This is a genomic window from Sphingobacterium faecale (assembly GCF_016746095.1).
In the GTDB taxonomy this organism is placed as follows: Bacteria; Bacteroidota; Bacteroidia; order Sphingobacteriales; family Sphingobacteriaceae; genus Sphingobacterium; species Sphingobacterium faecale.
On sequence record NZ_JAERTY010000014.1, the window covers coordinates 1 to 57,671 of the forward strand.

Annotated in this window: 43 protein-coding genes (1 of these 43 running past the window's edge); 9 read left to right on the plus strand and 34 right to left on the minus strand. The window is 41.3% G+C overall.

The annotated features are described in order from the left end of the window. Positions 1-874: 874 nt before the first annotated feature. Positions 875-2,038, minus strand: a complete 1,164-nt coding sequence (locus JKG61_RS21010) for an acyl-CoA dehydrogenase family protein (protein ID WP_202104981.1) — start codon at positions 2,036-2,038, stop codon at positions 875-877. Positions 2,039-2,144: 106 nt separating this feature from the next. On the opposite strand from JKG61_RS21010, the gene amaB reads away from it, so the two are divergent. From amaB to JKG61_RS21025, 3 genes are all read left to right on the plus strand, one after another. Further along, entirely contained in the window at positions 2,145-3,674 is a 1,530-nt protein-coding gene (gene amaB, locus JKG61_RS21015; protein WP_202104982.1) for an L-piperidine-6-carboxylate dehydrogenase, read from the plus strand. Positions 3,675-3,687: 13 nt separating this feature from the next. After that, positions 3,688-4,977, plus strand: a complete 1,290-nt coding sequence (gene lat / locus JKG61_RS21020; RefSeq protein WP_237249566.1) for an L-lysine 6-transaminase — start codon at positions 3,688-3,690, stop codon at positions 4,975-4,977. A 105-nt stretch (positions 4,978-5,082) separates the two neighbouring features. After that, positions 5,083-5,907, plus strand: coding sequence for a sulfurtransferase (locus tag JKG61_RS21025; RefSeq protein ID WP_202104983.1), 825 nt, complete (start codon positions 5,083-5,085; stop codon positions 5,905-5,907). A 9-nt stretch (positions 5,908-5,916) separates the two neighbouring features. Here the strand turns inward: JKG61_RS21025 and JKG61_RS21030 are convergent, their stop codons facing one another. From JKG61_RS21030 to hutH, 7 genes are all read right to left on the minus strand, one after another. Continuing rightward, positions 5,917-6,708 (minus strand): GLPGLI family protein, encoded by a 792-nt coding sequence (locus JKG61_RS21030; RefSeq protein WP_202104984.1) that lies wholly within the window; start codon positions 6,706-6,708, stop codon positions 5,917-5,919. A 1-nt stretch (position 6,709) separates the two neighbouring features. Then, entirely contained in the window at positions 6,710-9,505 is a 2,796-nt protein-coding gene (locus JKG61_RS21035) for a TonB-dependent receptor (RefSeq protein ID WP_202104985.1), read from the minus strand. A gap of 213 nt (positions 9,506-9,718) precedes the next feature. Then, positions 9,719-10,597, minus strand: coding sequence for a pirin family protein (locus JKG61_RS21040; RefSeq protein WP_202104986.1), 879 nt, complete (start codon positions 10,595-10,597; stop codon positions 9,719-9,721). 212 nt (positions 10,598-10,809) lie between these two features. Continuing rightward, entirely contained in the window at positions 10,810-11,769 is a 960-nt protein-coding gene (hutG, locus tag JKG61_RS21045; protein WP_202104987.1) for a formimidoylglutamase, read from the minus strand. Between the two features lie 122 nt (positions 11,770-11,891). Further along, positions 11,892-13,898 carry a urocanate hydratase gene (locus JKG61_RS21050; protein ID WP_202104988.1) on the minus strand — a complete coding sequence of 669 codons (2,007 nt, stop codon included), beginning with the start codon at positions 13,896-13,898 and terminating at the stop codon, positions 11,892-11,894. Between the two features lie 2 nt (positions 13,899-13,900). Continuing rightward, positions 13,901-15,148, minus strand: a complete 1,248-nt coding sequence (gene hutI, locus JKG61_RS21055) for an imidazolonepropionase (RefSeq protein ID WP_202104989.1) — start codon at positions 15,146-15,148, stop codon at positions 13,901-13,903. Positions 15,149-15,150: 2 nt separating this feature from the next. Beyond that, a complete protein-coding gene (gene hutH / locus JKG61_RS21060; RefSeq protein ID WP_202104990.1) occupies positions 15,151-16,710 on the minus strand; it encodes a histidine ammonia-lyase in 1,560 nt (519 codons plus the stop codon). A gap of 78 nt (positions 16,711-16,788) precedes the next feature. On the opposite strand from hutH, the gene JKG61_RS21065 reads away from it, so the two are divergent. Continuing rightward, a complete protein-coding gene (locus JKG61_RS21065; protein ID WP_202104991.1) occupies positions 16,789-17,688 on the plus strand; it encodes a LysR family transcriptional regulator in 900 nt (299 codons plus the stop codon). Between the two features lie 8 nt (positions 17,689-17,696). Here the strand turns inward: JKG61_RS21065 and JKG61_RS21070 are convergent, their stop codons facing one another. Continuing rightward, the gene (locus JKG61_RS21070; protein ID WP_202104992.1) at positions 17,697-18,287 is read right to left on the minus strand and encodes a pentapeptide repeat-containing protein; all 591 of its coding nucleotides are present in this window, start codon (positions 18,285-18,287) and stop codon (positions 17,697-17,699) included. 189 nt (positions 18,288-18,476) lie between these two features. Between JKG61_RS21070 and JKG61_RS21075 the strand changes: the two genes are divergently transcribed. Then, the gene (locus JKG61_RS21075; RefSeq protein WP_202104993.1) at positions 18,477-24,440 is read left to right on the plus strand and encodes an alpha-2-macroglobulin family protein; all 5,964 of its coding nucleotides are present in this window, start codon (positions 18,477-18,479) and stop codon (positions 24,438-24,440) included. Positions 24,441-24,514: 74 nt separating this feature from the next. On the opposite strand, the gene JKG61_RS21080 is transcribed toward JKG61_RS21075, so the two are convergent. The 6 genes from JKG61_RS21080 to gyrB form a co-directional block, all read right to left on the minus strand. Beyond that, positions 24,515-26,743: a sodium-translocating pyrophosphatase gene (locus JKG61_RS21080; RefSeq protein WP_202104994.1), complete on the minus strand. Its 2,229-nt coding sequence runs from the start codon at positions 26,741-26,743 to the stop codon at positions 24,515-24,517. A gap of 97 nt (positions 26,744-26,840) precedes the next feature. After that, positions 26,841-28,739 carry a RecQ family ATP-dependent DNA helicase gene (locus tag JKG61_RS21085; protein ID WP_202104995.1) on the minus strand — a complete coding sequence of 633 codons (1,899 nt, stop codon included), beginning with the start codon at positions 28,737-28,739 and terminating at the stop codon, positions 26,841-26,843. Positions 28,740-28,742: 3 nt separating this feature from the next. Then, positions 28,743-30,710 (minus strand): ComEC/Rec2 family competence protein, encoded by a 1,968-nt coding sequence (locus JKG61_RS21090; protein WP_202104996.1) that lies wholly within the window; start codon positions 30,708-30,710, stop codon positions 28,743-28,745. Between the two features lie 107 nt (positions 30,711-30,817). Continuing rightward, positions 30,818-32,866, minus strand: coding sequence for a helix-hairpin-helix domain-containing protein (locus tag JKG61_RS21095; protein WP_202104997.1), 2,049 nt, complete (start codon positions 32,864-32,866; stop codon positions 30,818-30,820). Beyond that, positions 32,856-33,659: a hypothetical protein gene (locus JKG61_RS21100; protein ID WP_202104998.1), complete on the minus strand. Its 804-nt coding sequence runs from the start codon at positions 33,657-33,659 to the stop codon at positions 32,856-32,858. Before JKG61_RS21100 ends, JKG61_RS21095 begins: the two co-directional genes overlap by 11 nt. 159 nt (positions 33,660-33,818) lie before the next feature. Continuing rightward, entirely contained in the window at positions 33,819-35,777 is a 1,959-nt protein-coding gene (gyrB, locus tag JKG61_RS21105) for a DNA topoisomerase (ATP-hydrolyzing) subunit B (protein WP_202104999.1), read from the minus strand. Positions 35,778-36,048: 271 nt separating this feature from the next. On the opposite strand from gyrB, the gene JKG61_RS21110 reads away from it, so the two are divergent. Together JKG61_RS21110 and JKG61_RS21115 are read left to right on the plus strand one after the other, a co-directional pair. After that, positions 36,049-36,672: an OmpH family outer membrane protein gene (locus tag JKG61_RS21110; protein ID WP_202105000.1), complete on the plus strand. Its 624-nt coding sequence runs from the start codon at positions 36,049-36,051 to the stop codon at positions 36,670-36,672. 148 nt (positions 36,673-36,820) lie between these two features. Beyond that, positions 36,821-37,726: a magnesium transporter CorA family protein gene (locus JKG61_RS21115; RefSeq protein ID WP_202105001.1), complete on the plus strand. Its 906-nt coding sequence runs from the start codon at positions 36,821-36,823 to the stop codon at positions 37,724-37,726. Between the two features lies 1 nt (position 37,727). Here the strand turns inward: JKG61_RS21115 and tsaB are convergent, their stop codons facing one another. From tsaB to mscL, 5 genes are all read right to left on the minus strand, one after another. After that, positions 37,728-38,420: a tRNA (adenosine(37)-N6)-threonylcarbamoyltransferase complex dimerization subunit type 1 TsaB gene (tsaB, locus tag JKG61_RS21120; RefSeq protein ID WP_202105002.1), complete on the minus strand. Its 693-nt coding sequence runs from the start codon at positions 38,418-38,420 to the stop codon at positions 37,728-37,730. Positions 38,421-38,452: 32 nt separating this feature from the next. After that, positions 38,453-38,704, minus strand: coding sequence for a membrane protein insertion efficiency factor YidD (gene yidD / locus JKG61_RS21125; protein ID WP_202105003.1), 252 nt, complete (start codon positions 38,702-38,704; stop codon positions 38,453-38,455). After that, positions 38,688-39,077, minus strand: a complete 390-nt coding sequence (gene rnpA / locus JKG61_RS21130; protein ID WP_202105004.1) for a ribonuclease P protein component — start codon at positions 39,075-39,077, stop codon at positions 38,688-38,690. Before rnpA ends, yidD begins: the two co-directional genes overlap by 17 nt. Positions 39,078-39,134: 57 nt before the next feature. Next, positions 39,135-39,293 carry a 50S ribosomal protein L34 gene (gene rpmH / locus JKG61_RS21135; protein WP_081643199.1) on the minus strand — a complete coding sequence of 53 codons (159 nt, stop codon included), beginning with the start codon at positions 39,291-39,293 and terminating at the stop codon, positions 39,135-39,137. Between the two features lie 136 nt (positions 39,294-39,429). After that, positions 39,430-39,837 (minus strand): large-conductance mechanosensitive channel protein MscL, encoded by a 408-nt coding sequence (mscL, locus tag JKG61_RS21140; protein ID WP_202105005.1) that lies wholly within the window; start codon positions 39,835-39,837, stop codon positions 39,430-39,432. Positions 39,838-40,041: 204 nt separating this feature from the next. Here mscL and JKG61_RS21145 point away from each other — a divergent pair, with 204 nt between their 5' ends. After that, the gene (locus JKG61_RS21145; RefSeq protein WP_202105006.1) at positions 40,042-40,683 is read left to right on the plus strand and encodes a response regulator transcription factor; all 642 of its coding nucleotides are present in this window, start codon (positions 40,042-40,044) and stop codon (positions 40,681-40,683) included. 64 nt (positions 40,684-40,747) lie between these two features. Here JKG61_RS21145 and JKG61_RS21150 read toward each other — a convergent pair whose 3' ends face one another. The 14 genes from JKG61_RS21150 to mraZ form a co-directional block, all read right to left on the minus strand. After that, positions 40,748-40,924 (minus strand): histone H1, encoded by a 177-nt coding sequence (locus tag JKG61_RS21150; protein ID WP_202105007.1) that lies wholly within the window; start codon positions 40,922-40,924, stop codon positions 40,748-40,750. 150 nt (positions 40,925-41,074) lie between these two features. Beyond that, entirely contained in the window at positions 41,075-42,784 is a 1,710-nt protein-coding gene (gene ftsZ / locus JKG61_RS21155) for a cell division protein FtsZ (protein ID WP_202105008.1), read from the minus strand. 130 nt (positions 42,785-42,914) lie between these two features. Next, positions 42,915-44,279 carry a cell division protein FtsA gene (gene ftsA, locus JKG61_RS21160; RefSeq protein WP_133582522.1) on the minus strand — a complete coding sequence of 455 codons (1,365 nt, stop codon included), beginning with the start codon at positions 44,277-44,279 and terminating at the stop codon, positions 42,915-42,917. Between the two features lie 23 nt (positions 44,280-44,302). After that, on the minus strand, positions 44,303-45,121 hold the full coding sequence (locus tag JKG61_RS21165; RefSeq protein WP_202105009.1) for a cell division protein FtsQ/DivIB: 819 nt from the start codon (positions 45,119-45,121) through the stop codon (positions 44,303-44,305). Between the two features lies 1 nt (position 45,122). After that, positions 45,123-46,475, minus strand: a complete 1,353-nt coding sequence (gene murC / locus JKG61_RS21170; RefSeq protein ID WP_202105010.1) for a UDP-N-acetylmuramate--L-alanine ligase — start codon at positions 46,473-46,475, stop codon at positions 45,123-45,125. A gap of 11 nt (positions 46,476-46,486) precedes the next feature. Continuing rightward, on the minus strand, positions 46,487-47,581 hold the full coding sequence (murG, locus tag JKG61_RS21175; RefSeq protein ID WP_202105011.1) for an undecaprenyldiphospho-muramoylpentapeptide beta-N-acetylglucosaminyltransferase: 1,095 nt from the start codon (positions 47,579-47,581) through the stop codon (positions 46,487-46,489). Between the two features lie 57 nt (positions 47,582-47,638). Further along, a complete protein-coding gene (locus tag JKG61_RS21180) occupies positions 47,639-48,832 on the minus strand; it encodes an FtsW/RodA/SpoVE family cell cycle protein (RefSeq protein ID WP_021071414.1) in 1,194 nt (397 codons plus the stop codon). Positions 48,833-48,950: 118 nt separating this feature from the next. Continuing rightward, positions 48,951-50,324, minus strand: a complete 1,374-nt coding sequence (murD, locus tag JKG61_RS21185) for a UDP-N-acetylmuramoyl-L-alanine--D-glutamate ligase (RefSeq protein ID WP_202105012.1) — start codon at positions 50,322-50,324, stop codon at positions 48,951-48,953. Position 50,325: 1 nt separating this feature from the next. Then, positions 50,326-51,570 (minus strand): phospho-N-acetylmuramoyl-pentapeptide-transferase, encoded by a 1,245-nt coding sequence (gene mraY, locus JKG61_RS21190; RefSeq protein ID WP_202105013.1) that lies wholly within the window; start codon positions 51,568-51,570, stop codon positions 50,326-50,328. A gap of 9 nt (positions 51,571-51,579) precedes the next feature. After that, positions 51,580-53,034, minus strand: coding sequence for a UDP-N-acetylmuramoyl-L-alanyl-D-glutamate--2,6-diaminopimelate ligase (locus JKG61_RS21195; RefSeq protein WP_202105014.1), 1,455 nt, complete (start codon positions 53,032-53,034; stop codon positions 51,580-51,582). Between the two features lie 2 nt (positions 53,035-53,036). Next, positions 53,037-55,154, minus strand: coding sequence for a penicillin-binding protein (locus JKG61_RS21200; protein WP_202105015.1), 2,118 nt, complete (start codon positions 55,152-55,154; stop codon positions 53,037-53,039). A 17-nt stretch (positions 55,155-55,171) separates the two neighbouring features. Next, positions 55,172-55,582, minus strand: a complete 411-nt coding sequence (locus tag JKG61_RS21205; RefSeq protein WP_202105016.1) for an FtsL-like putative cell division protein — start codon at positions 55,580-55,582, stop codon at positions 55,172-55,174. A gap of 55 nt (positions 55,583-55,637) precedes the next feature. Then, entirely contained in the window at positions 55,638-56,552 is a 915-nt protein-coding gene (gene rsmH / locus JKG61_RS21210; protein ID WP_202105017.1) for a 16S rRNA (cytosine(1402)-N(4))-methyltransferase RsmH, read from the minus strand. Then, entirely contained in the window at positions 56,545-57,015 is a 471-nt protein-coding gene (gene mraZ, locus JKG61_RS21215) for a division/cell wall cluster transcriptional repressor MraZ (RefSeq protein WP_133582511.1), read from the minus strand. Before mraZ ends, rsmH begins: the two co-directional genes overlap by 8 nt. Positions 57,016-57,428: 413 nt before the next feature. On the opposite strand from mraZ, the gene aspS reads away from it, so the two are divergent. Next, on the plus strand, positions 57,429-57,671 hold the start of the coding sequence (aspS, locus tag JKG61_RS21220; RefSeq protein WP_202105018.1) for an aspartate--tRNA ligase. 1,512 nt of this gene lie beyond the right edge of the window; only the first 243 of its 1,755 coding nucleotides appear in the window; it begins with the start codon at positions 57,429-57,431; its stop codon lies beyond the right edge, outside the window.

Genomic DNA, 57,671 nt, shown 5'->3' on the forward strand with positions numbered 1-57,671 from the left:
TTTCTGATTCTATGACTGACAGGTTGAGTTTTTTTAACTTTCGCTGTTTCTCAACTACTCGTTACGTTACATGATCATTTCCTTAAAGAACTTTGTCCGCATCCGCATCGCGCTTCTGCTTTTATTATCGACATCCAAAGATGTGACTTGTCATTCTGTTGCTCCGATCACCCTTGCGGTGACCGCCCTTCGTTTCCGTTAGGACTGCAAAGGTAGGAATCTTTTTTAAACCTCCAAATTTTATTTTAAAATAATTTCCGGAGAAGATCTAAGAGCATCGGATCTGACGGATTAAACCGCAAAATAAACGCTCTATCTACCTTATGTCATCGTTCCGGAGAACCGTCCCTCCCTCGCGGAGTGGTGCAAAGATAGGAACTTTAAAACCACATTTCAAAGACATAACACAGACTATTTTACAGCATACACCGTAAAACGCTGGAACAGCGGGCAATAAAATTTAAAAAAGAAAGCACACAGGCACCATGGACTGCAAAAAAGGCATACTATTCCTATCATCGGGCAGGATCAGCAGGGATTTAAACAAGGCGTAACAGCGCTTTTATAGTGGTTTACCGCTATGAACCCTCTACAGACCTCTATTATAACACAAAATAACCCCTGTAAAATTTAAAGCAGGCACGGAACAATAAAGAAGTATTGTTAAAGAACAGACTATTCAGACCCCACATATTATAAAGACCATACATATAAAGGAAGAAGAGACAAATTAGAACACACTGACTGTACCATCTTAAGCAGAGCTCATTTCTTAACTCCAATACAAGAGTCAAAAAAAGACCTTTCGATAATGGAAAAGGTCTTCAAACAGTAAAACAATCGAAATATGCTACACCCGAGTTATTACAACGAGCTAAAAACCGCTGATACCAGTAATATCCTGCCCCGTAATCAATAGGTGCACATCATGTGTTCCCTCATAAGTAATGACAGATTCTAGATTCATCATATGACGCATAATCGGATAATCCCCAACAATTCCCATGGCACCGAGAATCTGCCTAGACTCCCGTGCGACCTGTAAAGCCATATTCACATTATTACGCTTCGCCATAGATATTTGTTGAGGAGTAGCTCTATTTTCATTTTTCAAAACACCCAAACGCCACGAAAGTAATTGAGCTTTTGTTATTTCCGTAATCATCTCAGCCAGCTTTTTCTGTTGCAACTGATACGCTGCTATAGGTTTTCCGAACTGAGTTCTTTCTAACGCGTATTGAAGAGCAACTTGATAACAGTCGATGGCCGCTCCTATTACACCCCAAGAAATACCATAACGTGCCGAATTCAAACAAGACAATGGTCCGCGCATGGATGAAACATCCGGCAACAACCGCTCAGATGGTATATATATACTATCAAACACCAGTTCGCCAGTTCGGGATGCCCTCAACGACCATTTGTCTTTAATCTCAGGAGTAGAGAAACCTACATCTGCCCGCTCTACGATCACTCCTCTCACTTTTCCTTCTTCATCTTTGGCCCATACCACCGCAAGATCACAGATTGGTGCATTCGTAATCCAGGTCTTTGCTCCATCCAGTCGATATCCTTCACCGTCTTTCACCAGACGGGTTTCCATACTAGAAGGATCGGAACCGTGATTCGGTTCGGTAAGCCCAAAGGCCCCTATCCAATCACCCGAAGCCAACATCGGTAAATATTTATTCTTTTGATCGTCGGATCCGAAGGTATATATTGGATACATAACCAAAGAAGACTGCACCGATGCTGCAGAACGAATAGCCGAATCGCCAGCCTCTAATTCTTGCATAATCACTCCGTATGCCATATAATCCAGTCCTGCACCTCCGTACAGATTTGGAACGAAGGGGCCCAAAGCGCCTATGCTTCCTAGCTTTTTCATTAGGTCCGGAATCTCTTCGTGATCTTGCGCTTTTTGATCGATAGTGGGTAAAATTTCCGATCGCACAAAATCGCGTATTGTATCACGAATCAGTAGGTACTCTTCTCCCAAAAGTTCGCCTATATTGAAATAATCTACAGTACTGTTCATATCTTACCTGGCTTTCCGTAAAAATATCAAATATTCAACAAAAAAGAGTATAATGTAAATATTATTCTCTATATTTATTAAAATTTCGAATAATATAAACCATATTATGACAATCAAAGAATTAAAAACACTAGGAATCGAGATTGACAACCTAGGTACATCGACAGGTAGCAAATGGTTTGCAAAAGGAGATACTATTTCTTCTTTTTCACCGACCAATGGTAAGCTTATAGCAAAGGTTCAATCAACAACGCGTAAAGAATACGACAAAGTAATCAACGAAGCCGAAAAGGCTAAACTTATCTGGAGAGATATTCCAGCTCCAAAACGTGGAGAGATAGTACGTCAGTTGGGCGAAAAACTAAGAGAACTAAAACCTGTACTGGGCAAATTAGTCTCTTATGAAATGGGAAAATCTTACCAAGAGGGACTTGGAGAGGTTCAAGAAATGATTGATATATGCGATTTTGCAGTAGGGCTTTCCCGTCAGCTATATGGCAATACGATCCATTCGGAAAGACCGGGACACCGAATGTATGATCAATACCACCCACTTGGAATTGTAGGCATCATTACAGCTTTCAATTTCCCGGTCGCTGTATGGTCATGGAATGCAGCTTTAGCATTAGTATGTGGTGATGTTGTTGTCTGGAAACCTTCAGAAAAGACCCCGCTGTGTGCAGTAGCATGTCAAAAAATCATCGCCGATATCCTCAAAGCCAACAAACTTCCCGAAGGGATCTCTTCGTTAATAACAGGAGATGCAGAAGTTGGAAAATGGATTTCTGAAGACGAACGTATTCCGTTGGTATCTGCTACTGGCTCTACTAGAATGGGTAAGTTGGTCGCGATTACTGTTGCTCAGCGCTTAGGAAAAACATTATTGGAGTTGGGTGGCAACAATGCTATCATCGTAACACCAAGTGCCGATTTAAAAATGACCATTATAGGTGCAGTATTTGGTGCTGTAGGAACAGCTGGACAACGCTGTACGAGCACAAGAAGATTGATCGTACATGATAGTATTTACGACAAGGTCAAAAAAGCATTGACCGATGCTTACAAACAAATTAAAATCGGTGATCCATTGGATACCAAACACCACATGGGTCCATTGATTGATACCGACGCAGTACAAATGTACTTGAACGCATTGGGCAAAATCAAAGAACAAGGTGGTAAAATATTAGTTGAAGGCAAAGTCTTAAGTGGGAAAGGCTATGAGAGTGGCTGTTACGTGACTCCCGTCATTGCGGAAGTGGAGAACCACTATCAGATTGTACAGGACGAAACTTTTGCCCCTATCTTATATCTAATTAAATACAGTGGTGAGGTCGATAACGCTATAGCGCTACAAAACGGTGTAAAACAAGGCTTATCTTCTGCCATCATGACCTCTAGTCTACGTGAGTCAGAACTATTCTTAAGCCAAAACGGGTCTGACTGTGGTATCGCCAATGTTAATATTGGCACATCTGGTGCCGAAATCGGTGGTGCCTTTGGTGGTGAAAAAGAAACAGGTGGTGGTCGCGAATCAGGTTCTGATGCATGGAAGGTATATATGCGTCGTCAGACCAACACTATCAATTACACTACTAGCCTACCACTAGCGCAAGGAATAAAGTTTGACCTTTAAAAACAAAAAAATTATGAGAGAAGTACACCAAAGATTGGCAAAACATATATTAGCAGATGGGTTCCCGGTTGTTATCGACCTAGAGAAATCCCACGGTTCTTACATCGCTGATGTAGATGGCAACGAATACTTAGATATGTTCAGTATGTTTGCCTCATCTCCAATCGGATACAATCACCCCCACATTCTAAAAAATGCGGAAGTATTAAAAGAGGCTGCGATTAATAAACTCGCACTATCAGATATCTACCCGACGATATATGCGGACTTTTTAGATACGTTCTCACGGGTAGCCATTCCCAAAGAACTGAGCTATTGCTTCTTTATCGATGGTGGTTCATTAGCTGTAGAAAATGCATTGAAAGCAGGGTTTGACTGGAAAACGAGAATCAATCTATCTAAAGGAATAGAACATGAAGCGAGTCAGGTCATTCACTTCAAACAGGCATTCCACGGTCGTTCGGGATATACTTTATCTTTGACCAACACCAAGGATCCTAAAAAATACATGTATTTTCCGAAATTCAATTGGCCTCGTATCACGAATCCAAAATTGAAGTTTCCACTCAACGAGAGCAATCTTGCAGAGACTATCGAATTAGAAAACCAAGCTATCGCAGAAATCAATGCGGCTATTACACAACGTCCAGAAGATATCGCCTGTTTGATCATCGAAACCATACAGGCGGAGGGAGGTGACAACCACTTCAGAAAAGAGTTCTTCAAAAAGCTCAGAGAAATCTGTGATCAGAATGATATCATCCTCATTCTGGACGAAGTACAGACTGGTATCGCGATGACTGGAAAAATGTGGGGATATCAACATTATGGTATTATTCCTGATGTGATTGCCTTCGGTAAGAAAACACAGGTCTGTGGTATACTCGCCAATCAGGAAAAATTTGATCGCGTTGAAAAGAATGTTTTCAAGGAATCGAGCCGTATCAATTCGACCTTCGGCGGAAACCTGGTAGACATGGTACGCTTCAAATTGATTCTGGAAGTCATTGAACAAGAAAACCTGGTAGTTAAGGCGGACGAAAAAGGAAAATACATCCTAGAACAGATCGATCAATTGGTCAAAGATTTTCCACAGTTGTCTAACGCCCGTGGAAAAGGATTACTTACGGCATTTGATTTTGACACTGAAAAATCACGTGACGAGTTTATTTCCAAGACTCTTGATAACAAACTGTTGATATTAGGATGTGGAGAGAGAAGCGTACGCTTTAGACCACACCTTACGGTTACGATAGAAGATATCGACAAAGCATTTGCCATCATCCGCAATTGTTTGGCTTAAACGATCTTCTGTTACAAATATTCTTCTAAAAGGAATCAAAGGCTACATAATTATGTAGCCTTTATTTTTTCTATTGTATATTTAGATCAAAATAAATCACAACATATGCAATCTCCTTTAATCAACATAGAAACACTACATGAGTTAAGTGCAAATAACAAACTTGTCATTCTTGATGCGACTATTGACAAAGTCAATGAAAAGATCGACAACCACAATAGAGCACTGATTCCCAATTCCTTATTTTTCGATATTGAAGGTTGTTTTTCAGACCACAGTTCGGGGCTTCCCCACACTATGGTTAGTGCAACCATATTCTCAGAACAAGTACAACGGCTCGGTATTAACCAAGATAGCATCATCGTTATCTATGATCGCTGGGGGGTATATTCCAGTCCACGAGCCTGGTGGATGTTCCGATATATGGGGCATACGCAGACTTACGTATTAGATGGAGGAATAAAGGCTTGGCAAGAAGCTGGCCTACCTACCACAGGTAGTCATATCAACAACACAAAACAAGGTAATTTTATTGCTTCTATACAACCAGATTGGATAACGGATAAACAAACCATTCTAGCCTCACTAGCTACAAACCAGAGCAACATAATAGATGCCCGAGGAGAAGGTCGTTTTAATGGCATCTCGCCGGAACCTAGACCCGGTGTACGATCAGGACATATCCCAACTTCAAGCAATATTCCATTTGATTTGGTTTTAGAAGGAACCTATTTAAAAGATGTCCAAACTCTGAAAGCCTTATTCAACACACATCTTTCAAACAGCAAGCAAAACATATTTTCTTGTGGCTCAGGAATAACAGCATCAATACTTGCACTCGCCGCTTTTCAAGCTGGAAGAAGTAACATTTCCGTATATGATGGTTCTTGGGCAGAATGGGGATCCGACCCTACTCTTCCCATAGCGTAAGTTCTTGTTTCAAAACAAGAACTTACTCCATTGCTTTTGAAAAGCTTTCTCATCCATCCAATCATAGACGGAAACTCTCAATAACTCTTTTATCTCGACTTTCGATTTTGGCTGTACCTTTTTGCCTTTAGTGAGCTGGCTCGATACGGGTTGATTATTTAACTCTACCTGAGTAGCAAACATATTTATATTCCAACTCGGAACGGACAAGCCCAGTATCGTACCCGGCAATCCCTGTATTAGTTCGGGACCAATAGGCATCGCAATCTGATTCGTAAAAAAAGCAACAACATAAATAGAATCCTGAATCAAGCCATTAGCCCTTCGACAATCGTATCCAGCAATATTTCGATATTCATCGGTATATTTCCACTTGACATTGGGTATCGTATCTTTCAATAAAATTTCATCTCCTCCAAAGTGAATCAACCGTGAAAACATGTTCGTTTTTTGATTTTTATAGGTCTTCGAATCATTGAATACAGGAAGATAATTTAAGGCACTACGATAATTAGAAGGATAGTCTTCTTTGATTATCTCAAATAAGGTCTCTCCATCGTAAAATTTAAGGCTATGTTTAGTCCCTAATTCCACTGGACCGTTTTTCACCACCTCATCGACAAACATCTTATCCCAAGTCTCGAGATCAGCCTTATTCAAGTAGTTCCGTTTTAAATAATTCTGTACATGAAACCTGCGCTCATAAGTGATCGTGCCACTATTTGGAAAAAAAGCATACTGTGCATGTGTTTCAATCAACACAAAATTCAGAAAAGTTAATAATAATACCGTCTTAATCATCTTAGTTACCTCCTTTCATAGTTGTAAAATTGTAAATCAGTTTAAACATTCCGTAACGCTTTAACACATCATTGCTCGTCTGGACAAAGGAATATCCATCCTGATAACGGTTTATACCATTATTCTTATTTAAAATATCGTTTACGAAAAACTGCGCTTCCAACGATTTATCCTTTAAGAATTTTTTAGAAATATACCCTGTCATATTGAAAGTATTAAAAGCTTTAAGTGTTTCGGTCGCTCCTTGATAAGATTGATTCATACTAACAGCAATTTTAAAATCTTTAGGAAAATAATAAGTAACGTTTGAATTAGATGACAATGTAAAAGTGGTACTATTCAACTCGGATTGTAACGATGAGTTAAGTACTTGCACTCCCGGTCGAAAATCTACAGAAAAATCTATCTTATTAGCTCTGTATCGACTAATTCCCAAAGAAGGTCCAAAACTAAAACGCTCCGTATTATTTAATTCAGGTTCTTCCTCCCCTGTCGACAAATAGTTGTAATTAGTATTAAAGCTCGCAGACAGACCCGTATTTATATTAACACCTATTTTACGGAATAAAGGCATCCGATAGCCGCCCCCCATATGAGCTGACCAGTTTTGCTTATCAATATTGACAAAAGAAATATCCCTTTTTCCGGTCTCGGAATAATAACGAACTCGGCTATTTATACTATTGATATTTTGATTTGCGCCACCATATAAATATAAACTTTGATCTTTCAACGGTCGATAAGAATTAAAATCTACGGAATAAGAATTACTGAATCCGGTAGACAGATCAGGATTATCTAAATAATTGACCAATTGATTAGCATTTTGCTTTAAGGGTTCAATCTGTGTCAAATCAGGCTGTACTGTACGTCCAAAGTATCTAAAACTAACATTTTTACTTTTTGAAAGCTTATAACCTACGTATAACATGGGGTTAACAGATATCTGAGAACGCTGCAACTCTGTATTTAGATTATTATAGGTTCGTACCACGTCTTCAAAGTCTAATCTATTGCTCACATTAATAGTCCATAGATCATTTTTAAAGTTTACTCCTGCATTAGCTGTATTTTTTGATCTGTTAACTTTAAAATCATTCAAAACCTGCAAATCTAACAAGGTATAATCACCTGTGACAGGATCTCGATCAAAGGATTCATTTAAGTTGTTCACATTACTTTTTTGCAAGGAATACCCCAAGGTCGCCGTCAGATACTTACTTAATGGCTCAGTATAGTTCAAGGAAGTGGTGAATACGGTGCTTCCTACTTCATCACGTTTAAGTTGATCAATTTCCTCCGTTACGGCTGTGGAATAATAGTTTGCTAATGAGTAGTAATTGGTGGTTCCATCAGTCTGATTCGATCGAAGGTTTGCATTAAATGTCATTGATCGTTTATCCTTTTTAAACTTTCTAGTCAATAGAAAATCTAGATTAAGGTTTTCACTATTATTGATTGCCTTACTTCTATTCTCCATTTCGTTAATTAAATTCTCCTCTAAACTTCGACGATCTGTTTCCTTCTCTTCTTTATTTTCTTGATTTTTTCGGACATAACCAAAGCGAACCGTTCCCGAAGACAAAGAATCTATATTAAAATCATAACGCATATTAACATTATGTGACTTATCCTCATTATTTGTTATAGTGGTAGCATTATCCAAAGTAGCATTCTCCGGATAATTTTCCTGCGCTCGGTAATTACTATTGTTTCGGACATCCATCTGATTCCTTTTGTAATTTACATTCAACTTATGTTTATCATTCTTCGACTTATCGGAAAAGCTAAATCCCATATTCAATGCCTTTGGCACACCTGCACCCCTGTAAGTGCCACTCCAGGAGTCTGCTCCGTCAAAACCTCCATCAGATGTTATCATAATTCCCCCTCCGTCCATTACAGATACATTCGTATTCCCTCCTACCCCATATTTCTGACCATCCTCAAACCCTAGCCCAACTAATCCGTCATTCGCAATTATTCCATATGCTGCTATTTTTTGAGTTCCCATAAAGCGATTTGCCATTACCTTTCCGGCGTAGTAGTTATCAGTCCCTATTCCTCCTGATACTTGGCCGAACATACCTTTCTTTTTGTCTTCTTTCAGTTTGATATCAATAGTTTGAGTTCGCTCACCATCATCAATGCCAGTTCTTACTGCGAGATCTGATTTTTTTTCGTAAACCTGTACTTTGCTTACCATATCGGATCGTATATTTCTGGTTATCAGAGTAGGATCATCGCCAAAAAATTCTTCCCCATCCAATAACACTTTTTTCACCTCCTTTCCTTGCGCTGTGATCCTACCATTCGCATCCATAGTTATACCTGGAAGCACTTTCAATAAGTCCTCAACTTTAGCATCTTTTTCCACCTTAAAACTACCTGCATCATATTCTATCGTATCTCCCTTTATTACAACAGGAATTCGGCCCATCACCTGAACCTCCTCGATCAATAAAGCAACTTTTGACAGCTTAATAATCCCCAACTCCCTTCCAGTTGGCCCTAATACTAGATCCTGGACAAAGTCTGCATACTGAGGATAGGACACAAGCAATTTATAACTTCCGGTATCTAAATTGTTTAGAAAAAAGTTACCATTTTCTTTTGACCATGTAAAACGGAGGAGAATAGAGTCCTTTGGGTTCAGAAGTGCAATAGATGCCTTCTCTAACTTACTATTATCAGCACCGTCAACAACTTGCCCAGAAACTTTAGTTTGTGCAGAAACCGAAAAAAAACTCATAAATAGAAAGCTGATAAAAAGTAGCAATACCGGGTTTGGATTCATATAAAATAGTTTATAATAAGCTTTTTATTAAGCATTTATACCAAAACTAAACATTTAGTTATTAAAGAATCCTAAAAATATGTTAAATATAGTTATCTAAATGTTAAATATAAGTGATAGTATTTTTCTAATAATTAAACCCACTTAAGGTAACAAAAAAAGACCGATCCTTTTTTTGAATCAGTCTTTCCTCACTCTTTCTTTTATTATTCGCTACTCCGCTCCCGGATAAGGCACATAATCATCATCTCCTGGAACTTCAGGAAATTCCCGTGCAATCCATTTGCGTTTAGCCTCCTCATTAATTTCTCTATCGGTAGCTACAAAGTTCCATGATATAAACCGTTCTTCCGGAAATGGCTCCCCTCCAAAGATATATACCGTCGTATTTGCTTTCATTGTAAATGAGCAGAGGTGTGCATCTTTAGTAATCAAAATCTGCTTGGGGCCATAATCGAATCCATTGCTTTCAATGTCTCCTTCCAAAATATAAAGACCGCTTTCCCCGTACAGTTCTCCGCGGATATCAATGAAAGCATCTTTTTTACCCGTCTTGATTTCAATCATATATAATTTACTATACACCGGAACGGGAGACTTCTTTCCGAAGGCTTGTCCTGCAATCAGCTTATAGGACACCCCATCCTGTTCCCAGGCAGGTATATCCTCAGCTTCGGTATGATGAAATTCGGGATCCATAAACTCTAACTCTTTGGGCAACGCTACCCAAATCTGTAAACCATGCATGAATTTATCCTGATGACGGAGATACTCAGGTGTCCGCTCCGAATGAGTCACACCTTTACCAGCAGTCATCCAATTTACAGCACCTGGTTTGATTTCCATTGCTGTACCTAAACTATCACGGTGAAAAATCGCACCATCAAAAAGGTAGGTCAGCGTAGAAAGGCCGATATGCGGATGAGGCCCTACGTCGAGGTTTTCATGTTCAGCAAGACAAACAGGCCCCATATGGTCAATAAATACAAATGGACCTATAGATCTCTTTTGTCGAAAGGGCAAAAGCCTACCCACAAGAAAATTACCAATATTGGCAGCAGTTTCTTCTCTAATAAAATCAATATTTGACATACTATATTTCCTCCTTTGTTTTCTGAAAGTATATGATTTTAATGGACATCAAGAACTTTCATGTCTTTTGGTGACCCAAAGGAATCATGAAAGTTTTATACCTAAAGTTACATAATATATGTTAGTTATAAACTGAAGAAAATTTGAAAAAATGCCATCCTATAAAGGCGTGCCTTGCTAGGCACGCCTTTATAGGATAAGAACCGTTTTCTTTAAAACTTCTGTAAGATCTTAAAGATCAAATCAGAGCCTAACTTAGTCGTCCGCTGGTCAATATCATAAACTGGATTTAACTCGGCGACATCCACACTTACTAAATTAGGCAAACTGATAATTTCCTGAAAAATCTGTTGAAAGGTTACATCTGGAACAAGACCATTAAAAGCCAAGGCACTCACCCCCGGAGCATAAGGCGCGGCAAAAGCATCTAAATCTATTGTCAGATAAACCAGATCTACCTGAACTGCAAAATCACGCACTGCCTTCCGTATTTCCGACATGTTACCCGCATGGACATCTTCAGCCTTTATAACTGTTGTTCCTTTATCTTTAGCATAAGCTAATAGCGATGGCGTATTCGAAATATCTTGAATTCCTAACGCCAAATAATGAAAAAGCTTTCCCTCCCGAGACAGATCATCGGCTATCTGATAAAATCCTGTACCCGAATTTCCCACACCATCTTTCAGGGGGCGAATATCCAGGTGTGCATCGATATTAATAATTCCAATGGATTTACCCTCGACATGCAATCCCTTAAAGTGCGCATAGGTAATCTCATGCCCGCCTCCCAATAAGAGAGGGAACCCGCCTCGCTGGCGGATCTTGGCAACCAGTTCAGCGAGGCGCTGTTGGGCTGCTTCCAGCCCAGTATCTTGACAATACACGTCTCCAGCATCCAGTAATCGGATTTGATGCGAAAAATGCACCGGCAATCCTGCTAATATTTTTCGGAACTGAGCAGGGCCATTCTGGGCACCTACCCTTCCCTGGTTACGGCGCACGCCTTCATCACAACAAAACCCCAATAGCACAACTGCATTTTTCAGTTCTTGTGTCTCGTCCAGATCGATAGAACGCACCTCTTGATGCCAGCGTCGCAGTCCCTGCTCCGCACCATCAACACGACCTACCCAATGTCCGGGATTTCCTGGTTGATATAATGAATTCATATTTAAATAATTATCTTCGATGAGCTCGCAAGCTCAGTTTGTCTTCAATGGCCATATGGAATATCCAAAGTATTTTCATGCGTGTTTGTGCAGTCCGTGCTACATGGATATTTCATGCTAACCTATTCAAAAAGTTTATCCAAAACCGCAGTATCCACCAATTCGGCTTTTGTAACCTTCAATGTAGGGCTTCGCTGCAGCTCTGTTTCTATCGCCTGCATGGCCTCTTTATTGCGGGCCCAAGCTCTACGTGCGATTCCATTATTAACATCAAAGAACAACATATTACGCAATTTCTCTTCTGCAGCGGCGGAACCGTCCAGCAACATACCGAAGCCGCCATTGATTACCTCACCCCATCCTACACCGCCACCGTTATGGATAGACACCCATGTAGCACCTCTGAAACTGTCACCGATTACATTATGTATCGCCATATCGGCCGTAAATTTACTGCCATCATAGATATTGCTCGTTTCCCGATAAGGCGAATCCGTACCACTCACATCATGGTGATCTCTACCCAGCACAACAGGTGCAGACAACTGCCCCGTTTGTACCGCATCGTTAAATGCTTTTGCAATTTTCATACGACCCAATGCATCAGCATATAAGATACGAGCTTGAGACCCCACTACCAAACGGTTTTCTTCAGCATCCGCTATCCATTTTATATTATCCGCAAGTTGCTGTTTGATTTCTTCTGGTGCTTCTTTCTGTAAATCCTTCATCACCTCAAGAGCAATTCGATCGGTTGTGCGAAGATCCTCAGCCTTGCCTGAAGTACACACCCAACGGAATGGCCCAAAACCATAGTCAAAACACATTGGACCTAGAATGTCCTGTACATAAGACGGGTATTTAAAGTTAATACCATCTACAGCCAACACATCAGCTCCAGCACGCGAGGCTTCCAACAGAAAGGCATTTCCATAATCGAAAAAGTAAGTTCCACGTGCAGCGTGCTTATTAATAGCATTGGCCTGTCTCACCAAAGATTGTTGTACCGCCTTTTTAAATTCTTCGGGTTCTTCTGCAATCATCCTATTCGCCTCCTCAAAACTATATCCCACCGGATAGTATCCACCAGACCAAGGATTATGCAATGATGTCTGGTCCGAACCAACCGTAACAAACACTTCTTGCTCATAAAAAGCTTCCCATACATCTACCACGTTACCTATATAAGCCAATGAAACGACTTCTTCCTCTTGGATTGCCTGTTTTACCCGGGCTATAAGTCCCTGCATATTTTCATGCAGCTCGTCGACCCAACCCTGTTCGTGGCGCTTGCGTGCCGCAGCGGGATTCACTTCTGCACATACCGTAACACAACTCGCTATATTTCCAGCTTTAGGTTGCGCACCACTCATCCCCCCTAATCCCGAGGTCAGGAAAATTTTGCCCCGAGAACTATCGCCCTTTTTCAGATGCTTACGAAAAGCATTCATAACTGTAATCGTAGTACCATGTACAATACCCTGTGGGCCAATATACATGTACGAACCTGCAGTCATCTGTCCATATTGCGTAACCCCCAAAGCATTGAAGCGCTCCCAATCATCGGGCTTGGAATAATTAGAAATCATCATCCCGTTGGTCACCACAACTCTTGGTGCTGAAGTCGATGATGGGAACAATCCCATTGGGTGTCCTGAGTACATATGCAGAGTTTGCTCCTCCGTCATCTTTGCCAAATATTGCATCGTCAACAGATACTGTGCCCAGTTTTGGAATACTGCACCATTCCCCCCATAAGTAATCAACTCATGCGGATGCTGTGCTACCGCAGGATCCAGATTATTCTGTATCATCAGCATAATCGCTGCCGCTTGACGGCTTTGCGCGGGATACTCTTCTATCGGACGGGCATACATCGCATAAGTCGGGCGGAAACGATACATGTAAATCCGTCCGTAACGACGCAGCTCCTCGAGGAAGTCTGCGGCCAGCTCTTCATGCCATCCTGCAGGAAAATAACGTAACGCATTTGCGATAGCCAATCGTTCTTCGTCTTTCGTAAGTATCTGTTTACGTACCGGAGCATGGCTCACCGAAGGATCTAAAGCCACCTTAGCTGGCAATTGATTCGGTATACCTTGTATTATTTCATTTTTAAATTTCTGCATGATTATTTTAAATTAGATCGAACCGCTATCCCGTTCTTCCAGACAGCCGATGGTTGCAATGCCCCTTGTAGGTAAGTGATGTTCTGATAATTGTTCGTATCGTAGAGGACAAAGTCGGCTAGCTGTCCTTCGACCAACCGACCTCTATCAGAGAGATTCAAGGCTTGTGCTGCTCTAAACGTAACGGCTGCCAACACTTCGGCATTGGAGAGTTTCTCCATCGTTGCCAAAATACCAGCCGATGCAATGAGCTGCCCCATAGGTGCCGAGCCTGGATTCCAGTCGGTTGCAATTGCCAACGAGGCACCTGCATCCAATAAGCGTCGAGCTGGTGTAAATGCACAGCCTATTCCCAAAGAAGCTGCAGGCAAGGCGACAGCTACTACATCCGAATCCGCAAGTAGCGCAATCTCTGCATCTGTTGATGCCTCTAGATGATCGGCCGATACCGCATCAAAAGCAACAGCAACCGCAGATCCTGAGGTACTGAATTGATCAGCATGTACAGTAATCTTAAAGCCCAGCTCTTTTGCTTTTTTGAAATAATCCTGAATATCTTCTGCCGAAAAGGCAGTCTGTTCGATAAAAGCATCTATCCGCTCAGTCAGCTTCTCCTCCTTCAACACAGGGAAAAGATCTGCAGCCATAAGAGCTAGGTATTCTTTCGCTGTCCCTTCAAAATCTTTTGGCTTCATGTGCGCTGCCAGACAAGTTGGGACAAGATCCATCTCCAGTTCCGCATTAGCCTGCTTGACTGCCCGCAATGTCTTCAGCTCTTCCTCCTTATTAAGTCCGTATCCACTTTTCACCTCTACAGTGGTGATTCCTTGCGCCAAAAGACAAGCTGCCCTACGCTTTGTCAATTCCTTCAATTCCTCTTGTGTCGCCTCACGTGTATGTTTGACCGTACTCCAAATACCACCACCTGCTTGGGCAATCTCCAAATAGGAACTTCCCGCATTACGCATTGCAAAATCATTAGCACGATTGCCACCAAAGGCAATGTGTGTATGGCAATCAACAAATGAAGGTAAACAGACCTTATCTCGCGCGATCAACTCCACCTCTACCGCATCTCCCGCCTGACTACGGAGTGTCTCAAAATCACCTACCGCTTTGACTTTTCCATTTTCGATCCATAACCCACCCTGCTCGATTACCTCGAGCTGACTGTCATTCAACGCCCCTTTAAGAGGCAGATCACGCATGGTCAGCAACTGCCTAAAAGGTCCTATAAGTACTTCGTTCATCCCTAATAATTTTCAAAATATTCAACACCTGCGCCAAAATACGCTTTATCACCTGTAGCTTTGGCCAGCTCAACCAATTCACCCGATTTTACCAATGCCAACGCTTTATCCATAATATCCTGCATAGGCTGATCTTCTGCCAGATGAGGAATATGCTTGCGGATATGCTGATGTAAGCCTTCAACAACAGCTGTAGATTGCAGTGGGCTATGGAAATCCTTAGCTTGTGCTGCGCAAAGCAGCTCTACACTTAATATCTTATCCACATTATCAATAACCTGTAATAACTTTCTTCCGGATATCGACCCCATACTCACATGATCTTCCTGTCCCATCGATGTGGGTATGCTATCTGCCGAAGCAGGGAAACAAAGTCCCTTATTCTCACTGGCAATAGCGGCAGTTGTGTACTGCAAAATCATAAAACCAGAATTTAGACCCGTTGCCTTCATCAACAACTTAGGTACCCCATTTGTTTCTCCCTCTAGAGAAAGATACACCCTACGATCGGATATATTCCCCAATTCACTAACAGCTAGTGTCGCATAATCCAACGGAAGTGCGATAGGCTGTCCATGGAACGAACCTCCACTAATGGTCAGTTCACTATTTATAATAATAGGGTTGTCTGTTACTGCATTAATCTCTGTTTCAATAATTTCTTTAAAATGCAGCCAAGCGTTGCGGGAAGCACCATGCACCTGTGGTATACAACGCATCGAATAAGGATCCTGTACTCTCGAACAGTTCTTATGCGACTCTAAAATTGCAGAGCCCGACAACAGGTTATGTATCGTCGAAGCGACAAACACATTCCCCTTATACGGTCTCAACTGGTGTAATTCGCTAAAGAACGGCTTGATCGAACCATTCAACCCCTCGATCATTAAAGTTGCGATCAGATCAGCGTTATTCATCAATCGGTTCATCTCGACAACAGCCTTCACGCCATGTGCTGCCATAAACTGTGTTCCGTTGATCAATGCTAACCCCTCTTTTGCACCCAGAGCCACAGGTTTCATCTGTAATTCATCCAACACATCGGCTGTATTGCGGATTTCATCTTTATAAAACACCTTTCCGAGACCAATCAAAGGCAAGAATAGATGTGACAATGGTGCCAGATCACCGGAAGCTCCTACCGATCCCTGTTTGGGGACGACAGGAACGATATCCTGTTGGATATGCCAGATAATGCGTTGTACTGTACTCAACTGTACCCCTGAAAAACCTTTGGACAAAGCATGTACCTTTAAAATCATCATCAACTTGGACAACTCCTTATCAATAGGCTCTCCTACCCCTACAGCATGACTCATCAAGATGTTCTCCTGCAGTTTACGGGTATCGTTCGCATCAATCAGAGTCGTGCATAACGGACCAAAACCAGTATTTATTCCATACACTACCTTCCCCGAGTCCACGATTTCCTGTACATATCCTGCACTCTTCTCGATATCCTTTATTACTTCTTCTGTTAAGATACCATGCACTGTACCTCTTGCTATACCTAAAGCAATGGAGCTCTGTAAAAAATCGACTCCGTATTTAAATGTATTCATCTTGTCTTTCGTTTTATCTCAAATTTAACAGCTATATTTGATAACCGGTAATACCATTTAAGTCAACTATTAATAACCATGAATTATCAAATAGAACTTCGACATCTCCATTATTTCAAGGTTCTGGCCGAAGAACTTCATTTCCGTAAAGCTGCGGATCGGCTTTTCATCTCCCAACCAGGACTGAGCAGACAGATCAAACAGATGGAAAATATTTATAAGACTACACTATTTGAACGAACCAAGCGTACAGTGCAATTAACTGAGGCTGGCAAATACCTTTTACACGAAGTGGAACTGCTATTCAGTCAACTCAGCAACATTCAAACACAGATTGAAAAGATTGCGGAAGGGAAGATAACATCACTCAAACTGGGATTTATTGGCTCTGCTGTACAGACTATACTTCCCAAACTATTAGCTTCATTAAAGCAAAAGCAACCTTTGATCGACATCACGCTCAATGAGCTCAGCAATGAAATGCAACTCGAAATGCTGGGACGTAATGAATTGGATTTTGGATTTGTCCGTGTCGATGGTACGCCACCGCATATAAAATCATTACCTATCCTAACCGAGCATTTCGCACTTGTTATACCCAAGAATCACCCGCTCAAATCAAAACCCAGTCTTCAGTTGACAGACTTCAAAGATGAACCCTTCATCCTGTTTTCAAAAGCTTATAGCATTTCCTATTATGACCTGGTGATGAGCATATTTCGCGATCATGATTTTGTGCCCCATGTCACCCTACGAACGGTCAATGCATTAAGTATATTCAATCTGGTATCTCAGGGACTTGGAGTAGCCATAGTTCCCTCTTCGTTAAAAAACGGATACAGTACAGACGTTGATTTTATCGAACTCGAACAGATACGCCAGCGTACAACCCTTACCCTGATTTGGAATAGGGAGAACCGCAATCCTGGCATATCAGCTTTACTTGAAGAGGTTAAGCACTTGCTAGACGATAATTAGTATTTCTGTTAATTCAGGTCGTTTTCTATTGCTAGATCATACTTTAGCAGCAGGAGCTCCAACTGATAGATCGTAAACTTTGCCTTCTTCACCTTATTGAGGTCCAGGTCTAGAATCACATTTGTAGATGTTCTAAAATCGACTTTCTCGATGTTTGTTCCTACAAAAGTCGCCCCCAGTAGATCACAGTCCGCAAAAACGCTCGCTGACAAATCCGCTTCGCTAAAATCCACCTCACGCAAGGAGCACTTCGAAAAACGCATCTTCTTTAGATTTGCACCGTAAAATATAGAATAGTCAAGCTGGCATTTTTCAAAAGAAAAAGAGAACATAAACTTGTTGAGGGAGGAGAAATCCAGTCCCATAATCTTACAATCCTTAAAAACCACATTACGCAATCCTACCCCCTGCAGATTCGCCATAGAAAGATTGCATGCATCAAAGGTACAATCTTCGAAATCATTGGTTCTTAGGTCACTCTTAGAAAAATCACAACCTATAAAATGACACCGGACAAACTCCCGATTACGAAGTCCCTTCTCTGCATAATCAACCTGTTTAAAGGTTTTGTCGGCATGTGTAACAATCTCTGAGTTCATATTCTATCTAATTTTCAGGACCTGATCAAGACCCGCAATTTCCTGCTTAAGGTAGGAATTATTTCGCTTGCTTTTCAAAAAGCCGTAACTTGAGTGCATAATTTTACACTTCGTTTATGGAACTACGTCTGTTGCCGCATCCATTGTACAAAACGTAGTCATTTTTTAGTAAATACAATCACATTATATATGAAGCGACTGATCAAAACGTACTTTCCGCTATTACTAATCTGCCTATTGCCTTTTATGGGAGTAGCACAGACCACTTCTACTTCATCTCCTAAATGGAAAGAAATAGAACGACTTATCTCCATCAGGAATTATGAGCAGATCCTACCACTCCTAGCAGACATTAAAGCTGAAGCCCGTCGCAGCGGCAATTCCGCGGAATGGATACGCGCCATTGTTGCCGAAGGCCAGACAAAGAAAGTCAACCGCACCAATGACAGCTTATTTGTCGAGGTCGAGAAACACTTCCAACAACATATCAAACAGGCATCTCCTATAGAAAGAACAGTTCTGAATAACTTTTATGCGCTATTCCTTGCTTCGAATATAAACCTATATCTGAGCGACACAGACAATAACTTTATCGCAAGTGACAACAAACAAAAAATAAAGCATATCGATTCCCTGTTCCACCTTTCCCTTGAACCCAAAGGAGCCTTGCTTCAAGCTCCTTTGGAAAAATGGGCAGACCTGTTTGTTTCCACCCAAAACGTATCGTTATCTCCTACCTTATATCATTTCTTAGCATACCAATACATCGATTTTATCGCGAGCTACGAACGGGGTAATGGCGATAAAGTAAATCAGCTAAAAGAAGAGATTATTGCAATCAATGAAAGCAAAGGTTACACGAATGCAACGTCTTATCTGCTTTCATTGAGACAGGATAACTCCTACCTTCCTGCTCTTGAAATGGCAACCAACTATCTGGACATCATTGCAAGAAACAAAAGCGATTATAATGCGTACCTGCTAGCTCAGGTTGCCGGAATCTATAATAGCCGTGGCGACAAAAAGGAAGCGTTAAAATACATCAACCAAGCGTTAAAAGAATATCCCAAATCGCCTTGGATCGACGAATCAAACAACCTTTTAAAAGTAATCAAACAGGTTAATATCCAACTGACGGCCAAATCATTCGCTCCTGCCAATCAATATACACCCATTAGAATCAGCACTACAAATACCGATAGTCTATATATCCGGGTCTACAACACCAGCAATACGCTCAAATCATATCGGTCCTTCGATGTTAAATATGATTCATTGACCCATCAGACGAGCTTAGACGCCAAACTTGTTTATGAGGAGTTGCTGGCATTGAAGTCCTTTGCAGATTATCAGAACCACAGTACGCTTTACAAATTGAATCCACTGCCATTTGGCAATTATACGATTCTGGTATCCAACAATAAGGATTTCAAGGATGATGGGCTGTACTTCGAGGTCGTAGATCAGCAAATTATTATTTCTGATCTTTTTATTTCGGCCAGTCAAGATAAAGACGATGATAACAGCACCTTGTTTAGGGGATTACTGCTAGACAGGATCTCAGGCAAGCCTTATACCGATAAAAAAATACAACTGTATGAACTGAACCGCAACAACAGGTTAGATTTGGTCCAAGGACTACGCACGGATAAAAAGGGTGAATTTTCGTATACCTCCAACCAGAGAAGAGCATTTGATTCTTACTTACTTTATCTCCCACAGGAAAATCAACTGATTGACCTCAATAAGCTAAAAACAATAGGCAGGCATGTTTACAATAAACCACAACCGGACGAAAGGAACCAAATCTCCATACAGACCCTGACAGATCGTGCCATCTACCGACCGGGGCAACAGGTTTACTTTAAAAGTATATTGTACAATAGTCACGCACTATTGGGAAAAGTGATGGAAAAAGAAGAGTTGAAAATTTATCTTCACGATGCCAACCATCAAAAAATAGATTCTTTGACCGTGACCAGCAATGCTTACGGTTCGATAAATGGGAGCTTTATTTTACCGAACAAAACATTGGCAGGATCATTTAGGATCGTAGCTCTACACAAGGGTAGAGAGCAGGGTTCCCATTACTTTCAGGTCGAAGAGTACAAAAGACCGACTTTCAAAGTAACATTTGATACGAACAAAGAGACGTACACACTCCGAGACACAGCAGTATTTACAGGTGCTGTAGAAATGCTGTCTGGAGCAGCATTGCCGGACGCAACCGTAAAATACAATATCACATTTTACAGCAACAAGCACCGTCAATATGTTACTTATGCTGACTCTACAACAACCACTGATGCGGAGGGGAAATTTTCCTTTAAAGTCGCTCTGATGGATTCTATGTTTAAAGGTTTGAATAACTTCTACCTACAATACAATGCCGAGGTAACCAGTCAAAGCGGTGAGATGCAAGCAACAGCAGGTCAGTACAGTTTCTCTACCCGTCCGTGGCAGATTCAAATTCAGACTGTTGGTCGAATGGAGGAGAAAAAATGGAAAAATCTAACCATTAAGACTTCCAATCAAAATGGCCAATCCCTTTTATTTGCCGGCAAAGTCAATATATATCAGTTGAGTCAGCCGACGACAGTCATGACCAGAGAAAGTAGCCAGATCTTCAGCAACCTCGAATACCATTTACTGAGTCCTGAAGAATACGAAAGGTATTTTCCAGTCCTATTTGATCGAAGCTTATTACACAAAGAAGCACAAAAGGAGCTGCTCGCGTCCTACGAATTCGATACACGCGACACGGGTCTGGTCCAGATAGATTCTAATCTATTTGCCAAAGGGCGCTATATGATTGAAGCGATCAGCATACAAGATGGAGACACTATAAAAGCGACCAGTTACATGCAACTGTATGACGCTATCACTAAAAAAGTAAGCAATACCGAGTTCTTGACTGCCAATACCGACAAGGCAAACTATAGCATTGGAGATAAGGTCACCATCTCCTATCAAACGGACGAAAAAAGTGCCAAATACCTGTATTTATTCAGTTCCCTCGGGACAGCAAAAAGACCAACCCAGTTACTGAATATAAAAAATGGACAGGCTACCTACACCTTCACGCTAGAAAAAGAGCAGGTATCGCCCAACATCTCCTTTACAGCCTTATTGGTTGCTAACAATAAATTGGCAATCACATCGACAGCTATACCGGTGGTCAGACAGGATAAACTCTTACAGATTACTGCTAAAACATTTAGAGACAAAATCACCCCCGGTCAAAAGGAAAAGTGGAGTTTCAGTATCGCGCAGAAAGATCTACCGGTATCCGAAGCAGAGGTATTGGCTACGATGTATGACAGCGCTTTGGATGCATTCGCAAGCAATAACTTCCCATCCTCGTTACCTCTGTATACCCCTTATTTTGGTAACATCCAATATTACCATCTTCTTAACGGGTTCTATAAAGACGATTATTCCAAGTCAATATTCTATAAAAACAATAGGCTACCGACTTTAGGAAATGGATTATCTACCATTTACACTTACGGCCTATTCACGGGGGGACTCATAGATCATCAAGGAATTTTTGACTCGTTCAATTCGCTGAATGAAGTCGTTGTTTCTGCCGCACCCCAGCGGAAAATGACCCTAACAGGATCAGTAGCAGCAATCAGCGCAGAGACAGAAAAAAATGTAGCCATGTATGATGAACTCAAGGATCCTAATCTACAGGCTGAAGTAGAAAACCTGCGTATTCGAGGAGCATCCAGTCCGGGACAATCAACTCCGCTATACGTTATTGATGGAGAAATCACGGATAGCTTTGTCCTTGATAACTTCCCCGCGGACCAAATCGAAAAACTAGAAGTACTCAAAGATGCTGCTGCGACAGCCCTATATGGTTCCAGAGGTGCACATGGAGTAATTCTTATTACCACCAAAGAAGGTAAAAAGAAACAAGATCAGTTGGATCAAGCGCAGACACGTACCAACTTACAGGAGACAGCCTTCTTCTTTCCTACCCTGTACACCGATGCCGAGGGAAATATCAACTTCGAGTTCGATACTCCAGAAGCACTATCAAAATGGAAATTGCTTCTTTTTGCACACCGCAAAGACCTTGCATCCGGCAATGCAACGTTCATCACCCGAACCCAAAAGCAGTTGATGGTACGTCCTAATCTACCTCGATACTTCAGGGAAGGGGATGAAATCACGTTGAAAGCACAGGTACAAAACATAAGCAAACAAGGTTTGAAAGGCAATGCAAGGATTGAAATATTTAACCCAGAAGACAATACAAACATTACCAATCTGTTTTTGAATGGAAATAGCACCCTAGCTTTTGAAGTTTCTGCCACAACCAATAGTATTGTCGAATGGAAACTTAAAGTACCGGCACATATACCGACAGTACAGATTAAAATCGTCGCTGCTACCGATTCTTTTTCTGATGGTGAAATAGTAGAGTTACCGATCCTCTCCAATAAGGTATTGATTTCCGATACAGAAAAAATAATTTTGAAGTCCAGAGAATCCAAAGACTACAGCTTACACAGTAGCGGAAAAGACAATCTACATGCTAAGGTACAGGTACAGAGCAACCCTATTCTGGAAATTATCGCAACACTAGACTATCTGAAAAACTATCCTTACGAGTCCACAGAACAAAGTGGCAGCAAATGGTTTGGTCTGAAAATGGTACAATATGTGGAGAAGAACTATCCAGAAATTGCCACTTACTTCAAAACACTGGACAAAGATCAAAACAAAAGCAAACTCGAAGAAAACAGCAGTCTGAGTGAACTGAAACAAGAGGAAATGCCATGGTTACGAGCCATTAAAAGTGAAAAAGAAAAATTAGCTGCTATCGCTACCCTTTTCAATAGCGATATCCGCGGAGAAATCAAAGCGGTCGAAAAGAAAATACTCCAGAACCAAATTGACAAAGGAGGATTCAGTTGGCTTCAAGGAGGAAAAGCAGATAGTCATATCTCTATACGCCTGCTCGAAATCGTGGGCAAAGTGCTCCATCTCGACCAAAGTCTAGTGGATTCAGACATGCGAAATGCAATGGAAGGTCTCACTCAATACTTAGACCAAGACAGTAGTATCTTTAGCCCCAAGGCATCTGTAGAACTCGCTCTGAATTACCTCTATGCTCGCCATTATTGGACGAGTTATTTCAAGCCTCAGGGCAACAGCATTCAACAGCTCACCAATAAGCTGGTAAAATCGCCTGAGGTGACCGCCAAAGGACCGGCAGGCCTAGCGGCCAAAGCATGGGTAGTCAACCAATTATATGGTAATGCGAAACAGTCCAATGAATTAAAGAACAGAATTAGTCAAGAGGTCGTCCGTGATAAAGACGGCGGTATGTACTGGCCGAGCAATGACCGTGCTTACAACGCCGTCAGTATGCAGTCTTACCTTGTTGAAGCTTATAAGCTAAATGATCCTTCTCAGCTTCAGGCCATAACCCAATGGTTATACTATAAAAAACAAGTAAACCATTGGAACAGTACCTGGATGACCGTAGATGCCATCTATGCACTCCTACTCGCTAATAACCCGGACGACTTTAGCTTGGATAATAAGGTAAGTATACTCGTTGACCGCCAACAGGCCGATACTAAAGATATTGTATTAGGTCAGGTATCCCTAGATTTTGACCGGTCTACATTAGAAAAAGACAAACAGCTAACTATTCAAAATAACAACAATAGAACGATATACGGAGGCATCTATCATCAGTATTTTGTGCCGCTTTCCGAAGTGAAGCGCAATACCAATGCCCTTTCTATTCAAAAGCAATACTTAGTAGAGCGCAACGGAACCTGGGTAGAAACGACAGAGGCTAAACTAGGCGAGCGTATCAAGGTCAAGATCATTGTTATAAATGATGCCCCACTGCAGTATGTACATCTGAAAGATAGTCGTCCAGCAGGCGTGGAACCTGTCTATCAACCTTCGGGATACCGTTGGTGGCAGGGGTATTATCTCAACATGAAAGATGCTTCGACCAACTATTTCTTTGACCATCTAGGAAAAGGAAAAAGAGAGTTCGAATACGAAATCAAAGCAAATAATATCGGAATATTTAACTCCGGAATAAGCAGTCTCGAGTGTATGTATGATCCGACAGTCAATGCACGATCAGCAAATATACAACTCGTCATTGTACCTTAACACACCTTATAATAGACTAAAAAAGGGGCGCCAACTGTTTGTTGAGCGCCCCTTTTTTTAGCAGACTCGTGCTACTACCTATTTTTTGTATCTAACAAGACAATCTTTTCCTTAGGAACTTCCTTACCCTTCTTCGCTGATGTCAGGCTATGTCCTCCGAGAATCGGAGCTATTACCAAACCTACCAAACAAGTAAGTTTGATCAGGATATTCATAGAAGGCCCAGATGTATCTTTAAAAGGATCTCCTACTGTATCTCCCGTAACCGCAGCTTTGTGCGCTTCCGACCCCTTGTACGTCATCTCCCCATTTATTTCTACCCCTGCCTCAAACGACTTCTTCGCGTTATCCCATGCACCACCGGCATTATTCTGAAATATAGCCCACAGTACTCCCGACACAGCAACTCCTGCCATATACGCACCCAAAGCCTCAGGCCCCATAATAAAGCCAACTAGAATTGGAGTGATTATCGTTAAAGCTCCGGGGAGCATCATTTCGCGTAGCGCTGCTTTGGTCGATATTTCCACACACTTATCATACTCGGGTTTGCCTGTACCTTCCAATATTCCTGGTATTTCACGAAACTGCCGGCGTACCTCATTGACCATATCCATAGCCGCCTTGCCAACAGATTGCATCGCTAAGGCCGAAAACACTACAGGTACCATACCACCGATAAAAAGAGCGGCAAGTACATCTGCTTTAAAAATATTGATACCATCTATCCCAGTAAACGTGACATAAGCCGCAAATAAAGCAAGAGCAGTCAAGGCAGCAGAAGCGATGGCAAACCCCTTTCCTACTGCAGCAGTTGTATTACCAACCGAATCCAATACATCCGTACGCTGCCGAACCTCTTTTGGTAATTCACTCATTTCGGCAATTCCTCCTGCATTGTCAGCAATAGGACCGAAAGCATCTATGGCCAACTGCATAGCTGTGGTCGCCATCATAGCCGATGCCGCAATAGCGACTCCGTAGAATCCAGCCAAAGCATAAGATCCCCAAATCGCAAAAGCAAATAATAAGACCGATGAAAAGGTCGATATCATTCCGGTAGCCAGTCCAGCTATAATATTAGTTCCAGCTCCCGTTGAGGAATTCCGTACAATATTAAGGACAGGCTTTTTGCCTAAGCCGGTATAGTACTCCGTAAAAGCAGAAATTAATCCACCAACGGCCAATCCCACTAGCGTTGCATAGAAAATATTCATCCGTGGTATATCTTTCAATCCTTCGCCAAAGAACTTCATTTTTATAACCTCAGGCAACATGTATTGAATCAGAAAAAAACAAGCCACGACCGTCAAAATGATAGATACCCAGTTGCCCATATTTAGCGCCTTCTGCACTTGAGCTTCTTTAGCATCATTGCTCGATACTTTGACAAAGAAGGTACCGATGATTGAAGCCAATATACCGACTCCAGCAATTACAATCGGCAGTAAAATTGGTCCCATACCTTGAAATGCATCTGTATATACCGTACCGGATGCTTCACTCATATCTTTGATAACATAATTACCCAATACCATAGAAGCCAGCACCGTCGCCACATAAGAGCCAAAGAGATCGGCTCCCATTCCCGCTACATCGCCCACGTTATCGCCCACATTGTCGGCGATAGTTGCAGGGTTTCTAGGATCATCTTCAGGAATTCCCGCCTCTACCTTACCTACTAAGTCTGCGCCAACATCCGCAGCCTTCGTATAGATACCACCTCCAACACGTGCAAATAAAGCAATCGATTCTGCCCCTAGAGAGAATCCTGCCAATGCTTCCAACACCACCGTCATCTCACTATAGAAGCTGTTCTCACCCGAGATAAACATCTTTACGAACAACAGGAAAAAGATATTCAATCCCAATACGGCCAATCCGGCAACGCCCAATCCCATAACCGTACCACCTGAAAAGGAAACTTTCAATGCCTGAGGCAAACTGCTACGAGCGGCCTGTGTTGTACGTACATTGGCACTGGTAGCGATACGCATACCGATATTTCCAGCCAATGCAGAAAAGAAAGCACCGAATACAAACGCAATGACAATAATCCAATGCGTAGTCTCTACCAAAGTCGAAACAAAAAATAATGCGATGGAAGCAATAACGACGAAAACTAATAGAATACGATACTCTGCTTTTAAAAAGGCCATAGCACCCTCTTGGATGCTTTTCGAAATAGACACCATCCGGCTTTCACCGGAATCTTGTTTTTTTACCCAACTTGACTTGGATAGCATAAATAATAGACCGAGCACAGCAAGAGCCGCTGGTAGGTAAATAATAAGGTTCTCCATAAACTGTTTATTTGGTTACTAGCTTAAAGCTATCACTTTTTTTTGACAACCAAAAACCTTTAACACTTTCTTTTTGAGCCCCTTTCAATCAAAAACATTAATTGGAGATCCAATAATAAAGAGAGTCTCTTACCTCGACCCTTTCTAAATCCACCAATCTGCGCAGCACCTGAATTCGCCTATTATCATCAGACACAGGAATTCCATCAATAAGTTCATGTAGCTCTAATGGCTTTTCAAGCAGCAAAACCCGTATTCCCTGTTCTATTTTTAATTCTTGTTCTTCTTTAAAATTCCGGCTCAAACAGAGATCACATACACCGCACACCTCAGATTCAAGCTCGCCAAAATAAGAAAGCAAAGCTTGGCTTCTGCACATTTCCTCATCTAGATAGGCATACACTGCTTTGACCTGACGCTCCTTGATCTGCCGACGTTCTCTCAAAAAATCAGTATCGATATACAAGTTTTTGTAATCAACACGACTTTGCAAAAACTGAAGCTGGGGTTTATCTGTACTTTTCAAATAGGAACCAATTTGTTGCTTTTCCAATCCCTGTAACAGCTCTACGATCACCTCATAAGGTACTTTTAGTTTCTTCGCAAACTCGTACTCATTAATGGGTATGTAGAAATCGAACACACCTCCATAAGTACGCAGTACGGCTTTAATAATAGGATCGTATTTGGCCGATTGTACTTGAAATTTGTACAGCTCTTGAAAGTCAACTTCAAATTTGAAACGGGAAGGTATATAGACTGCTTCGGACAACGAAATCCAGCCATCGCGTTCTAAAAACTTAAGAGCACTCAAGGTTTGTAATAGATCCAGTGTATATTTCTTACTAAACTCGACAATATCAAAATCAAAAAACAAACCTTGACCAGATCCATAAGCGATCTGATAATAATTCGCCAGATAGTGATATACCTGTTGGATAAAACTAACTTCAGGAAAGCTGTTCTCCAAATTTGTCCACAGACGGTCTCGGTCCGCCTGTTGGTACAAAAGCACAGGGAATGCCTTCTTTTCATCACGCCCTGCACGTCCTGCCTCTTGGTAATAAGCTTCCAACGAATCGGGAATATCCAAATGAATGACAAAACGCACATCGGACTTATCGATTCCCATACCAAATGCATTAGTTGCTACGATAACCCGCATCTTATTCGAACTCCAAGCATCCTGTTTTGCCGAACGCTCTTTCATTCCCAACCCCGCGTGGTAATAATCAGCAGGAACACCATGATTCAGCAGGAACCGAGCCACTTCCTGTGTTTCCCTTCGATTACGAACATATACAACACCTGTACCACCGACCTTTTTGACAATACGCAACATCCGGTTCATCTTATTTTCCTCTTCCAATGCCATGTACCCCAGATTGACGCGCGCAAAGCTACGGCTCAAAACATGGGGACTCACAAAACCCAACTGCTCTTGGATATCGACAATAACATGGGGCGTTGCCGTTGCTGTAACTGCTAAAAAAGGAACTTTAGGATGTAATTCACGAAGTTGAGCTATCTGTAGATAAGAAGGTCTAAAATCATAGCCCCATTGCGATATACAGTGTGCTTCGTCGATAGCCCAAAGATTGACCTTCATGTAGCGAAGCCGCTCTCTGACCAGATCGGAATACAATCGCTCAGGAGCGAGGTAAAGAAACTTGATTTTACCGAATATGCAATTATCCAATGCTATATCAATTTCTCGGTATCCCATACCGGAATAAATAGCTATAGCTTCAATCCCTCTACCACGCAGTTGCTCTACCTGATCTTTCATTAATGCGATCAAAGGACTAATCACCACACAAATTCCCTCTTGCATCAGCGCCGGTATTTGGAAACAAATAGACTTGCCTCCCCCCGTAGGCATCAAAGCCAGCGTATCCCTTCCGTTTAAGACGGATGAAATAATTTCTTCCTGTAAAGGACGAAAACCATCATATCCCCAATACTGTTTTAATATAGAAAGACTATTTTGTACCATTTCTTATTCTCCATCCCAAACATAAGCAAAATTATTTTTGAGTATATACATCGGTACATCAAGACTATCCGAATAAATAGATGCAATCGTCCTATCTGCATTACTGCCATCGAACAGAAAAAGTGGGGTTCTACCAAGTTTTTCTACAACACTTGCAATAGTATTTTTATTATTCTTACGCCAGATGACCATATCCACATCAGATAAGGTATCACGTAGTCCTGTCTCCAGAATCAGTATTCTTTTATCTCCTAACGACAAGATGTGATTTTGCCTTCCCGCTGTTACCAATTTTTTATATTCAATATGTTCCAGCGGAACAAACCGACATAAATCCGGCAGTATAGAAAAACGACTACCACTATGACTCAATGAATCAAAAGTAGTATACAACACGGCCTTCCCTTTTTTTATTTGTGCAATGGCCAAATGCGAACGAACATCGTAAATGCGATACCCACTGTACGTTGACCTTTGAACATACTGAAAACTGCCAAAAACCGAAAATATCAACAGACAGGCCATCGCCATAAAAAGAGCCTTTTTATACCTATAATTCCACGCACATACCATTGCTATCAATATTAAAAACGCCAGAACAACTTGAATTTGACTCCATATAATCCCATCCAGCACCGCATAAGGCAGTCTTTCCAAATACGCTAACCCGTATACAGAAAATTGCAGCAATGCTTCTAAGACGACTCCTACATAGGTATTGATAAGTTCCAAAGGACACAATGCCAGCAATATTCCCAAATACATAATTCCGGTACTCGGCAAGGCTATAAACAAATTGGCCGGAATAAAATAAGTAGGGAATTGTCCAAAATAGTATAGAATCACAGGTAATGTAAATAACTGAGCTGCTATAGAGATATACGTATACTCTACAATCCAACTCCACCATCTGATGGTGGGCAGATAGAGCTTTTTCAATAAGGGCTGCAGGAGAAGAATTCCCAATACTGCAAGATAAGACAGCTGAAAGCCAATATCAAATAAGCTCTTTGGAAATAACAACAAGATAAAAAGTGCAGACGCAAACAGGGTATTCAACGTTACTTGCTGCCGGCTGACAGTAAATGAAACAATAAAGAACGTAATCATAATTCCTGCACGAAGTATGGGTGGACTCATTCCAGTGAGAACAACATAAAACCAGACTGCACTGACGACAAGAACACTGCGCAAGGGGCGTCCATATGGAAAATATCCCATCCACTTCAGTAACAAGGTCAAAATTCCAAACACCATCGCTACGTGTAAACCAGAAACACTCAGTATGTGAACCGTCCCTGTATTGGTGAAGGCTTTAACCATCTGCTCATCCATCTCCGAACGATAACCAAAAATTAATGCGACCGCCAGCTGTAATGCTCTACCGTCTTCAATATACAGTGAAAATTTTTCCATCATTTGCTCCCGGAATGAAAGCGCATTCGCCAAAATAATATTCGCTTTGCCTACATCGATTTTGATGACTTCGTCAGAAGCTAAAAAGCATTGGTGCCAAATATTTTTTGTTGCCAGGTAATTTCGATAATTAAATTCGTTGGGATTAGAAGGCATTTTCACTTCCTTTACATTATTTATTACATGTAGCATATCACCATACTGGATTTTTGGCATTGCTACAGAATCTATGCCTATGGTCATCATCAGCTTACCGATTGTACGTGTCTTGCCTGTATCGCTTACTACTGCTTTCACTACTGCTGGAAACCGCAGCATTTTACCGCGCAATTGAGGTTCATCGTCCACCACGACCAAAAGACTCTTCCCCACAAAATTCGAGAAATGTGACGGCTGATAAGACGGCATTGTCCGTAGGGTCAACCACATCCCTAGTAAGCACCAAGTGCTGTAAAAGGCAAGGACAAACAATAACCTTCCCCAAGTTTGCTTTCGTTTAAAAAATCCCAGGCACTGCAATACAAAAAAAGAAAACACAACTAAATACCAGTGCATAAAAGAATCCATTCTATGGTAATATCCTATATAAATACCTAGCACAAAAGCCAAAAAGGGTTTAAGCATAGGAATCTTTGGAAACTCTAAACCAAGGAGATTATTTTTCACCATTGCCATCTGACCTGTATTTTCACATCCGACTTTACCTTACCTGAAATCAATTCCAAGCCTGCACCAATATCATTTCGATCAAAATAATATGTCATCGCACACCTAGCCCAGAGATCTAGATTCTTAACAATTTTATAACGTATATTCAGATAACTCCGCATCCCCTTATCATAATACATTGGAAAACCGGAGGCATACAGCACATCATTTTCATAAGCGTAGATTCTTGTATCGTATCCCTCCGTATCAAAGTAAGCAGCACGTATATTGAACTGGAGCCGAGGCTTTCTCATTTGCCAAAAAGCATCCTGGTAAAATAAGAGACCATTCGTTCTATCGACTCCTTCCTTCTCAAAAAGCATCACTTCCACGCGTGAGCGAATCCGCCAACTATCACTTAGTTTATATTGAAAATCAATACGAAATTGGTCACGATTGACATCTGCCAACACATTTGTATGTCGTGTGTCTAATGCAAAATTCTCTTGTCGGAGGCGATGTCGGTATCGGAATGTTAATTTTCCGATTTTGTACCAAGTATAAGTAAATTGACTCAGAAAATCTGTACCTGCACTTGGAGCATCGATACGATATCTCAACCACGGAAAATGAAAAACATCAAAGTAATTTACCCATTCAATCTTTCTACTCGGATGGTATACCATTCCAGCATATATGCCTTTCTCATTGGCGATCTGACTGCCTTCGCTTAGTGACTGCCCATAGAAACTATGGTAGTCACGTTGATAATTTCTATAATCAACAAAAAGAGAAAGCTTGGAATGCAAACTAGCAATCAATCCGTTGTTGGTAGCCCAACCACCTCCAAAACTGTATGCTGTTTCTCCAAAAAAATAATAATTTCTAAAGGAATAATTATAATGTCCACCAACCACATGCAAACTATTACCCTGGAAGTCAAATAGCTGCCGCATATCGCTCCCTTTTATACGCAAGCCATCATAGGTCATCCCCATGTAAGTAATCCCGAGCTTCAAACGCTGATATTGATAGGCCAAATTACTTCCATAAACGACTTGTCCTATTGCCTTTCGATAGGACTGCTCGGTAGCAGTCCGATGCAATCCCGATTGGCTTATCGTAGAAATAATGCGACTGCCATCCTCTGTTTCCACCTTTCCGGACAGCTTATTATAAGCCACAAACGGAGTCCATCTGATTGCTCCCTTTTCTATAGCAGCCGAAACACCCCGCTGGAAGTTGCTTTCGTTCATCGAAGAATACGGAACGAGCCCCTGTCCCTGTCGAGCGACACTGCCGATCCAGGCTCCTTTACCGAAGCTCAAGCCATTCCACGAAACAAGTCCCTGCCCAAACTGTAGGGCATAATCTCCAATCACAAGTTTCTTGACATACTTACTTAAATTCCGCGCCTCGAGATGCCCCGAATAAAAATCAAAACCATAACGCTGCTTTTCTCTAAAAAATGGTTCCCCTGCATCCTTTTCCATATTCAATGCAACGCGTATTTGATTATCGTAGTTCCATCGATAGCGAAGCGCATATCGGTTAGCATCTCCGAGATACCTGCTCTTACCCTCTTCCTGTATTCGATAGCCAGCAGCAAGCTGTAGCTGACGTCCATAACGCATCATTAGCATATGTTCGTCTTTTTCCATCATTTTTTTAAAAGTCAATCCTCTGAAAGAAGTTGGGGGAGCAATATAAACAAACGGAAGTAGGCGCTGGATAGTTTCAGCATCAAATCCTTTGATCGCTTGAAGTTCGAGCACGCTGACAAAATCCCCTGACCTAGAACGATGAAAGATCAAATTATCAACCTGCTGTGGAGAAAGAAAAAAAAGTACACTTAATTCAGATTCACTAGCGGTATTCAGGTTGAGCGGTTTTCTCAAATAATAATGCAACTTTTCTGATATTTCACTAATATCGACCTCTTCTCCTAATTCTTCTTGAATCTGCTCCAACAGGAGCTCATCGACACGTTCTTCTTCTTGCCCAAAAGAAAGCGCGGGGTATACACCTATCCCCAATATGATTGCCAATATTCTAAAAACCATAAACCAAGGATACTTGAGGAGAAGCTCCTAATTGTGTATGAAAGGATGAAGATATATCGCATAAAAATTTTCCAAGTGTCATACCAACTCCCGTAAAATATTGCATGGGCACTAGGGTGATCCCTCCTCTTAGGACAACCAGTTTATCTATGGAGTAGGCAATACCAAACCGAGGATCTATCTCACCCAATGCAGTATAATAAGCATCCGCTGTAAACAAGACCTCTTTAGATATATGATATAACAATCCCATACCGATCTCTCTAGCGATAGACTGGTCTATACTGTCGTCAAAACGGGAAAAAGAAATATTACGCAGCAACAGCCCTATCGCCATTGCTTTAGTAAAAGTAAAATGAGCTCCTAAATCCATCGAAACAGCATTATCTCCGCCGTAGCCTTTGACATGATATTGGTGATAATTGGTCGATACCGAAGTGGAAAAATAATCACCAAATGCACGAACATAGACAGCCCTTACCGTAAGTAAAGAAGAGGTACCTTTCAACCCATAGTTATTGATGGCTAACCCTAGAGTATTGTATTTACGCAGAGGTAGCGATGCTACGAGAGCATGCGTCTGTATATCCTGTGTTAAAAAATGAGGTTGGTAGCCTATACCAATCTGAGGTCTTTCCAACTTTGCCACCACAGCAGGGTTGGCTGTTAAACCGTACACAGAGGGTACTGCCAATCCGGTATTGGCCATCCCCTGCATTGAAGCGCCGTAGAAACGTTGAGAACGCGCAGTAATGCATAGAAGCGATAAGAGCAGTATTACACCTAACCTCATAATATAAGCAATTGACTGGTTTTCACTAATTTACATAAAAACAATCAATTTAAAAATCTTAATTTGAAATCTGATGAGGCTCTTATCAAAAAAGTCACAAAAAAGCCAGATGGTGTAGTACCATCTGGCTCAATATATCCTTGCTGAATACAGTTTCTGTTAAGTATCTATCTTGGCATACTTTGCATTTCTCTCGATAAACTCTCTTCGAGGAGCAACTTCATCCCCCATCAACATAGAAAATACACGATCAGACTCTGCTGCATTCTCTATCGTCACCTGGCGTAAAGTACGCTTTTCTGGATTCATTGTTGTTTCCCACAATTGTTCTGCATTCATCTCTCCGAGACCTTTATAACGCTGCACATGTACAGAATCCTCTTTACCGGTACCTTTCAAGCGCTGTATCGCTGCCAATCGTTGATCTTCGGTCCATGCATACTCAGACTCCTTCCCTTTTTTCACCAAATACAACGGCGGAGTAGCGATATATATATACCCCTTCTCGATCAATTGGCGCATATATCGGAAATAGAAGGTCAAAATTAAAGTAGCAATGTGGCTACCATCGACATCCGCATCCGTCATAATGATAATTTTATGATAGCGCAGCTTTGCCGTATTCAAAGCCTTAGGGTCTTCTTCTGTGCCCACAGATACGCCTAAGGCGGTAAACATATTCTTGATCTCTTCGCTCTCGTAAATCTTGTGCTCCATAGCCTTTTCGACATTTAAGATTTTACCGCGAAGTGGCATAATAGCTTGATAATTACGATCGCGTCCTTGTTTAGCTGTTCCACCTGCCGAGTCTCCCTCGACAAAGAAAATCTCACACAAAGCGGGGTCATTACTTGAGCAATCAGCTAGCTTTCCAGGAAGCCCAGATCCACTCATCACCGTCTTACGCTGAACAAGCTCACGTGCTTTACGCGCTGCCGCTCTAGCTTGAGCAGCTATGATTACTTTCTGAACGATAACCTTAGCTTCTCTTGGATTCTCTTCCAAATACATGCCTAAGATCTCCCCTACCGCAACATCTACAGCCCCCATGACCTCGGTATTACCCAATTTCGTCTTTGTCTGCCCTTCAAACTGCGGCTCAGCGACCTTTACAGAGATAACAGCTGTCAGCCCCTCTCTAAAGTCATCTCCAGTCACCTCAACTTTCGAATTCTTTAACAAGCCCGACTCATCTGCATATTTTTTAAGCACTCTTGTCAATCCCCTACGAAATCCAGCAACATGTGTTCCACCTTCTATCGTATTAATATTGTTGACATACGAGTGTACGTTTTCCGAATAGGTATCATTGTACTGAAATGCTAACTCTACAGGAATTCCTTGTTTAACTCCTTCTAGATAGATCGGATCAGGAATTAATGGGGAACGAGTGCCATCCAAAAACTTGACAAACTCCTGAAGACCTCCCTCCGATAAAAATACATTTTTCTTCTCTGTACCATCTTCATTCGTTTCACGCTCGTCGACCAAAGTAAGCGTAATACCTTTATTCAAAAAGGCAAGCTCACGTAAGCGATTTGCCAACGTATCATAGTTATAAACAATGGTCTGTGTAAAAATTTCTGGATCCGGTCTGAATGTCACGATAGTACCCGTAATATCTGAAGTACCTACTTCTTTGACATCGTACATCGGTTTACCTTTTTCATATTCTTGATTGAATACTTTTCCTTCGCGATGTACTTCTGCTTTCAGGTGTATGGACAAAGCATTCACACAGGACACCCCTACACCATGCAATCCTCCAGATACTTTATACGTATCTTTATCAAACTTACCACCGGCATGCAGCACGGTCATAACGAGCTCTAGCGCGGATTTATTTTCCTTCTTATTTATACCAGTCGGAATTCCTCTACCATTATCCCTTACAGAGATAGAGTTGTCCTTATGGATAGTTACATGGATATCATTACAGTAACCTGCGACAGCTTCATCGATGGAGTTATCAACAACCTCGTAAACTAAATGGTGTAAACCCTTGGGGCCCGTGTCCCCAATATACATGGATGGACGTTTACGTACCGCTTCCAACCCCTCTAATACCTGGATATTATCAGCCGAATACGTTGTCGGATTCTTTTTTTCTTCGCTCATGTAATATATTAATAACAGAAAAAATTAACTCTCAAAGTTAATAAAAATTAGGTACTTAAGCAAGTCGTTTTGGTAGCAAAAAAACGTCAAAAACACTTTTTTTATATACAAAAAAACGAAAAAGATGGATTTGTAATTTTTTTATAGTAGGTTTGTTTCCTTAACAGTAAAGGTTAATTAAAAAAGTTTAGTATACAAGCTGGAGCGGTGTATAACAAGGCTTTTATGAGTGTTTAAATACAAGAATAGAAAGATCAAAATAGACAAAATAATGAATAGAATTTTAACAAATTTATCAAAAGTTACCTTAGGCTTAATAGTAGCGGCATCGATTACGGCATGTAACCAAAATGCATCAAACACATCTTCGTCAAAAAGTGATAGCACCGCTTCAACTGCCGCAACGTCAAAAATTCAAGAGAAAATTGTCTATGTAAACTCCGATACACTATCAGAGAAATATGTTTACTTCAAAGATATCAAGTCTAAATTGGAGGCTAAAGTGAAGAAAGCACAGACAGACCTGCAATCTAAAGGACAGGCTTTTCAAAGAGAAGTAGCAGAGTACCAACAAAAAGCAGCTACAATGAGTGCTTCTGATCGTCAAGCTACAGAGGAGAAGCTTGCACGTAAGCAAGATGAACTAGGAAGATTAGATCAAAACGCATCACAGTCCCTTGCACAAGATGAAGCAACAGAATTCAACGCTGTGTACAACACCATAACAGAGTATTTGAAAAAACATGCCGAAGAAAAAGGATATCAGTTTGTATTAACTTACTCTAAAACAAATCCTGCTGTAATCTATGCAGATTCAAAATTGGATATTACTAAAGAAGTGGTTGAAGCGCTAAACAAAGAATACAGCGCTAAGAAACCTGCTGAAAAGAAATAGGGAAAAGTCATCCAAAAACAAAAGAGGGATTCAAATTTGAATCCCTCTTTTGTTTTTAAACGAACGGTCGCTAGCATACGGGAATTCGTTCATTCTTGATAATATAAACCAATATGATTACTTTAATGCAAAATTAGAGCAATCCCCTATGGTGACATATATCCTCCAGAATCCAGAAAGCAGTTTTGAATGGATCGACATATCCAATCCAAAAATAGAAGATTTTGCGGAGCTGAAGGAAAAATACAAACTCAACGATGCCTCTATTAAAGACTGTTTAGAAACAGGTCATCTTCCAAAAATTGAAGAATTTGAGAACTACCATTTCCTGATACTACGATCTATTCCGAATAAATTTGACGAAGAATCAGACTCTCTTGTAGAAGTCACCGATCGCATATCCCTATTTTACAATGAAAATGTCGTAATCACCGTACATCGAAATCAAATCGACTTTCTCGAGCGTCTTAAAACAATCGAACGCACTCACAAACGACTACAATCCAGCAAAACATTAGTCAATGCATTAGTCTCGGATACCCTCAAAACATTTGAAGATCTAGTCTTAGGGAAAATGGCTATGCAGCTTGATGAATACGAAGAGATTGTTTTCCTGCATCACCGAAGAAAACCGTTTTTAAAGAAATTATATTATATCAAAAGACAGATTGATGTCACCCGTAGTGTGCTCACACTTTACAAAGATATTGTGGATTACTTCCACATGCCAGAATACAAAAACATCTATACACAGGATTTGAGGGATTTATTTTCAAGAACCAGCACACTCTTTCGCAATATCTCTGAAAACACCTCTCAATTATTGAACATCTACTTCAATATCGAGTCCAACCATACCAACGAAATCATGCGGACGCTGACCATTATATCCGTATTCTTTATGCCTTTAACATTTATCGTGGGTGTCTATGGAATGAATTTCGAAAATATGCCTGAACTGGAATGGGAATACGGCTACGCTGGTATATTGATCATCATGGCCCTACTCTCGGTACTGATCTATTACTGGTTTAAACGAAAAAGATGGCTATAGATTAAATAAGCTTCTTAGACACCGTGGCCACAAACTCTTTAAGATAGAAGGGTTCAAAATAAATCAGGTCTTCAACCTCCTTATTCTGAAATTTCCGGAATGCAATCGTGCTTAAATAAGCGGACGAGTGTTGATATTCTGTATCTATTTTCACTTGAGTATTACCTTCAAACAGTTCTTGGAACTTATTTGCCCCAGAACCGAAAAGCACTACATTTTTCGGAGCAAAAATATCAAATGTACCTGCATCAACAATAACGGCTTCCGTTTTTTGCAGGCAATTCTTTTGATTATCAAATACCGCCATATACACTTCCATCCTCCTGGCATCCAACATGGGAATATAAACAAGATTATCTTGGACCTCGCTCATCGTTATATACCCTTCGTACATACTTTCTAAAGTATTCACACCGATCAATGGGACATCCAATGCATAACACAATCCTTTTGCTGTAGACACGCCAATTCGAAGCCCAGTATAAGAACCAGGCCCCATACTCACAGCCACTGCAGAAAGATCAGTATAATCCAACGATACACTTTTCAACAATCTATCAATACAAACGGTAAGGCCCGAGGCATGCATATTCTTATCCTCTGCTGTAAGTTCGGCAATAAGCTTTCCGTCGTTACTGAGAGAGACCGAGCAAACTTCGGTCGCTGTGTCGATTTGCAATATATAGTTACGCATAGAATGTGATACTTTCTGAAAACAGGTTAAATTCAGGGTATAGGATCATGCCCATGCCCTCCCCAAGGGTTACAACGGGCAATACGCTTAATCGCTAGCCACCCCCCTTTAAACGGACCATACTTAAGAATAGCTTCCTTACCGTATTGGGAACAAGTTGGCGTATATCTACAGTTTGCTCCTAGCAATGGCGAAATAAAAAGCTGATAAAACCGTATGATCAACAAAAAGACCCCTTGCAAAATCTTTGCCGCAAATGAACCAATACTATTGATTATTCTCATTGATCAACTGTGCTAATGCCTTTTCCATTTTTGCCCACACTGTAGCAAAGGGCACTTCTTCCTTTCCCACGTACTGTATCGCAAGTAGCAAGCCCAAAGATTTAGACTCCATGAAAGGATAAAGTGCGATAGATTTTTGCTGTCGGTACGCCTCCCGAATCAAACGCTTAATACGATTACGATGAGGTGCCGCTTTAAATCTGCGCTTTGAAACAGAGATAACGACACTTACCGGAGATTTCACTTTTTCAAGTGACACCTCCATATACACCATACGAAAAGGGTATACAACAAAAGAAGAACCACTATGAAAGAGCTTATTCAGTAAGCTCTTATTACATAGTCGTTCTTCTTTTTTAAATGTTTTTTTCATACGATGACAGAAAAGGCCGGAACGGCACAGTTAAAGTCACCGGCGCTAAAAAAAGTATTAGCCTTTGTGGCGATACTCGTCAGAAACACTAAGACGTTTTCTTCCTTTAGCTCTACGAGATGCTAATACTCTTCTACCATTAGCTGTACTCATACGCTCTCTAAAACCGTGTTTGTTTCTTCTTTTTCTTTGCGAAGGCTGAAATGTTCTTTTCATGACGCTTTATTATATTTTTTTAATATTCTTACCTGTAATTATCCTTAATAGGAATGCAAAAGTAGTGTATTATTTCTAAACTAACAAGGACTAAAATCAAAAAGTTTAGCACAGCACAACTCTTTATCAGGTTAGTCTATTTATTTTTCAATATATCTCTGATCTCAGAAAGCAGCGTCTCCTCTTTAGATGGTGCTGGTGGCGCAGCAGGAGTGGACTCCTCTTTCTTATTAAAAGAATTAATTCCCTTGATCACTAAAAAAATACAGAATGCTATAATCAAAAACTGGATAATCACATTTGCAAAATTACCATATTTTATCGCAACTTCTTCAACACCGGCTACAGCATCAGCTTCCGTGATCACGTATTTTAGACTACTAAAATCTACACCTCCAGTAATATAGCCAATAGGAGGCATAATAACATCATCAACCAACGAAGACACGATTTTACCAAACGCACCACCGATGACAACACCGACGGCCAGATCTAACACGCTTCCGCGCATTGCGAACTCTTTAAACTCTTTTAAAAACCCCATAATTTTCTATTTTTTTGTTTTCCAATATATGTACAATTATAATGATAATAATCAAAAATACGACAATCTATGCAAGTTTTTTATTATTAATTAATCTTAACATGCTAAATATATAAATGATTATTTCGTATGTTTGCAAGAAGCGATCACCTATTCAAGCTCACACTAAATAGTTGTTAAATATATAAATGTTCATCCTCCTTTATGAAAAAGATACTCATCGCAGATGACCACAGCATAGTCAGATTAGGGGCTGCAGTAGTGATTAATGAGAAATTTAAAGATATTTCTATAACTAATGCAGTCACTATTAAAGAAGTCTATGATCATCTTAAATTTGAAAAATTCGACTTGTTACTTCTAGACATCAATATGCCAGGAGGCAATAACATCAAAGTTATTGGTGAAATACTAAATTTTCAACATGATTTAAAAATATTGGTATTTTCTTCTTATGATGAAAACATCTATGCATTACGCTATATAGAGGCGGGAGCAGCGGGCTACCTCAATAAAAACACCGCTATGGAAGAACTTGCAAATGCTATTCAAAGCATACAAGATCGCGGGAAATACATGTCCAATGAAGTAAAGGATCTATACGTACAAAAACTAACTAGCACTAAATCTTCTATGGACAGGGTAAACCCATTGAATAAACTATCAAACAGGGAAATGGATGTTGCAAAACATCTTATAGAAGGTCATGGCATACTAGAAGTATCTAACCTTTTAAGCTTAAGCTCATCAACCGTAAGCACTTATAAAAGCAGAATTTTCGATAAATTAGCAGTCAACAATATACCTGAACTAATCGAGCTCTTCAAGCTACATGCGAAAGATTAATTTTTAATAGTGCTAGAAAAACACCGTCTCCTATTCTTTTCTAGCACTATTAAGTAAGCTTCTTTTATTTCTTATTTTTCAACTCTTGTATTCCTAATCGCAATTCTTGAGAAAGACCTCTTAAGTCTTGAAGACCTTTTCTTAATCGCGTCCCTGCAGCACCGTTCCCTTTCGTGTAAAACTTTTCAGCCTCTACCTCCAATCCATGTACTAAGGCTTTCAATTCCTGAAATTTGCCCATACTTGCCATAATTTACTGATTTATATTGTTATAGATTTAGTTTAATTCCTAAATTAACATCTTTTCCAAAAAAAACAAAACGTAACATACAAAAGGTCGGCTATCAAAGACAACCGACCTTTTGTTATACAGCAATAGAAACTTTATCGACTAATCTACATTATCATGTAAAAACGAATTATTGGAACGTATCTCCGTCATACCTTCATCAAAAGATAACGTAAAACGAGATACTTGTGAATCTGCAGAATGAGGCACATCATCCAACGTTTTTTGCTTTCTTTTATAAGCAGGCTCATTCTCTAGCTCAGCCAAACCATTAGATGACTTGAGTTTCATACTTAATTCCTTAAGTCTCAAAATACGTTCTTTCGTCTTCAACAATTGATCTTCGAAATTAACATCTTCCTCAACCTTAACAGAAGAATTACCAACCGTTACTGGAGATGCAGCAACAGAAGGGTTTACTATATTATTTACCTGATTCGCAGCTTCTTCATCAACCTTCTCTTCATAAGCATCAAAAACCGTAGGCAGCTTAAATTCGAAAACAGAAGGAGAAGTCTTTAACTCAAATCCATGATTTTCTTCCTTGTCCTCCACAAAGTCATCCTGTATATCCAATGTATGACGAACAATCTGAGGCTCAGCCTGCACAGAAGAATTAGAAAACCCTGTTGGTTTAGACGGCGTAGAAAACAAATCAGCTTGAGGTGTACCCACAGGAGCTTCAGCAGTGTTCGTAGGAACGATTTGCTTTATATAGCTATCCACTCTCGTGTCTGTAGATCGCTCTGCGAATTGATTCTGCGCAACTGGCTTAACAAAAGGAGCTGGAGCTTCTGGTGTAAGCGGCAATGCAACCTTTTCTTTCTCTTTTTCTTTAATCCGTTCTTCCGAAGTCTGGAAACCTGTGGCAATAATAGTCACAGACAGACCGTCTTCCAATGCCTCATCCACACAGTTACCCCAAATCAAATCAGCAGTCAGTCCAGCCTTTTCTTGAATAAAATCAGTAATAATTGCGACCTCGTCCATAGTCACCTCAGTTTTACCCGATGTAATATTCAACAAAATATAACGAGCTCCCTCAATTTCATTATCCTTAAGTAACGGCGATGCTAATGCGCCTGTTACTGCTTTAAGCGCTCTATCGTCTCCGGATGCAACGTGATTCCCCATAATCGCCACACCACTATCGTTCATAACTGTGCGCACATCTTTAAAATCCACGTTGACATAACCAGGGATAGTTATAATCTCAGCAATACCTTTAGCAGCCGTAGTTAATATATCATCCGCTTTCGCGAATGCTGCAGTCATCGTCAAATTTCCAAAAATCTCACGTAGACGATCATTAGAAATTACAAGGTATGAATCCACATATTTACGAAGCTCGCTCAAACCTTCTTCCGCTTGCGAACGACGTTTCTTACCTTCGAATGTAAAAGGAGTAGTAATAATCGCGACTGTAAGGATTCCCATCTCTTTTGCAGCCTTCGCCAACACAGGGCTAGCTCCAGTTCCGGTTCCTCCACCCATTCCAGCCGTGATGAACAACATCTTTGTGTTAGCGCCCAACATCCGCTTGATATCGTCGATACTTTCGATAGCAGAGTTTTCACCCACATCAGGATCTGCACCAGCTCCCATACCTTCTGTAAGACTAGCTCCCAATTGTACTTTGTTAGGAATTGGGCTCAACTCCAGCGCTTGCGCATCTGTGTTGCACACAATAAAATCTACACCACTAATCCCTTGCTTGTACATGTGATTGACAGCATTACCACCGCCACCACCTACACCTATAACCTTGATTATAGATGATTGCTCCTTTAACATTTCAAATTGTATCGACATAATATCCTATTTTTATGAACTGCCAAGCAATCAAAATGAAACTCAACAATTCGAATGTAATAATACCAAATTATTAACAACAGTTTTCCACAATTGTTAAAATGTGGAAAAAACTACGTTGTGTTGAAAATTATTTCTTACCTATAAAGGTGTCATCATCAATCTCTTGATTGTCGCGAATGAACTCTGAAATAATTTTCGTAAACCAGCTCTCCTTTTTACTTTGCTTCTCAGCAATCTCTTTTACCTGTACCTTTTCGGTCTTTCTGCTCGCCATTTCGTGATTTGCAGCTTCCTCGTCTTCCAAGATCTGAATACCTTTGATCAAAAGACCAATACTTGTAGCATACATTGGGCTCTTCATTTCCTCAAATGTCTGCTTATTCAACATATCCGTCTTCGCTAGATACTCATTTGGATAACCGATGCGACAATCTATTCCAGTGATATACTCGACCAATTGTACCAAATGCTTCAACTGTGCCCCCCCACCTGTAATAACAATACCGGCAATCAACTTATCCTCGTATCCCGAAGATTTGATTTCGTAGTATACGTGCTCAATGATTTCTTCCATACGTGCCTGAATAATATAAGCCAAGTTCTTCACTGATATCTCTTTCGAGTCACGTCCGCGTATCCCCGGAACACAGATTACCTCATTCTCTTTATTTTCATCCGCTAATGATGATCCGTATCTCACTTTCAACTGCTCCGCCTGATTTCTAAGTACAGCACAACCTTGACGGATATCTTCAGTTACAATATTACCTCCTAATGGAATTACAGCAGTATGACGGATGATTCCCTCGTGGAAAATAGCCACGTCGGTAGTACCTCCACCAATATCAACAAGAACAACACCAGCCATTTTTTCTTCATCATCCAATACAGCTTCGGAAGATGCTAAAGGCTCCAACACTAGGGACGAAACTTCAAGATCAGCATTATCAACGCACTTCTTGATGTTTTTAATATCCGTAACCCGTCCAGAGATGATATGGAAATTTGCTTCCATACGACGCCCTGCCATTCCGATAGGTTCTTTGATACCAGGTTCATTATCTATTGTAAACTCCTGAGGCAAGACATGGATAATCTCTTCTCCCGGAGGAAGAACCAATTTATACATATCCGAAATCAATCGCTCTACATCGATTCTACCTATTTCATCGTCATCGCTTTTGGTTAAAATACCGCGATGTTGGATGCTCTTGATGTGCTGACCTGCAATCCCGATATTTACGACTTTAATATCCACATTGGACTGTCCTTCAGCCGAGGAAACTGCTTCCCTGATACTGAATACGGTCTTTTGAATATTAGCGACCACGCCACGGTTTACTCCTGCAGATTCGGCTTTACCAACGCCCAACAACTCAATTTTATTAGAACCACTGCGTCTCCCCACAGTAACACAAATCTTTGTTGTACCGATATCCAATCCTACGATGATTGGATTCTCTCTTTCAATGTCTGTAATTCTTGGTTTCATATGCTGTATATTATGCTGTATTGTTAATTTTTCATATTCATTTTCATCTGCAAACTGTCGATAAACCAGTTTCCCCTACGCTCACAGATGATCTGACCGCCATATTTGACGTTCACTTTTTCATAAGCCTCGCTGCCTACCTTAGGCAGAATATTCTTGTAATACACCTCTAGCCTTCTCAACTTATAATCTAGAGAATCTGCCGAACCGATCACCAAGACTTCCCGCCCTACACGTGGAATCAATTCGATATCCCGCTGTTCATTGACAAAAATCTGTACAATTTGGTTTTCCCAAAGATTATCGCCTCGAACATGTCCCGCTATACGTACCAAATCCTGCACTAACTTGGACTCGACCATCTCCAGCGGTTGCTTATACCCTTCACTGATATTGCCATTGGCTACCATCACATGTGGCACATATTTCAATGTCACGGGAACTTTCTTGCCCAAGCGATCCACATAGTACTCGCGTCCGGCTTTGTTGATCACCCGTAATACGACTTCGCGCTGCTGTACCGTGACCTGCATCGTCCCATCCATATCCAGATGTACTTCCGCATTGGATACATAAGGCAACATTTCGATCGCTTCTTCTATCTGTTGTACTTTTATACCTGCCAACTCTTTTCCGACAACTGACCCGAATTTCTGATCGATCATCTTCGAAATATCCTGTTGGTCGATAAATGTTTCCTTACCCTCCACAACTACTTTCAACTCTTTACATAGTTGTTGGCTATCCTTCTTTGATACCAGACCCATAAGCATAGCTAAGCCTACAAAGATCACTAGACCTAAGAAAACGTAAAAAACCATGCTCCATCTGATATTTCTCATACTATCTCTCCAATAATTCTTTCAATGGTTTCACCAATCGATCGATATCTCCTGCCCCTACTGTTACCAACAATTCAGGCTGCTCATCCCTAGCGATCTCCAAAACTTCCTGTGGACTCACCACGCGCTTGTTCGACAAGTCGACCTTATCCAACAACCACGACGAAGTCACTCCTTCGATAGGTAATTCCCGTGCAGGATATATTTCCATAAGCAACAGCTCATCCGCCATACCCAATACCTCTGCAAATCCATCTATAAAATCACGCGTCCTGGTAAACAGATGAGGCTGAAATACAACCGTCAATTTCTTCTCTGGATAAAGTTTACGCATAGAGCTCAAAAAAGCCCTTAGCTCTTCGGGATGATGCGCATAGTCATCAATGTAAATATGCTTCTCATTCCTAACAATAAATTCAAAGCGACGCTTAGCCCCTTTAAAATTAGCCAGTGCGTCGACGATCTTTGAATCATCTATCTTCAACAGTCGCGCTACCGTAATCGCGGCTACCGCATTCTCCACATTGTGAAGCCCCGCTATACCTAAAAGAATATTCGCGATTGTCACTTCATGACTCACGTAATCAAAATAAAACTGACAGTCTTTAACGTGTATATTTTTAGCATAAGCATCCGCTTCAACATGCTGCGAATAGCTAATATCTCCTTTAAAAGGCAAGCCTTTTTTCACAATCCGCTTTCCACCATCTACGACCCTATCCAGATACATCTCAAATGATTCGATCAAATGCGATTCATCGCCATAGATATCTAAATGATCCGCATCTGCAGATGTCACGATAGCGATATCCGGATGTAGCGTCAAAAACGAACGGTCGTACTCATCTGCTTCGACCACCACCACATTATTTGCTCCAAAAAGCACATTCGTATTATAGTTTGAACTTATCCCCCCTAAGAATGCAGAGCAGTCATAACCGGAATCTTTCAAAATATGAGCAATCATAGTTGAGGTCGTCGTCTTGCCATGCGTCCCCGCTACTCCAATAGTAAAACGGCTAGCACTGATAATCCCTAATACCTGTGAGCGTTTGAAAAGCTCAAAGCCTTTATCCAGAAAATAGTTCTTTATCTTCAATTCCTTAGGAACCGCTGGCGTATAGATAATCAAAGCTTCTTCCGATGGTGCTGAAAAGGACGCCTCGACCGTAGTGACATCATCTTCATACACCACAGGGATACCTTCCTTAGCCAAAGCCATAGTTAGTTCCGTTTCCGTTCTATCATATCCACTCACCTCACAGCCCAGTTTATGAAAGTAACGCGCCAGACCACTCATCCCGATACCACCGATACCGATTAAATAAACTTTCTTTATCTGATCAATGTTCATATCCCCTATTCCTAGATTAATTTCAATACCTCTTTTGCAATTACCTCATCGGCATCTAGCAAGGCCATTTTTTCTATATTCTGCCCCAGCTTCTCCGATGTAGGGGCATCATTTAATAATTCCAATATTTTATCCACCAGCACATCTCTCGCCTCCACATCCTTCACCATCACTGCGGCGTCCTTATTCACTAATGCCATCGCATTTTTTGTCTGATGGTCCTCAGCTACATTAGGCGACGGCACCAAAATAACAGGCTTACCGACCACACATAGTTCTGAGATTGTACCTGCTCCTGCACGGGCCACGATCAGATCTGCGGCAGCATATGCATAATCCATCTTCTGCAAGAAAGCAGACATTTTAATGCTATTGGGAAGTTTCCCTCCAAGTTCTGCTGTCAGCTTATCCACATAGTACCCGCCGCATTGCCAGATGACCTGTACACCTGCCGCATTCAACTTATCAATATTATTCTTCACGCAGTCATTGAGCGTACCCGCCCCTAGACTTCCCCCCGTCACCAAAATAGTTTTCTTACCCGCCTCTAGACCGAAATCAACCAAAGCCTCTCCTTTTTTACCTTCAATATCCACCGACGTACGGCGAATGGGATTTCCCGTCAATAGCACCTTTTCCTTTGCAAAGAACTGCTCCATCCCCTCATAAGCAACGCAGACTTTCTTAGCTTTCTTGCCTAAGCTCTTATTTGTCTTTCCAGCAAAAGAGTTTTGCTCCTGAATCAGCGTTGGCACCCCCATCATATTTGCCATCATCAACAACGGACCAGAAGCATAACCACCAACACCTACAGCGACGTCAGCTTTAAAATCCTTGATAATCTTTCTTGCTTTCAACAAACTATCCAGCATCTTAAATGGTAAAGAAAGATTTTTCAGTAAAGACGAACGGTTGAACCCCTGAATATTCAAACCGATTATCGTATAACCTGCCGCAGGTACTTTCTCCATCTCCATCTTTCCCTCGGCTCCAACAAACAGAATCTCAACATCGGGCTCAATACGGCGCAAAGCATTAGCAATTGCTATCGCAGGGAAGATATGTCCTCCTGTACCGCCACCACTGATAATTACTTTATGCGCCATTTTATTAGTATTTAGTATTGAAATACCTATAACTCTATTAACCTTATTACCTTAAAATCAAATTGTACCGACGACAACCCTTTTAGGCTTTATCACCTCGTCCAATTCTTCTTTACCTTTTAATTCTTCAATATTCCTACTCACAGACAGAATTATCCCTAATGCCACTGATGTAAACAAAATGGATGTCCCACCCATACTCACCAATGGAAGCGGAACTCCTGTCACCGGCCCTAATCCTACAGCCACAGCCATATTTGCAAGAGCCTGTATTGTTAGACTAAATCCTAAACCTGCTGCCAAAAATGCACCGAATGCACGTGGACTCATCGTTACGATACGAATACAACGATACATCAAAGCCAAATACAAAAACAACAGAATCACGCCACCCATCGTACCATATTCCTCAATTATAATCGCGAATATGAAATCCGAATAAGGGTGTGGCAAAACATTACGCTGTACGCTATTCCCAGGCCCCAGACCAAACATACCACCTGTCGCAATTGCGATTTTAGCATTATTCGCCTGATAGTTTTTATCCTCCTGAAAAGGAACATTCGTCTCGTGCACTTCCTCCGTCTTGAAGAAACCTTCAATACGGCTGAAATAAGTCGCCCGTCGCGGACCAACAGAGATCACTATTATTCCCAATACCGCTACACCTGCCGTAACCATAGCAATCTGCCTAAAGGAAATACGGCCAATCAACAACAAAAGAACACTGGTTCCAAAAAGCATCACCGCCGTAGACAAGTTGGCCCAGGCAATCAAAACAAAAACCGCACAGACTGCCCCCATAATAGGAACAAAGGACTTCTTCACATCCTTAATCTCCTCTTGCTTACGTGACAACATACGCGCCAAGAAGGTAATCAGAGCTAGTTTTGCCAAATCCGAAGTTTGGAATGTCTGATTGATCACTGGGATGGTAACCCACCGCGATGCCTCATTCACTGAACTACCGAAAATCAACGTATATAACAGTAAAGGGATTGTAATAACCATCAGTATCTTCGAAATACCTGCGTACCATTTGTAATCCAACTTATGGGACAGATACATCAAAAGCAACCCCACAGCTACAATAGAAAAATGCTTAAACAGATACAGCTCCGTCCCTTTTCCTTCTTTATAAGCCAACGTACCTACAGAACTATACACAGCAAGCAGAGACCATCCTGATAGAATTATCACGATAATCCAGATCCACTTGTCTCCTTTAAGTTTTGCAAATATCTGTTCCATTATCTTTTTTCCTCTATTATTGAGCTATCAAGTGAACCTGTTATCGGGTTGTCTTTACAAATTCAAAACCTTGATAACTTATTAACTCTTTCACTTGCTAACTTATTAACTACCTAACCTACAACGCCATTACAGCATCTTTAAATTTATCTCCTCGTTCTTCGTAATTTTTAAACCAATCAAAACTTGCGCAAGCAGGTGACAACAATACAGTATCTCCTTTTTTAGCAAGATGCGATGCGATCTGTACAGCGTCATCCATAGAAGCACTATTTACAATCACGTCTACCTCATCTTCAAATGCATCATGAATGCGTGAAGTATCCTTACCGATACAGATAATCGCTTTAACCTTTTGCTTCACCAAATCGCGCAACATATCATAATCATTTCCTTTATCTACCCCTCCTAACAGAAGAACGATATCTGGCGAAAAGCTTTCCAACGCATACCATACCGAATTCACGTTGGTAGCCTTAGAATCGTTGATATAATTGACACCACCTATAAATGCCACATGCTCCAATCGGTGCGGTATATTGACATAAGAGCCCATACTCTCCTTCATCGTCTGATTGCGCAACTCTTGTACTTTAGCGACCAAACCTGACGCCATATTATTGTACACGTTGTGTCTTCCCTGTAATGATAACTCTTCAATATTCATCGCAAATATCTCTCTATTAGGTATGTTAATTATTAATTCTTTCTTCTCGTTTAAATATGCACCTACCGACACGACATCCTCTTGTGTCATCGGTAGCATCATTGCTTTTATATCAAATCTCGGCAGTGCTTTGACCGTCTCTTCATCATCGCTACAGTAGATAAAGAAATCGTTAGCCGTTTGATTCTGAATCACTCTGAACTTCGAGTTCACATAGTTTTCCATCTTGTAATCATACCGATCCAAATGATCTGGAGTAATATTCAACAATACAGCTACATCTGCTCTAAAGTGATACATATCATCCAGCATAAAACTCGATATCTCCAAGACGTACACATCAAAATCTGCACGCGCTACCTGCAAAGCAAAGCTCTTACCGATATTGCCTGCCAACCCCACATGAAGGCCGGCCTTCTCCAACATATAGTGTGTCAACATTGTTGTTGTCGACTTCCCATTCGATCCCGTAATACAGATCAAACGAGCATCGGTATATTGCGCAGCAAATTCGATTTCTGAAATAAGTGGAATACCCGCTTCTCTCAGCTTTTTTATTAAGGGCGCCTTCTCCGGAATACCGGGGCTCTTGACAATCACATCTGCATTCAAAATAGCCGCTTCTGTATGCTGACCGCTTTCAAAAGCGATTCCTTCATCTTGCAACTGCTTCTGATAAGATTCTGCTATTACCCCTAGGTCGGATACGAATACATCAAACCCCTTATCCTTACCCAGGATAGCAGCTCCAACGCCGCTCTCTCCTGCTCCCAGAATCACTAAGCGACCTTGCTGTGGATAATATGTATTTGCAATATTTGCCATCTTATCTAACTTTCAACGTTACTATGGTTAAAATCGCCAGAATCACACCCACAATTACAAATCGGGTTACAATCTTGGCTTCGTGATATCCTTTCTTTTGGTAATGATGATGCAACGGAGACATTAAGAAAATGCGTCGCCCTTCACCAAACTTCTTCTTCGTATACTTAAAATAGGAAACCTGCGTAATAACCGAGACCAACTCAATCAAGAACACACCACACAGCACCGGAATCAACAATTCCTTACGGATCAGGATAGCGAATGCTGCGATATTGCCTCCGATCATCAACGATCCTGTATCTCCCATAAATACCTGCGCAGGGTAAGCATTGTACCATAAGAACCCAGTACAGGCTCCTATAAATGCTCCCGCAAAAATCACCAGTTCTCCCGAATTCGGGATATACATGATATTCAAATAATCCGAGAAGATAATATTACCCGATACATACGCCAGTATCGCGAGAGTAATCCCTATAATTGCCGACGTTCCCGTCGCCAATCCATCTATACCATCCGTTATATTCGCTCCATTCGACACTGCTGTCACAATAAATACAACAACAAAAAGGAATAGAAAAAAAGTAGGCCACTTGCCTTCTAAACCAACAACGTCTAATACCTTGGAATAGTCAAACTCATTGTTTTTGTAAAACGGAATGTTTGTCTTCGTTGACTTCACATTTTCGGCATACGTCTTTTCACCTGTCTGTGGATTGATGATCACCTCCACAGGTCGCGATGAACTCGGATTTGTCACCTGCTCCCGCACCACGATATCCGGATGGAAATACATCGTTATCGCAATCAACGTACCTAATCCCACTTGACCAATCACCTTAAATCGGCCAGCCAATCCCTCTTTATTCTTACGAAAGACCTTGATATAATCATCTAGAAAACCAATAGCTCCCATCCAAAGAGTCGTAATGATCATGATGATAACATAAATATTATCCAACTTGGCAAACAATAATGTCGGGATCAGAATACCTGCAATAATAATCAATCCTCCCATCGTGGGTGTACCCTGCTTCTTTTTCTCCCCTTCTAGCCCTAAGTCGCGAATAGTCTCACCGACCTGCTTTTTATGCAACAACCGGATCAAACGGCTACCAAAGACTGTAGTAATAATCAAAGAGACAATAACCGCCATTGCCGTCCTAAACGAGATGTACTGAAACAACCCCGCCCCAGGAATATGTAAGTGCTCTTGTAACCAAGTAAATAAATAATATAACATCGGCTCTTGTTATTGTTCGTTAAATGTATTTTCTAATTCCTCACGATCATCAAAATGATGACGCACGCCATTGATTTCTTGATATTTCTCGTGTCCCTTTCCGGCAATCAGCACAATGTCCCCAGGCGATGCCAAATGGCAGGCCGCACGGATAGCTTCCCTCCGGTCCGAGATACTAAACGTATTTTTCTTTTTATCGGCAGGTACTCCTGCTTCCATTTCCTTGATAATAGCCAGCGGATCCTCTGTACGCGGATTATCTGAAGTAATAATAACTTTGTCGCTGTACTTCAAAGCCACTTTAGCCATTTCTGGACGTTTGGTCCGATCGCGATCTCCACCACACCCCAGCACGGTAATAATTTGCTGTGTTCCGGTGCGCAATTGCTGAATCGTCTCGAGGACATTCTCCACGGCATCGGGTGTATGGGCATAATCGACCACTCCAACAATCCCCTTAGCCGAACGGACTGTTTCAAAGCGACCCTCCGCACCAGTGATCTCACTCAATGCGGTCAATACCTTTAAGGTTTCCTGTTCAAGCAAAATAGCAGCACCATATACCGCTAGAATATTATAAGCATTAAATCCGCCTACTAGTTTAACCCACACTTCTTGCCCATCAATCTGCAAAAGCATACCATCAAAATGGCTTTCGATTACTTTAGCTTTAAAATCAGCCATATGCTGTAACCCATAAGTCTTCCGATGTCCAAATGTGTTCTGCAACATCACAGCACCGTTTTTATCATCGATATTGGTCAAAGCAAAAGCATAGCGGTCCAACTCATCAAAAAAGCGCTTCTTCGCTTTGATATAATTACTGAATGTCTTGTGAAAATCCAGGTGATCATGCGTGATATTCGTAAATATTCCTCCGGCAAACCGCAGACCTGCTATACGTTGTTGTACCACAGCATGCGAACTGACTTCCATAAAACAATAATCACACCCCTCATCTATCATTTCACGCAGCAACTTATTCAGCACCACGGGATCCGGAGTCGTGTGCGTTGCGGGGATTATACGATCACCGACACGATTTTCCACAGTAGACAACAATCCGACATGATATCCCAAATGATCAAACAAATTAAATAACAATGTCGCCACCGTAGTCTTTCCGTTAGTCCCGGTCACTCCCACTAACTTCAGGTCTTTCGACGGATTACTATAAAAATTGCCCGCAATAAGCCCCAATACATAGGCACTATCATTCACCAACAAATAAGTCACGGTATCGAGCATATCTTTCGGCAGTTCCTCTACCACCACGGCTGCCGCACCGAGCGCAGCCACCTTCTCTATAAAGAGGTGGCCATCTGTATGTACACCTTGTACCGCTACGAACAGCGATCCTGCTTTCACTTCTCTAGAATCAAAGCACACCGAAGTAATCTCCACTTCGAGCGACCCTTCAACCTGTATGACAGGCACTGCATGCAATAATTCTTTTAACATCATATCTAATTCAATTGAAGTTCAACATTTGTCCCTATTTTCAACTTTTCACCTGGTATTAAAGACTGAGACACAACCTTTCCTTTGCCCACAATCCGGCTCTTAAAACCTGCGTTCTCCATGGTATACAGAGCATCGACCAAGCCCATCCCAACGACATTCGGCACCACCCCCTCACGAACCAAAACTTCTACAAAAGGAACTCCCTTATTAGAACTATCAGACACCGTTCCCTGCGCAATCGCATTCCAGTTATAAGACCTAAAACCTAAAGCTTCGTACACTTTGGTCGAAGCTTCTTTAGAACCACCTAACGTCAATGGCGTTTTAACACCAGCAACATTTACATTTCGAGTTGCAAATGAACCGTGTAAAGACAAATCATTCGCATACACCATATCTGCTAACTCTTTAAATACCGGCCCTGCCACCGAACCACCATAATATCCGTTACGCGGATTACGTATCACCACGATCATGGAATATTTCGGATTCTTTGCCGGAAAATAACCGGCAAACGAAGATTGATACCTACGCGCTCCATACCCTCGTGCGTTATCCGCCATCTGCGCCGTACCCGTTTTTCCTGCAGACGCATACAATGGGCTAGTCAATTTCTTCCCAGTTCCCTCCGTCATCACACCTTCCAACATAACCTGCATCTCTGTAATAGCACTTTTTGAGGCCATTTGCTTACTGATAACCCGTGCCTCAAACTTTTCAACCGTATTTCCCAAATGTCTTATTTCCTTCACAAACAGAGGTGCGACCATCTTACCATCATTAGCAACACCATTATACAACACTAAAGTCTGCAAGGGTGTAAGCAACAATTCATAACCATAGGCCATCTGCACCAAAGACAACTTGCTCCAGCTTTTATTTTTCGGTGTCTTTACCACCGGTTTTCCTTCCCCTGGAATCTGTAAGCCTAAAGGCTCGTTCAACCCCCAGCTATGCAATTTTGAAGTAAATTTCGAAGGATTGTCACCATACTTCAGGTTGATTAGCTTCGTGATAGCCACGTTGGATGAGACCTCAAAACCTTCTTTTGCCGTCATCACTGACTTTTTGGGCGCATGTGAATCACGAATTGTATGCGAAGGCACCTTATACGTACCATTTCCCACATCGACCATCGTATTCGTATCAATAAGACCGTCATCCAAAGCCGCCAGATAAGAAGCCAATTTAAACGTCGATCCAGGATCCGCCGATTGCGCTATAGCATAATTGAACTTTTCCCGATACTCACCGTCCTTATCTTTCGTGAAATTTGCAATCGCCCGCACCTCACCCGTTTCTACCTCCATCAAAATCACACACCCTTCATCCGCATTTGAGATCTTCATCTGCTTACCTAGGGCTCGTTGAGCCATATCCTGCATATTGACATCGATCGTCGCAATAATATCCGACCCATCTACAGGAGCCACCTCCACCTCCCTATTCAGGGGCACCCACACACCTCCAGCGATACGTTGCATCATCTGCGCCCCACTTTTACCTTCGATATAATCCCCATATGCCCCTTCCAACCCCACTCGATATTCATCATTTTTATACCCAATCGTACGAGCAGCTAAATTGGTAAAAGGTAAAATGCGTTTGTTTTGCCTTACCGAAACCATACTGCTCGAAAATCGTGTTTTACCTTCTCTAAAGGTCCGCATTAGCGGAAAAGTCTTCAACACTTTTAAATCCTGATGCGAAACCGCTCTCTTAATCAAAACGTAGCGTTGCTTTTTACTCCGCGCATCCTTCAACAAGTTTAAATATTGCCGTGACGAGCGATCTTTAAAGAAACCCGCTAATCTGCTTGCTAAAGAATCCACTTTCAAATTGAAAACATCATTATGTTCCGTAGGGATCGCCATTGCATCGAATCGAATTTCATATTCCGGCACCGAAGTCGCTAACAAACTTCCATCATTCGAAAAAATATTCCCTCTAGCGGCCTCAACCACACGCTCTTGAACCGTCAGACTATCCGCTATAGCCTTCCATTCTTTACCGTCTACATACTGCAAGTGAAGCAGCTTGGCAAATACTGCCAAAGCCCCAAATACCATAAGCCCGAAAGCCAGGTACACTCTTACCAATATGGACTTTCTAATATTCATACCACCTAAGCGCTATTCTATTTTTTCTCTTTTAAAACCTCGAGTTTTATCGGCGGCTCCGTTCGCTCTTTCAAACCCAACGTATCCGCCCTCTTTGCAATCTCTGTCTGGGTCGTTAACTTCATCAACTCCGCAGACAATGATTTATAATCCCAACTCAACTCTTTCACTTCTTTACCCAACCGATCGATCTGCCTCACCGTACGCTCGGCCAGATGCCGATTTGATATATATATCAATGTCAATAAAACCAGAAAAGCAATAAAAGGCAGATTCTTTGTCACCAGATAGGTAGAAATCTTAGCCGGAGAAAATATAGTCCGAATAAAATTCTGCGTCTCCTCTACTTTTTCCTCTACCGCCTCAGACATCTCCTCCTGAACATCCTCACTCAACTCTTTATTACGTATCGTGTTTTTTCTAGACATCCTTATTTATTTTACACGCTCGACTTCCGTCAAACGCCATTACTCTCACCCTCCCCTAGGCCAGCTTTTCAGCAACCCTCAACTTCGCACTTCTCGATCTGTTATTTTCAGCAAGCTCTGTATCCGATGCTGTAATCGCCTTACGCGTCACAATCTTAAACGGCTTGATTTCATTTCCGAAAAAATCCTTCTCCACCTCACCCTTAAACTTACCTTTCAGCATAAAATTCTTGACCAGCCTATCTTCCAATGAATGATAAGACATCACAACCAATCTACCCTCAGGCTTCAACACTGAAATCGTATGCAACAAAAACTCCTGCAATGCTTCCAGCTCTTTGTTCACTTCGATACGCAAAGCCTGAAAAACCTGCGCATGATATTTATGTTCCTTTCCACGAGGAACCATCTTCTTTATAACCTCTTTAAGCTCGGCAACAGTCTCGATAGACTTTGTCAAGCGCGCTGTCACGATCGTTTTTGCTAGAGACTTTGCATTCTGCACTTCACCGTACATCCCAAAAATCCGGTGCAACTCTTCCTCCGAATACGTATTCAGCACCCTGCGTGCATCCAAATCCGACACCTGATCCATCCGCATATCCAAATCCGCATCAAAACGAATGGAAAAACCACGTTCTGCATCATCAAACTGATGCGACGAAACGCCCAAATCTGCCAATATACCGTCCACTTGCCGGATTCCCTCCAAACGGAGAGAATTTTTCAAAAACCTGAAATTCTGATGAACCAACACAAAACGTTCGTCATCAATTTTATTTCGTAGTGCATCCGGATCCTGATCAAAAGCAACCAGGCGACCATTTGATCCAAGATGCTTCAAGATCTCCCGCGAATGCCCGCCACCTCCAAAAGTCACATCCACATACACACCATCTGGCTTAATAGCCAACCCCTCCATACACTCATGGAGCATAACCGGGACATGATATACTTCTTCGCTAGCCATCTAAACCTCCAAAATCTAAACTACCCATCACTTCCTCAGCCAATGCAGAGAAATCCTCCCCATCTCCCAGATCCATTTTCTCATCGTATACGGCTTTCGGCCACACCTCCACTTTATCAAACTGACAAGCCAACACTACATCTCCCTCAATATTCGCATAGTCTAAAAGCACCTTCGGCAACAACACACGTCCTGCCGAATCCAAAGACAAAATAGTCGCTCCACGCATAAACTGACGGACAAACTCCCTGTTCTTCGCATTAAATGTATTCAACTTTGAAATCTTAGCAGCTTGTTTATCCCATTCCTCTCGCGTATAAATAACAAGATTCTTATCGAAACCTCTATTCACAATAAGCCCCTCCTGCTCCACATCCGGCAACTGCCGTTTGAGCGCAGCGGGAACCACCAATCTACCTTTGGCGTCCAACTTACATTCGAATTCTCCGATGAGCTGAATCATTGAGCTAATTATGCTAAATTATATTTCAAATGTAAAAGTATACACTTTCTCCCACAATCCCCCACAATCCCCCACAAAAAAGTTTTCCACATAGAACTTAATCTACAAAGCACTTAAAAAAAGTGCACTGAACGTCCAAAAAGACACCTAATTACTGATTATCAATAAAATCCAAAATTCAATATTTTCTAAATAGCAGTAGCACAACAAGTAACACCAATCCTTAAAAACTCCAAAAAAAACCTTCATTTTCAAAAACTGTGGGGCAAAGTGGTAGGCCCGAAAGCTCGAAATTATTAATTGCCCATCATTCGTTATTCTCCTTCAAATCCAATAATTTTGCACATTAGCCATAGGTGCCGCGAGATACCACCCTTGGCATAATTTTAGTTTTTAAGTTTTTACTTTATATAATGTATAGAAGTCATAATTGTGGCGAGCTACGTGTAGCCGATGTCAACAAAGAAATTACACTTTCGGGTTGGGTTCAAAAGAGCCGGGATAAAGGTTTTATGATCTGGGTAGATCTTCGGGACAGATATGGAATCACACAGCTTATTTTTGATGAAGTACGTACCTCGACCGAAGTAATGAAGTTGGCAAAGTCGTTAAGCCGTGAATATGTCATTCAAGTAAAGGGAACGGTCATCGAACGC

Coding starts and splice junctions, on each gene's coding strand:
- JKG61_RS21010 (WP_202104981.1), bottom strand. CDS start 2,038: ATGAACAGTACTGTAGATTATTTCAATATAGGCGAACTTTTGGGAGAA.
- amaB (WP_202104982.1), top strand. CDS start 2,145: ATGACAATCAAAGAATTAAAAACACTAGGAATCGAGATTGACAACCTA.
- lat (WP_237249566.1), top strand. CDS start 3,688: ATGAGAGAAGTACACCAAAGATTGGCAAAACATATATTAGCAGATGGG.
- JKG61_RS21025 (WP_202104983.1), top strand. CDS start 5,083: ATGCAATCTCCTTTAATCAACATAGAAACACTACATGAGTTAAGTGCA.
- JKG61_RS21030 (WP_202104984.1), bottom strand. CDS start 6,708: ATGATTAAGACGGTATTATTATTAACTTTTCTGAATTTTGTGTTGATT.
- JKG61_RS21035 (WP_202104985.1), bottom strand. CDS start 9,505: ATGAATCCAAACCCGGTATTGCTACTTTTTATCAGCTTTCTATTTATG.
- JKG61_RS21040 (WP_202104986.1), bottom strand. CDS start 10,597: ATGTCAAATATTGATTTTATTAGAGAAGAAACTGCTGCCAATATTGGT.
- hutG (WP_202104987.1), bottom strand. CDS start 11,769: ATGAATTCATTATATCAACCAGGAAATCCCGGACATTGGGTAGGTCGT.
- JKG61_RS21050 (WP_202104988.1), bottom strand. CDS start 13,898: ATGCAGAAATTTAAAAATGAAATAATACAAGGTATACCGAATCAATTG.
- hutI (WP_202104989.1), bottom strand. CDS start 15,148: ATGAACGAAGTACTTATAGGACCTTTTAGGCAGTTGCTGACCATGCGT.
- hutH (WP_202104990.1), bottom strand. CDS start 16,710: ATGAATACATTTAAATACGGAGTCGATTTTTTACAGAGCTCCATTGCT.
- JKG61_RS21065 (WP_202104991.1), top strand. CDS start 16,789: ATGAATTATCAAATAGAACTTCGACATCTCCATTATTTCAAGGTTCTG.
- JKG61_RS21070 (WP_202104992.1), bottom strand. CDS start 18,287: ATGAACTCAGAGATTGTTACACATGCCGACAAAACCTTTAAACAGGTT.
- JKG61_RS21075 (WP_202104993.1), top strand. CDS start 18,477: ATGAAGCGACTGATCAAAACGTACTTTCCGCTATTACTAATCTGCCTA.
- JKG61_RS21080 (WP_202104994.1), bottom strand. CDS start 26,743: ATGGAGAACCTTATTATTTACCTACCAGCGGCTCTTGCTGTGCTCGGT.
- JKG61_RS21085 (WP_202104995.1), bottom strand. CDS start 28,739: ATGGTACAAAATAGTCTTTCTATATTAAAACAGTATTGGGGATATGAT.
- JKG61_RS21090 (WP_202104996.1), bottom strand. CDS start 30,710: ATGCACTGGTATTTAGTTGTGTTTTCTTTTTTTGTATTGCAGTGCCTG.
- JKG61_RS21095 (WP_202104997.1), bottom strand. CDS start 32,866: ATGGTTTTTAGAATATTGGCAATCATATTGGGGATAGGTGTATACCCC.
- JKG61_RS21100 (WP_202104998.1), bottom strand. CDS start 33,659: ATGAGGTTAGGTGTAATACTGCTCTTATCGCTTCTATGCATTACTGCG.
- gyrB (WP_202104999.1), bottom strand. CDS start 35,777: ATGAGCGAAGAAAAAAAGAATCCGACAACGTATTCGGCTGATAATATC.
- JKG61_RS21110 (WP_202105000.1), top strand. CDS start 36,049: ATGAATAGAATTTTAACAAATTTATCAAAAGTTACCTTAGGCTTAATA.
- JKG61_RS21115 (WP_202105001.1), top strand. CDS start 36,821: ATGGTGACATATATCCTCCAGAATCCAGAAAGCAGTTTTGAATGGATC.
- tsaB (WP_202105002.1), bottom strand. CDS start 38,420: ATGCGTAACTATATATTGCAAATCGACACAGCGACCGAAGTTTGCTCG.
- yidD (WP_202105003.1), bottom strand. CDS start 38,704: ATGAGAATAATCAATAGTATTGGTTCATTTGCGGCAAAGATTTTGCAA.
- rnpA (WP_202105004.1), bottom strand. CDS start 39,077: ATGAAAAAAACATTTAAAAAAGAAGAACGACTATGTAATAAGAGCTTA.
- rpmH (WP_081643199.1), bottom strand. CDS start 39,293: ATGAAAAGAACATTTCAGCCTTCGCAAAGAAAAAGAAGAAACAAACAC.
- mscL (WP_202105005.1), bottom strand. CDS start 39,837: ATGGGGTTTTTAAAAGAGTTTAAAGAGTTCGCAATGCGCGGAAGCGTG.
- JKG61_RS21145 (WP_202105006.1), top strand. CDS start 40,042: ATGAAAAAGATACTCATCGCAGATGACCACAGCATAGTCAGATTAGGG.
- JKG61_RS21150 (WP_202105007.1), bottom strand. CDS start 40,924: ATGGGCAAATTTCAGGAATTGAAAGCCTTAGTACATGGATTGGAGGTA.
- ftsZ (WP_202105008.1), bottom strand. CDS start 42,784: ATGTCGATACAATTTGAAATGTTAAAGGAGCAATCATCTATAATCAAG.
- ftsA (WP_133582522.1), bottom strand. CDS start 44,279: ATGAAACCAAGAATTACAGACATTGAAAGAGAGAATCCAATCATCGTA.
- JKG61_RS21165 (WP_202105009.1), bottom strand. CDS start 45,121: ATGAGAAATATCAGATGGAGCATGGTTTTTTACGTTTTCTTAGGTCTA.
- murC (WP_202105010.1), bottom strand. CDS start 46,475: ATGAACATTGATCAGATAAAGAAAGTTTATTTAATCGGTATCGGTGGT.
- murG (WP_202105011.1), bottom strand. CDS start 47,581: ATGGCGCATAAAGTAATTATCAGTGGTGGCGGTACAGGAGGACATATC.
- JKG61_RS21180 (WP_021071414.1), bottom strand. CDS start 48,832: ATGGAACAGATATTTGCAAAACTTAAAGGAGACAAGTGGATCTGGATT.
- murD (WP_202105012.1), bottom strand. CDS start 50,324: ATGGCAAATATTGCAAATACATATTATCCACAGCAAGGTCGCTTAGTG.
- mraY (WP_202105013.1), bottom strand. CDS start 51,570: ATGTTATATTATTTATTTACTTGGTTACAAGAGCACTTACATATTCCT.
- JKG61_RS21195 (WP_202105014.1), bottom strand. CDS start 53,034: ATGATGTTAAAAGAATTATTGCATGCAGTGCCTGTCATACAGGTTGAA.
- JKG61_RS21200 (WP_202105015.1), bottom strand. CDS start 55,154: ATGAATATTAGAAAGTCCATATTGGTAAGAGTGTACCTGGCTTTCGGG.
- JKG61_RS21205 (WP_202105016.1), bottom strand. CDS start 55,582: ATGTCTAGAAAAAACACGATACGTAATAAAGAGTTGAGTGAGGATGTT.
- rsmH (WP_202105017.1), bottom strand. CDS start 56,552: ATGGCTAGCGAAGAAGTATATCATGTCCCGGTTATGCTCCATGAGTGT.
- mraZ (WP_133582511.1), bottom strand. CDS start 57,015: ATGATTCAGCTCATCGGAGAATTCGAATGTAAGTTGGACGCCAAAGGT.